This window comes from Streptomyces typhae (genome assembly GCF_009755605.1).
GTDB lineage: Bacteria > Actinomycetota > Actinomycetes > Streptomycetales > Streptomycetaceae > Streptomyces > Streptomyces typhae.
The window spans coordinates 57,051-114,721 of sequence record NZ_WPNZ01000026.1 but is presented as its reverse complement, the minus strand read 5'-3'; the positions used below and the strand labels follow the sequence as shown (position 1 = coordinate 114,721).

Genomic DNA, 57,671 nt, shown 5'->3' with positions numbered 1-57,671 from the left:
GACAGGCTGTGTGCCAGCACGTCGTGGATCTCCCGGGCGATCCGCGCCCTCTCGTCCAACGCGGCCGACTCCGCCTCGGCCGATCGCGCTGCCCGCTCCTGGTCGAGGAGTCTCTGGGCGTTCCCGCGTGCCTCCGCGTCGAGCCGCAGCGCATATCCGGCGAGAGCGAGCCCGGCGGTGACGGCGGCTGTCGTCGGCCAGGGATCCTCGTTCACCGCCGCGAACGCCCCCAGGGCCAGCGCCGTGACGACGACGGCCGCTCGGAGGGGCAGGCGCTCCAGCGCGAGAATCGCCCCGGCGCACCACATCACCTCCGCAGGGATGTCGAACCCCGTCCCTCGTGCCAGCAGACCGGCGCCGAGAACGATCCCCAGGGCCCCCAGGGAAAGCCACAAGCGCTGCTCGAGCGTGACGCGGAAGTACACCACGACGGCTGCCGCGCAGACGGCGATCACGACCAGCCCCAAGGCAACGCTCCACCCCGGCGCTCCCCCACGGAAGAGCGTGGTCCACACCAGCAGGCCGAGCAACGCCCCTCGCACGAACCAGGTGATGAGTCGCCGTATGCGGGTCGCCCTGTCGCCGGCCAGGGCCTCCCGGGAGGGCCAGTCCACCCAGGTCTCACGCGTCATGGGGGCTCCTCTCCGGTCGGCGCGGCCAGCTTGTCGGCCGGTCGCCCGCTCGTCCTTCGGCCGCGCGTGGTCTGGCCTGCCTTTCGGCCATGTGTGGTCGGCCCCGTCCTTCGGCCACGACTGGTCGAACCGGCCCGGCGGCCACACGTGGGTCGGGAAGGTGGTCGCGTCGGCTGGAGTGCCCCGTCACCGTACGCCGCCCGCGAGTGCCGGAGCCGGGCGCAGACCCTGGGCCCGCAGTTCCAGTAGGCCCGCGCGCACCAGCAGCGAGGCGGCGAGGGCGAGGAGCAGTGCCCCGCTGGCCTGGTGGATGCCTATCAGGAGGCCCATGCCCATGAGTCCGAGGCGCGCGGCCATGCCGACGACCCAGACTCCGGCAGTGGCTTTGGTGCCCCGTGTCCATACGGAGCCGTCCTGCTCGGTCCAGACACGGCTGGTCCGGGCCCAGGCGACGCCCATGAGGAGGCCAACGAGCACCTCACAGGCGAGCAGCGTGATGGAGGCTGTCTCGTGCCGGGTGTCGACGAGACCGGAGTCCGTGACCGCGGCATAGGCAAGCACGGCGGGCACCAGCCACCAGCGCTTGGATCGCGTCATGCGCTGCGGCTTCGTCTGGCGTATGACGACGAGCACTACAGCGGCGAGGATCAGCAGCGCGTTGGTGAACCCAGGCATCACGGCCTCCGATGGCGTGGCGTGGAAGGCGAAGTACGACGCCTTCGACGCTACGGAACCGGCCCGGTCAGGAGATCGGAGCGTGGGTGGATCACGGGTGGAAGATGTGTCTCCACCCGAGGGTGGAGACACATCGCGCACGGCCTACGTCGGACCACGGCCGACGTCAGATCGCGGCAGGCGGCAGGCGGCAGGCCAAGGCTTGCGTCACGCCGCAGCACGCGTCAGACCACGACCTACGTCAGACGCACCGACGCGCCCACGCGCCTACCGGAACTTGTCGCACCGACGCACCGACGCACCGACGCACCGACGCACCGACGCACCGACGCACCGACGCACCGACGCACCGACGCACCGACGCACCGACGCACCGACGCACCGACAGGAACTTGTCACACCAGCGCACCGACAGGAACTTCCCGCACCGACAGGAACTCCCCGCACCGGCGAGCACATCACGCGTCGATGCGGGAGCGGTCCAGCGTGGCGGCGGAGCTGGTGATGAATTCCTTGCGGGGGGCGACTTCGTTGCCCATCAACAGGTCGAAGACCCCTTCCGCGGACTCCAGGTCGGAGATGTTGATCCGGCGCAGCGTGCGGAAGCGGGGGTCCATCGTGGTCTCGGCCAGCTGGTCGGCGTCCATCTCGCCGAGGCCCTTGTACCGCTGGATCGCGTCCTTGTACCGCACGCCCTTGCGCTCGAATTCGAGGAGGGTGTCGCGCAGCTCGCGGTCGGAGTAGGTGTAGACGTACTTGTCCTGGCCCTTCTTGGGCTGGACCAGCTCGATGCGGTGCAGCGGCGGGACCGCCGCGAAGACCCGGCCCGCCTCGACCATGGGCCGCATGTACCGCTGGAACAGCGTCAGCAGCAGGATGCGGATGTGCGCCCCGTCGACATCGGCGTCGACCAGCAGGATGATCTTGCCGTAGCGGGCCGCGTCGATGTCGAAGGTACGCCCCGACCCTGCTCCTATGACCTGGATGATCGCCCCGCACTCGGCGTTCTTGAGCATGTCCGACACCGAGGCCTTCTGCACGTTCAAGATCTTGCCGCGGATCGGCAGCAGCGCCTGGAACTCGGAGTTGCGGGCCAGCTTCGCGGTGCCCAGCGCCGAGTCACCCTCGACGATGAACAGCTCGCTGCGGTCGACGTCGTCACTGCGGCAGTCGGCCAGCTTCGCCGGCAGCGACGAGGACTCCAGGGCGGTCTTGCGGCGCTGCGCCTCCTTGTGCTGACGGGCGGCGATGCGCGTCCGGGCGGCGGCGACGATCTTCTCCATGACCGCGCGGGCCTGCGCCTTGGCGTCACGCTTGGTGGAGGACAGATACGCCTTGAGTTCCTTGGCGACGACCGTGGCCACGATCCGGTTGGCCGCAGACGTGCCGAGGACCTCCTTCGTCTGCCCCTCGAACTGGGGCTCCGCCAACCGCACGGTCACCACCGCGGTCAGGCCCTCCAGGGCGTCGTCCTTCACGACGTCGTCCTCGGCGACCCGCAGCAGCTTCTGGGTCCGCAGGACCTCGTTCACCGTTTTCGTCAGCGACCGCTCGAAACCGGTCACGTGCGTGCCGCCCTTGGGCGTGGCGATGATGTTCACGAACGACTTGATCGTCGTGTCGTAGCCGGTGCCCCAGCGCAGGGCGATGTCCACGCCGAGCTCACGGGTGACCTCGGTGGGTGTCATCTGCCCGTGCTCGTCCAGGACGGGGACCGTCTCCTTGAACGTGCCCTGCCCCGAGAAGCGCAGCACGTCGCAGACGGCCTTGTCCTGCGCGAGGTATTCGCAGAATTCGCTGATGCCACCGTCGAAGCGGAAGGATTCCTCGCCCTTGGTGCCGCCTTCGCCGAGACCGTACTCGTCGCGTACGACGATGGTCAGGCCCGGCACCAGGAAGGCCGTCTGACGCGCGCGCTGGTGCAGGTTCTCCAGGCTGAGCTTGGCGTCCTTCAGGAAGATCTGGCGATCCGCCCAGTACCGCACACGGGTGCCCGTGCGGGTCTTGGCGATCCGCTTGACCTTGCTCAGCCGTGCCTTCGGATCGAAGGGTGCCTCCGGACCGGCCTTCGAGAACGCCCCGGGGACACCGCGGCGGAAACTGATGGCGTGCGTGTGTCCGGCCCGGTCCACCTCGACGTCCAGCCGAGCCGACAGGGCGTTCACCACCGAGGCTCCCACGCCGTGCAGACCGCCGGAGGCCGCGTACGAGCCGCCGCCGAACTTTCCACCGGCGTGCAGCTTGGTCATGACGACCTCGACTCCGGAGAGCCCGGTCTTCGGTTCCACGTCGACCGGGATGCCTCGACCGTTGTCCCGGACCTCCACGGAGGCGTCGTCGTGGAGGATGACCTCGATGTGGTCGCAGTAGCCGCCCAGGGCCTCGTCGACGGAGTTGTCGATGATCTCCCACAGGCAGTGCATCAGGCCACGGCTGTCCGTGGACCCGATGTACATGCCCGGACGCTTGCGGACCGCTTCGAGCCCCTCCAGGACGAGCAGGTGCCGCGCGGTGTAGTTGGAACCGTCCCGGTCTGCTCCGGTCAGCAACGCTGTGGACGGCACGGACGTCTCGGCGGTCACGCGGTTCGCTCCTCGCTGAATTTCAAGGGAGGCCCTTTGGGGTAAGGGCTCGGCTTCTGGTGCCCGTCAGAGGGTACCGAGGCCTGGTAGAGCCGTTGGCACGCCACCCTCGGCTCAGCCCAGACTAAACGAGAAGCGTACGAATGTTCGATCCCTCGATGGAGTGAAGCACACATCACGTTCCCTTCCAGGCATGAACCATTTAGGCTCCGGGCACGTCCTCATGAACAACCGGCAAGCCAGCCGGCGAGGACCTGACCTGACAGACAGCGCGAAACCGTACGACACGTAAGACACGCAATACGGCACATTCGCCGCCAACCGGCAGCAGACAGCCTCCTCGGAAGAAAAATTCGAGGAAAAGCCACGAGCGGGAACGTTTTCGGCCTGGTTGGGTGTTGACCCTGGTACGACAGCTCGTCGAGCTAGAGAAGAGGCGACGTGACTACTGTTCTGACCCCCGCGAGCCCCCTGACGGCCGCTGACCGCTGCGACCGCTGCGGCGCCCAGGCGTACCTGCGCGTCGTCCTGGTCAGCGGCGGTGAACTGCTCTTCTGCGCCCACCACGGTCGCAAGTTCGAGCCGGAACTCAAGAAGATCGCCGCCGAGATACAGGATGAGACGGAGCGCCTGACCGCAGCACCGGCCAGTGCCTCCGAAGAGGAACGCTGACGCCTCGCACCCACGACGAGCGAGCGGCGGGCCACCAAGCCTGCGAGCGGGCGGCTGCCCCTGTTAATCCAGGGACAGCCGCCCGCTCTCTCGTTCCCCGGCACCGGGGAGCACCGGGGGACCGGCATCTTTCAGCCGTCGAGCGCCAAGCCGCGAGGCGACAGGCCGCAGGGCGCAAGCCCGCATGACGCAAGCCCGCAAGGCTCCAAACTGTGGGACGCCGAACCGTGAGGCGTCAGACACTTTGCGTCACGCACCGAGCGCCAGACACGGTGCATCAGACACGGTGCGTCAGGCACAGTGCGCTTGGCGCCGCCCCTCAGGCGTACCGTTTCATCACTCGTACGACCTCCGAGATTCGCGTGTACACCCCTGGGCTGCCCGCACGGCCACAGCCGTCTCCCCACGACACCAGGCCGATGAGCTTGCTGCGGGCCACCAGCGGCCCGCCACTGTCGCCCTGACAGGCGTCCCGGCCGCCCTGGATCTCGCCCGCACAGACCATGGACGCGGGCGTGTAGGTGCCATCCGCACTCCCCGGGTAGGCCTCCTGGCACTCCTTGTCCGCGAGTACCGTGACATCGGCCGCATGCAGCGACTGGGCGTAGTTGCCGCGTCCCGTAGTGTCACCCCAGCCGTAGACGGCCGCGCTCGTGCCGGGCTTGTAGGCCGCGTCACCCGCTCCCGCAGCCCGGATGACATAGCTCTCCGGGAGCGGCTCCGCCAGGGTCAGCGTTGCGAAGTCACCGGAGTTGGTGGAGGCCTCGTACTCCGGATTGATCTTCACGTTGCTCACCGAGATCTCACTCCCCGCGTTCGTGGCCAGGTCCTCACGGCCCGCGATGACCTTCAGGTCCGACACCCGGCGGAGCGGTACGCCCAGAACTTCCTTGCTCATGCAGTGCGCAGCCGTGAGGACCGTCGAGCGCCCGACGACGACACCGCCGCAGAACTGACCCGACCGGGTACCCCCGAACCGGTCACGGCTGGAGAGGGCCACCACCCATGGACTGTCGGCCACGCGCACCGGCTTGCCTCCGACGACGACGCTGTCGGCCGCCACAGGGGCCGGGGAGGCCAGGGGCAGCGCGGCTGCCGCAGCCCCCAGGGCCGCCGCTCGCGCGAGCGTTCGGACGATGGGACGACGCATGCGATCTCCTCACTCTGGGTTGCAATCGCACACCTAGAGTCAGTCACCACTCCGCACCCCGCACGTGCGCCACGCAGGTGGGGGCGCGCACGGGCGACGGGACGTCGCTCCCTGGGCTCATCGATGCTCACCGAGGCTCACGGGCACACACGAAAGGCCCGCAGGCTCCTGTAGGGGAGCCCGCGGGCCTTCTCACGGCACTGTGGCTACGGGGCCTCCCCCACAGCCGGTTCGGATCAGTCCAGGTAGTCGCGCAGGACCTGCGAGCGCGACGGGTGCCGCAGCTTCGACATCGTCTTCGACTCGATCTGCCGGATGCGCTCACGCGTCACTCCGTAGACCTTGCCGATCTCGTCGAGGGTCTTCGGCTGACCGTCGGTGAGACCGAACCGCATGGAGACGACGCCCGCCTCGCGCTCGGACAGGGTGTCGAGGACGGAGTGCAGCTGTTCCTGGAGGAGCGTGAAGCTGACGGCGTCGGCCGGGACGACGGCTTCGGAGTCCTCGATGAGGTCACCGAACTCACTGTCGCCGTCCTCGCCCAGCGGGGTGTGCAGGGAGATGGGCTCACGGCCGTACTTCTGGACCTCGATGACCTTCTCCGGGGTCATGTCGAGTTCCTTGGCCAGTTCCTCCGGGGTGGGCTCGCGGCCCAAGTCCTGGAGCATCTGACGCTGCACACGCGCGAGCTTGTTGATGACCTCGACCATGTGCACCGGGATACGGATGGTGCGGGCCTGGTCGGCCATGGCGCGGGTGATCGCCTGACGGATCCACCAGGTGGCGTACGTGGAGAACTTGTAGCCCTTGGTGTAGTCGAACTTCTCGACCGCGCGGATCAGACCGAGGTTGCCCTCCTGGATGAGGTCCAGGAAGAGCATGCCGCGGCCGGTGTAGCGCTTGGCCAGGGAGACCACGAGGCGGAGGTTGGCCTCCAGGAGGTGGTTCTTGGCGCGGCGCCCGTCCTCGGCGATGATCTCCAGCTCGCGCTTGAGCTTCGGCGCGAGCTTGTCGGCGTTGGCCAGCTTGTCCTCGGCGAACAGGCCCGCCTCGATGCGCTTGGCCAGCTCGACTTCCTGCTCGGCGTTGAGCAGGGGGACCTTGCCGATCTGCTTCAGGTAGTCCTTGACGGGGTCGGCGGTGGCGCCGGCCGCGGCGACCTGCTGCGCGGGAGCGTCGTCCTCGTCGTCGTCGGAGAGCACGAAGCCCTGTGCGCCCTCCTCCGCGGGCTCGCCCTCGCCGGGCTTGCCGACTGCGGGCGTCTCCTCGGTGACCTCCTCGTCCAGGAGCTCACCGGCGTCCTTCTTGGAGGCGGTCTTCTTGGCCGTCGTCTTCTTGGCGACGGTCTTCTTCGCGGCGGTGGCCTTCTTGGCCGTCACCTTCTTGGCGGCGGCCTTCTTCACGGCCGTGCCGTCTTCGGTGGCGGCTTCGGCGGCTACCGACCTCTCGGGCGCGGTGGCGGCAGCGGCCGGCCTCGCCGTGGTGGTCTTGGCGGCGACCGTCTTGGTCGCGGTGCGCTTGGCAGGACTCTTCGCTGCGACGCTTTTGCGGGGGCGCTTCGGCTCCGCGGCACTGACCATCAGCGTCACACCCTCTTCCTCGAGGATCTGGTTGAGGCTGCGCAGAACGTTCTTCCACTGAGTGGCCGGGATCTGGTCAGCTTCGAAGGCACGACGAACGTCGTCGCCGGCGATCTGCCCATCAGCCTTTCCCCGCTCGATGAGCGCCATGACAGAGACGGATTCGGCGATCTCCGGCGGGAGCGTACGGGATGTGCTGGCCGACACGAACAACCTCTCGGAACGTTGGAAAACGGCTTCCGGCCCCGTCCACTGTGGACCGGAGCCGACGACCGACGGCTGGGGATTGGGCCGACGGCGCGGGCGGGACCGTGGAGCTCGCACAGCGCCGTGAACGACGGCTGTATTCCCTCCTCGGCTATCACCTCTTAGGTCATCGCGCTGTCAGTAAGAGCGTTACGCCCAATCTACGTGGCCCGAGTCACACCTCGTAAGCGGTCAAAAGCAGATAGATACGGTCAGAAGCGACGAGAGTCCCCTCATCATCAGCCGGTCGGGCGAGTACGTCGACATGGCGTGTCGTGCTGCCGCCGCGTAGGCGTACGTACGCGGGGTCGTCACCGGAGTGTCGGAGTCCGGGCGCGGAGCCACCGGGTGCCACCAGTACCACCGGTGCCACCGGATTCCATACGTCCGCATGCCGTGCGTGCGTCAGCAAGCCGTGCGTGCGTCCGCGTGCCGTCCGTCCGCGTCATCAGCGCGGCCACGTCAGCGCGTCCGCGTCATCAGCGTTCCGGGTGCCCGTGTCACCAGCGTTCTGAGTGCCCGTGTCTTCACCGTTCCATGCCTCCGTTCCATACCTCCGTGTCGTCGCTCCCACGTCCGCCGCCCGCCGGGACCCCCTGGCCCCTTGCGAGGCGGGGGTCCGGCGACACGGACGACGTCATCGGGTGACGGAGCAGCGAAACGATGCTGCGCGGCGTGCGCGACGTGCTGCGCTGACGCGGAAGGCGGTCAGTGCTCGCGGGGCGCCGGCACCACGCGCTCCACTTCCGGGTGGACCGTGAGCAGCTGGCGCATGGCGGCTTCGGCGCCGGGCCCGTCGCCCGTGGCGAGGGCGTCCACGATCCGGGAGTGGTGGACGAGGGACGCCTCGTTCGGGCGGTCACAGCCGGTGACGGGCCCTCCGGAGACTTGGAGCGCGGCCGAGACGATGCCGGACAGGTGCTCCAGCATGCGGTTGCCTGCGACCTGGATGAGCAGGGAGTGGAACTCGGCGTCCGCGCGGGAGAAGGTGATCGAGTCGCCCTGGGCGAGCGCGTGGCCCATGATCTCGACCATGTCCGCGAGCCGCTGCTGCACCTCCTCGCGGCCGTGTCCGGCGGCGAGGCGCGCGGCCAGCGGCTCGATGGTCCACCGCAGCTCGCTGAGCTCTCGCCGCTGGTCGTCGCGCTGCGGGCCGAACGCCCGCCATTCGATGATGTCCGGGTCGAGCAGGTTCCAGTCGCTGACCGGGCGTACGCGCGTGCCGACGTTGGGCCGGGCGCTGACGAGGCCTTTGGCCTCCAGTACGCGCAGTGATTCGCGGACGACGGTGCGGGAGACCTCGAACCGCTGGCCGATCTCCTCCGGCACCAGTGGACGGTCTGCCCCCAAGTCGCCGGAGACGATCATCTGTCCGAGCTGCTGGACCAGTTGTCCGTGCAGCCCACGGCCGCGGTTGCCGGCTGCTCGCCGACCCACACGGCCCAGGTCCTGTTCCATGCCTTCCCAGGCGGGCGCCACCACGCGGTCGGCGCCGGGCGCCTCCGCGTAGGGGTAGCGGTCGAGGTCGCCCGTCGGACCGGCGAGGCCGGACTCTGCGGAACGGGCGGTGGTCATCATGGTGTGCGCAAGGGTACTCACGGATTCAGTTGTCGGCGCGGCTCTCAAGTCCCTTGAGGTCTTTGGTGAAAAGCACACGAAAGGGTGATCGCTTACCTCGCTGCAATTGACGCCTTATCGGAAAGAAGCCGCCCCTCACCGGAGAGTTGCGCGCAATGCGGGAACGGATGGCAGCAGATTCCCGTCAGTGGGCCCTGCTTCGCGTGGCAGTGAGCAGGAAAGCGCAGAGCAGCACGGTGACCGACAACGTCAGGGCGCTGCCGACAGGTTGAGCGAGCATGCGGACCACCCCCGCGACATAGCGTTCGATCCCGAAGGGCCACTGCACCAGTGCGAGGTCCCGCAATCGCTCCGGCAGACCGGCCGCGGATCGCACGGTCGGACCCTCCAGCGCCTTCTGCGCGAGAGGTACGACGACGATCGGCACCGCCAGAACCGCGGCAAGGCCGGCGGTCGTGGACCGGAACACGCCCGCCGCCAGCACACCCGCCCATGCGCAGCCCACCACCAGGGCCATCCAACTCACGCTCGAAGAAAGCCAGTCGGCGGGAACTTCGGTGAGCTCCGGTCCGTATACGAGATGCAGCAGCGCGGCATCACAGGCGATGGTGAGGACGGCCAGGAGGAGGGCGGTGGCCGCGGCCACCGCGAGCTTCGCCGTGAGCAGCCCGAGGCGGCGCGGGACGGTGCCCCGGTCCGTGGCGAGGGCGGGGTGGCGGAACTCCTCACCGAAGGCAAGCGCCCCGAGCAGCCCGGCGCCAAGGGCCGCCGGAGGCAAGGGAAGTTCGAGTGGCCATGCGGCCAGCAGACGGTGCTGCGGCGTGTGACCGCTGCGGGCGAGGAAGACACCCATGACCGCGGACAGGGCGAGGGCCGCCGCCACCGTCAGATATGCGGTACCGACGCCGCAGACACGGCGCAGTTCGTACCGGATGGGGCGTAGCGGACTACGCGCGGCACGGACCGCGATGGGGGGCGGCAAGAGGGAGGACGGCTGTGGTTGACCTGGCCGGGGCGTGAGTCCGGGCACGGACGTGGGCCTTGACGTCGGCTCGGGCGTGGACGCGGGCCCGGACGCCGATACGGGCCCGGACGCCGAGGCAGGCACAGACACCGGTTCGGGCCCGGACGCCGGCGCGGGGTTCCGGCCCTCGGACGGGGCGTCGTCTTCTGCAGGGAACGCTTCCGGAGGGAACAGGGGGATGAGTCGGTACGGCGCTCCATCCGTGCGGACGGAGGCGGCCGTACCCGCCGAATCGGCCGGGCGTCCAAGATCAGGGTCGGCCGGACGCGCAGGATCGGCCGGACGTTCGGACTCGTCGAGGCATGGGGGCCCGTCTGGGCCCTCGGGCTCGCCGAGGTCGGCGGAGCTGCCCTGCCCGGCACCTCCAGTCGCATGGTCCGGCACGGCTTCTCGACCGGGCCCCGATGCGCCCGGCGTGCACTCCGGCACGGACTTCTCGCCCGAAGCACCGAGGGCGCGCGACGCAGCGGTTTCCGGCGAGGGCGCCGATGGGAGTGCGGAGGCAAATTCCGATACGGATACGGATACGGGTGTGCGTGCCAGTGCGAGGGCCGAGTCGGGCCCGGTCCGCTCCCTCGGCGTCGGCCCAGGAGTCGGCGGAGGCCCCGCGGTTCCGATCTCGTCGGCGAGTCGATGGACGAGGATTCCGTGCCGGAACGCGGCTTCACCGACCTCCGCGCAGGTGCTGCCGTACACCGAGAGTCTGTTGCCGTCCTCCTTCACCACCTCGACGGATCGGCGGCGGGCGCGGGCCTCCTTGGCCAGTAGCGCACCGAGGCGCGCCGCGTGCGGGGTGCGCACGACGACGCGGGGGCGCAGCCGGGTGCGGGCGAACTCCGATGCGTCCTGGTCCGCGACGACGCGTCCGGCATCGAGTGTGACGACCCGGTCGGCGGTCCGGGCGGCTTCCTTCGGGTCATCAGTGGAGTACAGGACGGTACCGCCCTGTGTGGCATGCGCCCGCAGCAACCCGTGCAGCCAGCCGCTCTCCTTTGCCGAGAGTCCGTTGGTAGGGCCGTCCAGAACGAGCGTGTGCGGGTCGGCCAACAAGGCACAGGCAAGGCCGAGCCTGCGGTCCATGCCGCGCGAGAGGCTGCCGAGGCGTTCCTGCCGGAGGCTGACGAGTCCGACGGCTTCCAGGACGTCGTCGGCGCGCAGAACGGGCACACCGACCGCGGCGCAGAGCATGCGCAGATGCCCTCGCACCGTGCGCGCCGGATGACCGGGCACCTCACCGAGCAGCACACCCACCTCCCTGGTGGGATGGGCGATGCGGTGCAGGGGGCGGCCCCTGAAGTAGGTGACCCCACGGCCTTGTTGGAGTTCGAGCGCCAGTCTGATCACGGTCGTCTTGCCCGCGCCCGCGGTGCCGAGCAGCGTGGTGACACGGCCCGTGCGCGCCTCGAAGGACACGTCGTCGACGGCAGGCGGGAGCTCCTGGCGTGGATTGCTGGTCAGTCCGGTGGCCTGGATCATCGCTTCTCTCGCCGGATGTGTGACCGCTCGGCGGCCGGGGCGGGTCCGCCGGATCGGGGACGGACGAACCCCGTGGGTACCAAAGCAAGATAACGCGACATTTCCGGCTTTTCGCTGAGGGTGTGAGCCGTGGGTGTCAGCCGGCCCTACACGACCGCACGCACCCTCAGACGTCCGGGCGCAGCATGGGCGGGTTGAGGAGCGTGGCGCCGCCCGCCCGGAACAGCTGCGCCGGACGGCCGCCCTGGCGCGTCGTCGTCCCTCCCGTCGGGACGAGGAAGCCGGGTGTACCCGTCACCTTGCGGTGGAAGTTCCGCGGGTCGAGCGCGACGCCCCACACCGCCTCATACACCCGGCGCAGCTCGCCCACAGTGAACTCCGGCGGGCAGAACGCCGTCGCCAAGGACGAGTACTCGATCTTCGAACGGGCGCGCTCCACTCCGTCCGCCAGGATCTGCGCGTGGTCGAACGCGAGGGGCGCCACCTGTTCTCCCTCGCGGCCGTAGCCGCCCTGAGTGAGCAGGGCGTCGACCGGTGCCCAACGCGCACTGTTGGCGTCCCCGCCCGCACGTGGCGCCGGCAGATCGGGCGCGAGGGCGAGGTGGGCGACACTGACCACGCGCATCCGCGGATCACGCTTCGGGTCGCCGTAAGTCGCCAGCTGCTCCAGATGCGCCCCGTTGACCTGAACGGGACTCTCCGGATCGTGTGCGCACAGTCCGGTTTCCTCCACCAGTTCACGCGCCGCCGCCGCGGACAGGTCCTCGTCGACCCGCACGAATCCGCCTGGCAGTGCCCAACGCCCCTGGAAGGGCGACTCCCCGCGCCGTACGGCCAGGGCGCACAGTGCGTGGCGGCGCACGGTCAGCACGACCAGATCGACGGTGACAGCGAAGGGCGGGAAGGCCGACGGGTCGTAGGGCGACATGCCGCGATCATAGTCGTCTTCCTGACGATAAACACCTCCTGCGCCATCTGCTTCCAGCCCTGTTTCCCGGGATCCGCCCGTCCGGTCCGCGCCGTCCTCCACGCCGCCGCCCAGCACGTCACACCCCCAACTGCAGTCCGTCGGCGGCCTCCTCGACCATGGCTAGGCCCAGCCTGCTCACGCGCACCGAGAACGGCTCTCCCGCCACCCGTAGCGCCGTCAGGCCTAGCTCGCCCAGGGGTGCGCTGCGCAGGGGGCGCAGCGTCACCGTGCCCGCCGGCACGTCCGGGCGGATGCCTGCGACGAGGGTCAGGAGCTGCACCCCGGCTGCCGCGCCCACGGCGGCCGGGCGGCATGCCGCCGGGTGTGGGAGGGGCGCGCCGCCCTCCGTCCGCTGTTCGCCCGCATACATCTCGGGGAGCCGGTGACCGAAGGCATCCGCTGCGGCGAGCACACCCCGCAGCAACGCGCCCGCCTCCTTCTCGTACCCCGCGGCGGCCAGACCGGCGACAGCAACCGCCGTCTCGTGCACGCGCACCGCCCCGCTGCGGTGCCCGAACGGGTTGTACGCCGCCTCTTTGGCCCCCAGGCCGCGCAGCCCCCAGCCCGAGTCCATGACAGGGCTGCCTAGGAGCCTGGCGACCTGTTCCGTCTGCACCTTGTCGAGCAGCCCCGGGGCGAGCGCACCGCCTCCGAGCAGTCCCGTGTCCAGGAGGTGGGCCGCGCTTCCGGTGCGGAACGACAGGGTGCGGCCGTCGGCCAGGCGTGCCGCCGCCGGTCTGCCGCCTGCGCGGTCCGCGACCCAGAATTCTTCCCGGAACCGGCCGCGCAGCCGTTCCGCCCACCGCCGCAGCTCTGTGCCTCCCTGGCGTCCATGCGCGTCGAGCAGGTCGGCACCGAGCAGTGCCGCGCGGTGCGCGTGGGCCTGGGTCTCGCAGCGAGCCGGCCCGCCCGGGTGCGGGTCCTGTAGGTAAGGGCTGTCGCCCACCGCGTCGAGGAGCCAGCGCAGGCACCGCTCCGCGGAGGGCAGCAGCTCCGCCATCTCCGCTTCCGGCATCCCCCAACGCCAGGCCTCGGCCAGCAGCACCGGGAAGAGCAGGGTGGCTTCGACTCCCGTGCACCCCGGAGGCAGCAGCGGTCCGGCGTTTCGCAACGGCCCCGGGATCATGCCCGTGCGCGGTCCCGCCTTTTCGAGCCGGGCGCGGGCCAGGGCCCGCAGTGTGCCGACAGCGAGCCTCGTGCCGAGCGGCAAGGTCATCCGCGCGGCCGTGAGTGCCTCTGCCGGGGCGAGACCGCAGCGCCACGGTGCCCCGGCCGCCACATACACATCCGCGGGGTGCGCGGGGTCCCGCAGGAGCAGTGCCCGCAGGTCCGCCACGGAGGTGTCCAGAAGATGCCGCACCGTAGGCTCGTCGCCCACGGCCCGTGCGGAGGCCAGCGGGCTGCTCGCGCCGTGTCCCGCCGGCCGCACCGGTCCGCCGCCCCGGGGCCGGATGCGCAGCTCCACGCTCTGGCTGCCTCCCGGGGGCAACTGCATCTCCCAGCGCAGCAGCCCTGCGGAGGCCAGCGCGTCCGTGGGCGCCGGGACGGCGGTCACCACGCAGTGCCCGGCTTCCGAGGACCAGCGCATGCCCGCGTCGTGGACGCTGGCGGGGAGTTCCGGTCCGGCTCGGCCCGCCGCCACCGCTCCCAGTTCCGCGAGGTCCGTCCCGAGCGACACCTCGACGGGCAGCCTCAGGGGGCGGCTGGCCGCGCTGCGCAGCGTGATCCTCTCCGTTCCGTCGGCGTGCCTGGTCCGCTCCACGACGACGTCCGGGTCGGGGCCGCCATCCGTCGACGGAAGGACGGTCGCCACGAAGCGGGCGCTGTCGGCCGACAACATCCGGGCCTGGATCGCCACCGGCTCCCGCCCCGCCACGCGCACCTGGCAGCGCGACAGCATGCGCCTGCCCGCGCGGTAGAAGCCTTCGAGACCGTGGCCGTTCAGCTGACCCTGGTCGGTGGAGACAGCCAGTGCCGGCAAAGCCACGCAGACCAGCGAGGCATGCACGGGCGGCAGTGCTCCGGGGCGGCGTGCGGCAGATGCCGGAGCCTGGCTTGCAGACGGGCGCCGGGTACCCGGCGTGGGCGACGGGCGGATGCTGTCGAGCTGCCCGCTGTCGGGCTTCCTCGGCTTGACGGAGGTGCCGGACCGGCCGAAGACGGAGGGCAGGGCGGGAACGTGCATGGGGCAGCCTCTTCTGCGTTGTCTGCGCTACGGAGACTCGGTCGCAATGCAACGGCGCGACCCGGACGTGGGTACCGCCACTCAGGTGAACGGTTCCGGACCGTCCCAAGTCACGCTCGTGCCTCCGGAAGCCGCCCATACGGCCGTGTGACCTCTTGATGGCCGCGGCTGCCCACCCCAGAGCGGACTTCCACGCACGGCGCCATAGGTCCCTGCTTCCTGGTCGCTTCTCGCGACTGATTCGCGTGTCGCGACTGACTCGCGTGCCATGGCTGTCTCGCGTGCCACGGCTGACTCGCGTGTCGTGACTGACTCGTGTGCCACGGCTGTCTCGCGTGTCGCGACCGGCCGGTCGTTTTTCGCAGTTCAGCCGTGCTTCGCGGCTCAGGGGGCGCGCGTCACCCTTCATCGGTCGCGCGTCACCCTTCACCGATCGCGCGTCGCCCCTCATCGATCGCGCCGAGTGTCTCGCCGGGCCGCAGGCCGTCGGTTCCGCGGGGCCGCTCCGGCCCCACCGGCCGGGCGCGACGCGCGTGCGGCAGGGCGTGGCCCACGCCGACGCCCCGGGGAGGCGGAGCCCGGGCTCCCGTCCGCCGCGGGTTCGGCCTCGGCCACGGCGCTGGAGCCCGCGGGGAGGCTGAGGGCGGACCCGGTGATGGAGGTGGTGGGTGAGGCGGGTGAGGTGGGTGAGGCGGGTGCGGTGACTGAGGGGGCGGGGGCAACCGGGGGCGGAGCGGCTGAGGCAGCGCCGACCGGTAGTCCGGCCCCGTCCGCCGCGGAGGACCCGGTCATGAGGTCGTCGGCCAGGGGGGTCGACTCCCGCTGTGTGCGCTCGCCCCGCAGGATGCGGCGGATCGGTTCCGGGTCGCCGTCCGCGCCGCACGTGGGGTGCAGCAGCAGAGCGAAGGTGTAGTGCGGGTCGGCACGCAACGCCATGGTCAGCGCCTCCTGGCCCTCGATCACGTCCCCGAGCGACCAGGCCACCCAGCCGGCCAGGGTCAGGGGTGCTGCCGCGTGCTCATGGAAGGGGCCGACGCAACGGCGGGCGAGCGCCCGCCAGAGCCGCAGGGCCGAAGTCGCCACCGGGCCCTCCATCCACTCGGCCGCCCGGTCGCGCGTGGTGCGGTCCTGGAGGCCGAGGATCAGCGCGGCGGCTTCGTCGTGCGCCAGCAGTTGGTCGTCCTGGAGGTCCGCCTCCAGGAGGTCGGGCTTGGGACAGGCCTCCGCGAGGCGGTCCATCAGACGGCGGGCGAGGCCGAGGGTCTCGTCGGCGATCTCGTCATGGCCGCCCTCGTCCAGGATCCGTGGCACCAGGGCGATCGCCGCGGCGTGCAGAGCGCTTTCCTGGGCCGCCGCGGCCGCGGAGCGCCACGGGGAGAGCCGCGCCCGCAGCGCGCCCTGGTCCGGGCCCATTCGATGACCTGCGTACGCCGTGGCGGCCGCGAGGACCGACGTGCCCCTGGGGAGCAGTGGCGCACCCTCCGCGGGGCAGCATCGCTGGTCGGGGCAGCAGTAGGTCCAGAAACGTCCGTCCGAGACGCACACCACCTCCAGGACCGGGACATCGAGCTCCCCGCAGGCGGTGCGGAGACTCTGCGCCAGCGGCCGGAGGTGCTCCATGACCTGTCGCCCAGCCCCGTGCGAAGCGTCCCCGGCGAGCCCCGAGTTGTACCCGGCGAGCCCGGAGTTGCCCCCGGTGAGTCCGGAGGTGTCCCTGGCGAGCCCGGAAGTGCCCCCCGCGGGCCCTCCAGGCTCCCGGCAGAGGAAGGCCACGATGCCGTCCGGCCGTGACTCACGCCGCTCGCAACCGCTCACCAGGCACTGCGCCAGTTGCTCCGCGACGGACGGCCAGTCCTCCGCGCGGTCCGGAATACCGAGTCGCACCCGGCCGCCGAACCGGCCGCGTGGGCCGTGCAGGGCGATCAGGACGACACTGTCCTCGGGCTGGAATCCGAGCAAGTACGGCAAGGCGTCGGCCAGCTCGGCGGGGGTGCGCAGGGTCACGACGGTGTCGGCGGACTGCTCGGCTGATTCGCTGTGATTCGTCATGCGCCGACTCTGCACCGGAAGCACACCCTCCGGTTGAGCCTGTGGATAACCCGGAGCAGGTGCACGCCAAGAGTTATCCACAGTCTGGCGGACTCGTTCGCCTGATGTCGGACCCATCGGGTTGCATGGGGGCATGAGCAACGAAGACCTGCGCACGGCGGCGGACGCCGTCCTCGCCCGCCTCGTCGGCGGCCCCACCTCCGAACCGGCCGGGACACAGCCGGACGGGACACAGCCGGACGGGACACGGCTGGACGGGCCACGGCCGGACGGGCCACGCCTGCGCGAGGACCAATGGCGTGCCATCGAAGCGCTGGTCGCCGACAAGCGCCGGGCCCTCGTCGTACAGCGGACGGGCTGGGGCAAGTCCGCCGTGTACTTCGTCGCGACAGCCCTGCTGCGGGAGCGGGGCAGCGGGCCGACCGTGATCGTCTCCCCCCTGCTCGCCCTCATGCGGAACCAGGTGGAGTCGGCGGCGCGGGCCGGCATCCGCGCTCGCACGATCAACTCGTCCAACACGGAGGAGTGGGAGACGATCCAGGCCGAAGTGGCAGCGGGTGAGGTGGACGTCCTCCTGGTGAGCCCGGAGCGGCTCAACAACCCCGACTTCCGTGATCAGGTGCTGCCCGAGCTCGCCGCCGCGACGGGGCTGCTCGTCGTGGACGAGGCCCACTGCATCTCGGACTGGGGACACGACTTCCGGCCCGACTACCGCAGGCTGCGCACGATACTGGCCGACCTGCCGCCCGGCGTCCCGGTGCTCGCCACGACAGCGACGGCCAACGCACGCGTGACGGCGGACGTGGCCGAGCAACTCGGCACCGGCGGAGGGTCGGACGCCCTGGTCCTGCGCGGCCCGCTCGACCGTGAGAGCCTCAGCCTCGCGGTCCTCGAGCTGCCGAACGCGGCACACCGGCTGGCCTGGCTCGCGGACCACCTCGACGACCTGCCGGGCTCCGGGATCATCTACACCCTCACGGTGGCCGCCGCCGAGGAAGTCACGGCATATCTGAGTCATCGCGGACACACCGTCGCCTCGTACACGGGAAAGACGGAGAACGCGGACCGGCAGCAGGCCGAGGAGGACCTGCTCGCCAACCGCGTCAAGGCCCTCGTCGCCACCTCCGCCCTCGGGATGGGCTTCGACAAGCCCGACCTGGGTTTCGTCGTCCACCTCGGTTCGCCGTCCTCCCCCATCGCCTACTACCAGCAGGTGGGCCGTGCGGGACGCGGTGTCGAGCACGCCGAGGTCCTGCTGCTGCCCGGCAAGGAGGACACAGCGATCTGGAACTACTTCGCCTCGCTGGCCTTCCCTCCGGAGGAGCAGGTGCGCCGCACGCTGGACGTGCTGGCACAGGCCGGCCGGCCCGTGTCGCTGCCCGCCCTCGAACCCCTCGTCGAGCTGCGCCGGTCGCGGCTGGAGACGATGCTCAAGGTCCTCGACGTCGACGGCGCGGTGCGCCGCGTCAAGGGCGGCTGGGTCTCGACGGGCGCGCCATGGATGTACGACACCGAGCGGTACGCGTGGGTTGCCAAGCAACGGCAGGCGGAGCAGCAGGCCATGCGGGAGTACGCCGCCACGACCGGCTGCCGCATGGAATTCCTGCGGCGCCAGCTGGACGACGAGGAGGCCGTGCCGTGCGGCCGCTGTGACAACTGCGCGGGGGGACGGTTCAACGACAGGGTCTCCGACACGGCACTGGAGACGGCACGCGGTGAGCTCGCCCGTCCCGGCGTCGACGTCGAGCCCAGGAAGATGTGGCCGACCGGCCTGGCAGCCGCGGGCATGACTCTGAAGGGGCGCATTCCCCCCGGTGAGCAGGCATCGCCCGGCAGAGCCCTCGGCCGGCTCTCGGACATCGGCTGGGGCAACCGCCTGCGGCCCATGCTCGCTCCACAAGCCCCGGACGGTCCTGTTCCGGACGATGTGACGAAGGCCGTCGTGGAAGTGCTGGCGGACTGGGCGAAGGGTCCGGGCGGCTGGGCGGCGGGCGGCGCGGACGCAGGGCCGCGACCGGTCGGCGTGGTCACCATGGCCTCGCGCTCGAAGCCGCAGCTGATCCAGTCCCTCGGCGCACGCATCGCGGAGATCGGCCGCCTCCCCCTGCTCGGCTCCCTCGAGTACACCGCGGACGCCGAGGTCGCCCATGTCCCGAGAAGCAACAGCGCGCAGCGGCTGCGGGCACTGGACGGCGCGCTGACGGTGCCACCCGCCCTGGCCGCCGCCCTGCGCGAGGCGGACGGACCCGTGCTCCTGGTGGACGACGCGACAGAGACCGGCTGGACGCTCGCGGTGGGCGCGCGCATGCTGCGACAAGCAGGGGCCAAGGGGGTGTTGCCGCTGGTCCTGGCCGTACAAGGGTGAAACGGGCTTGGGCGCGGCGTGTCCTGGGCAGGGATATGTAAGACGTATCACCGGATACGGGGCGTCGGCTTCAATTGCTCGTTGCCGCAAGCCAGTACGACGGGAAGAATTGGAATGCTCCCGCGCGGCTCCCCCGGTCCGGTAGGGCTGTGCCGAGGTGCGCCCCAGTCCGACGCCGCCCTCTGCGGGGGCGTGTAGCCGAAGGGAGGACCGTGACCTTCGGATTCACTCCGTCCGCTGCTGCATCGAAGTCGGGCCCATCGGCCGTCTCCGCGATACCCGACTCCGGTCAGCCGCCGACCCGCATGCTGGAGCCCGCCGAGTGGTCGGCCGCCGAGATCCCTCTGCTGCGGAACCCGCGCGACGTCGTGAGCGGGCTGCACGCGCGGCATCAGCCCACACCGGCCATGGCTGTCGTGGCCGTCCTCGACCAGGAGGAGAGGGTCAGGGCGTCCGCGTCCTTCGCCAGGCGGTCGCGTGTGGCGGACGGCTGGGTGTTCCGCAACGCCCTGCTCGCCCAGTTGCGCCGGGTCATCCCGCACGATCTGCGCCGTCGGACCCCGGTACGGACGGCCGTGCTGCTCTACTGCCGTGACGGGGACGGGCGTTGGACGCAGGAGGACGGCGCGTGGATGTGGGGGCTGCGGGACGCGTGCACGCTGCACGGCCTGCGGTGCGGTGCGTACATCACGCTGACCCGGGAGGGTTGGCAGGTGCTCGGTGAGGGGCGCGGGGGCCGTCGGCCCAGCGCCGGTTCACGCCCGGAGGACCTCGCCGGTGCCGAGCCGCCGGCGCCATCGCGTACGGGTGCCTCGGCATCGGAGTTGCTGCGTCGCGTCTCCGCTCGCTGAGGGGCGGGTTCCGGGCGGCGCGCACCGGCGTCGGCGTCATCGGCGGCGCTCCCAACCTGACGCGGCCACGTCGGGCCAAGGCCCTACCGCCGACGAACCCCACAGCGACCCCACCCAGGCGCAACCGGAATCACACACACCCAGCACCCAGCACGCGCACCGGCCACCGGCCACCGGCCACCGACCACCGACCACCGACCACCGACCACCGACCAGAGTGACGTCACAGGCGTCGCTGATGCCTCGTGTGTCCCGCCTGACGGCAGCGCGAAGGCGGGCCTGGTCGCGGCCGGGCGCGACGAGGCGCGGGGCGCCGCGGCGGTCAGGCCGCGGCGTGCCCGCTGGGCGGGGGCGTCAGACGCCCGCGCCCAGCATCGCGTTGATCCGCTGCGGGTCACCGCAGACGACCAGCAGGGTCCCGGCCCGGGTGAGCGCGGTCGGCAAGGCCGCGACGGCCGTTTCCTCGCTGCCACCGTTCAGGGCCACGACGACCACGGGACGGGCGGCGGCACGGGGCAGGGCGGCGGCGTCGGCGTAGAAGACGTCGTCTCCGGCATCGTGCAGTGCCCAGTAGGCGTCCTCGCCGAAGGACAGCTCGTGCGTGGCCCACGGGTGACGTTCGCCGGTGGTGATCACCAGGATGTCGCCGGGGGCACGACCCGAGTCGAGCAGCAGGTCGACGGCTTCCTCGGCCGCGTCCAGCGCGCCGTCCACAGCAGCCGGGATCAGCTGGATCTGCGGTACCGCGGTGGAAGGCCCGGTGGCGGAGGCGCCGGTGGCGGAAGGTACGGGGGCTGCGGGAGCCGAGGGCTCCGGCTTCACGGCCAGGGCGGTGGGCCCAGGCTTGGCGGCCGGTTCACGCGTCGCTCGCTGAGCGGGCGGCGTCGGCCGGGCAGAACCCGGACGGCCGGGCCGCGGCGGCGCCGCGGGACGCGGACCGGGTACGGGGCGGGGGGTCGGCGCGGTACGGCTGCTGGCCGGCGTGGCGCGGGGACCCTGGGCACTCTCGTGAATCTGAGGCTCCTCGGGAATGAGAGGCATGCGTTGTTGTCTATCAAACGCCGATGCGACACGCGTCGGCGGGTGGCACCTGAGTGCGACCGGAACTGCGGAAAACATCAAAAATCAAAGCCGAGCTGGCCCTCAATTTCCGGAACGTTTCCCTCCGCCCAGTTGCGGGCCTTCTTGAGATGCCGCCACTGGGGCAGCGCATCAAGATACGCCCACGTGAGCCGGTGGTAGGGCGTGGGGCCCCGTTCCGCCAGTGCGGCCTTGTGCACCGGCGACGGATAACCGGCGTTGGCCGCAAAACCGAAGTCTGCATGTTCGATACCCAGTTCGGCCATCATTTTGTCGCGCCGAACCTTGGCGATCACCGATGCCGCAGCGACGGCCACGCAGGACTGATCGCCCTTGATGACCGTACGGACCTGCCACGGCGTCCCGAGGTAGTTGTGCTTCCCGTCGAGAATGACGGCTTCCGGGCGGACCGGCAGCCCCTCGAGTGCACGGACCGCGGCCAGCCGCAGCGCGGCTGTCATCCCCAGGTCGTCGATCTCCTCGTGCGAGGCGTGACCGAGGGCGTGTGCCGTGACCCAGCCCTCCAGCACCTCGGCGAGTTCGAGACGTCGCTTGGGGGTGATCAGTTTGGAGTCCGTGAGCCCCTCGGGCGGCCGGCGCAGTCCCGTCACCGCCGCGCAGACAGTGACCGGCCCGGCCCAGGCACCGCGCCCGACCTCGTCGACACCGGCGACGATCTTCGCTCCGGTGGTGGCGCGCAAGGAGCGCTCGACGGTGTGGGTGGGTGCTTCGTACGGCATGGCGCCAGACAGCGTACGCCGCCGGTGGCCACTCACGACACCCCGGGTCGCAGAACCCGCGCGCCGCACCTCAGGGGCGCACCTCAGGGGCGCAGCATCGGCATCACGACCTGGTCGATGAGCCGAATGAATTCCTCATCCGGCCATTCGCTCGCGCACACCTTGGAGCGATACATCATCATCGCCGGAATGACATCGCAGACAAACTCGTCCGTTGCGGCGGAACGGACCTCTCCACGCTCCACTCCGCGCTGCATGACCTGCCTGATGAGTTCCACGCTGGGTTCGATGACACCCGCGACGATCACCTCTTGGAAGCGTTTGGCGGTTGCCATATCGCATTCGTGAATTACGGACATCAAGGCGTAGCCGGTGCGTGACGTCATCGCCGAGCGCATCTGGCGGCACATCTGGAGCAGATCCTCCCGGACGCTTCCACAGTCGGGAACGTCCTCGGGTTTCGGCAGCCCGGCCTGCAAGGCGTCGACAACCAGATCCTGCTTGGACGGCCAGCGGCGGTAGACCGCGGCCTTGCCCGTCTGCGCGCCCGCGGCGACCCCCTCCATCGTCAGCCCGCTCCAGCCGACGGTGCTGAGCTGCTCCAGCGCGGAATCGAGAATCGCGCGCTCCAGCACAGGACCTCGACGGCGCGAGGAGGCTGCCCGGGAAGGAGCGGCCGTCCAGCGCGAAGTAACCATCTGCACATCTCCGTTGAGATCAGTGACGTCCCTAGTGAACGCTTGCGTTCACTGCCATGGTGTCACTACCGTGTAGCGCCAAAGTGAACGCTTGCGTTCACTAAGGCACTTGTGGGGGATCCATAGTGACAACCTCTCAGTTGACTCATGATCAGAAGCCTGGCGCGGCTCGCCGCGAAGGCCATCCCAATCTCGCGCTCACCATCATCGCCGCCTGCCAGCTCATGGTCGTACTGGACGCGACGATTGTGAACATCGCGCTCCCGCACATTCAGGACGCACTCAAGTTCTCCACGACGGACCTCACTTGGGTCGTGAGCGCGTACACCCTCACCTTCGGCGGTCTGCTGCTTCTCGGCGGTCGTGCCGGTGACATCCTGGGCCGCCGCCGTGTGTTCATGACGGGCATCCTGCTCTTCACCGCCGCGTCGCTCCTCGGTGGATTCGCCCAGGAACCCTGGCAGTTGCTCGCGGCGCGCGCCCTCCAAGGCGTCGGTGGCGCGATCGCTTCGCCCACCTCACTCGCCCTGATCACCACGACGTTCCCCGAAGGGCCCGAGCGGAACCGCGCGTTCGGTGTGTTCGCCGCCGTCTCCGCGGGTGGCGGCGCGATCGGCCTGCTCGCGGGCGGCATGCTCACCGAGTGGCTGGACTGGCGCTGGGTGCTGTTCGTGAACGTGCCCATCGGCCTGCTGATCGCCTTCCTCACGCCGCTCTACATCAGCGAGTCCGAACGGCATCCGGGCCGTTTCGACTTCTTGGGCGCACTGACCTCGACCGCCGGCATGGCCGCGCTGGTCTACGGCTTCATCAGGGCGGCCGAGGAAGGCTGGCGCGACAGTCTCACCCTGGGTTCGTTCGGCGCGGCGATCGTGCTGCTGCTCGCCTTCGTCCTCATCGAGAGCCGGGCCAAGGAACCGATCACGCCACTGAAGATGTTCGCGGACCGCAACCGCTCGGGAACGTACGTGATCATGCTCAGCCTGGCCGCGGCCATGTTCGGCATGTTCTTCTTCATCGTGCTCTTCGTCCAGAACGTCCTGGACTACACACCCATCGAGGCCGGTCTCGCCTTCCTGCCCGTCACGGTCGCCATCGTGATCGGCGCCGGTCTGTCGCAGCGTTTCCTTCCGGTCCTCGGGCCCAAGCCGTTCATGGTGGTCGGCTCGGCCATCGTCGCCCTGGGCCTCGGGTGGCAGACGTTCATCACCCCGGACAGTTCGTACGCGGGCGGGGTGCTCGGGCCGATGCTGCTGTTCGGCTTCGGCATGGGCCTGAACTTCGTGACGCTGACGCTGACCGCGGTGTCCGGGGTCGCCGCGCACGAGGCGGGCGCCGCGTCGGGGCTGCTCAACGCGACACAGCAGGTGGGCGGCTCCCTCGGCCTGTCCATTCTGACCACCGTCTTCGGTACGGCGAGCAGGGACGAGGCCAAGGAACAGGTCCCTGACTTCATGGCGAACGCGTCCCCGCAGGAGAAGGCGTCATTCGCCGAGACCGGCGAGCTGCCCGCCCCCTGGGGTCACGAGGTGCTGTCCGCCGGCATTTCCACGGCCTTCATCCCTGCCGTCGCCATGGCCGTGCTCGCGCTGATCACGGCCGTGCTGGTGATCCGGGTGCGCAAGAGCGACCTGGACGCACTCGCCGGTACGGCGGGCGCGGCAGGCCCGGCCGGAGGCTGACGGAAGCCGTGGGTACCGGGCCAGCGCGGCGGCAGACCAGGTCCGGTGCTCACCGGGCACCCCAGGCCGCGGCCGCCCTGCGCGGGCATCCCAGGCCGCGGCCGCCGGTGCCCACTCGGGCCTCTCGGGCCGCGGCCGCCGGTGCCCACGCGGGCAGGGGCTCGGCCCGCTCCAGCCATGACGCGGGCGGTGCCCCCTCCGCACCGGTGGAGACGACTCCGCCCACGATCGCGCAGGTGGTGTCCATGTCACCGCCTACCTGGACGGTGGCCCAGAAGGCCCGCTCGTAGTCGCCGAGGGCCCGTGCCGCGGACCACAGCGCGAACGGCACCGTGTCATGGGCCGTCGTGCGTCGACCGCAGCCCAGGACGGCAGCCACCGTCCCGGCGTCGTCGTAGTCGAGCATGTCCCGCGCCCGGCGCAGCCCGGCACCGACAGCACTGCGGGGCACCAGGTCGATGACGCCGTCGAGCAGGGCCTTGGGAGCCGGTGGTCCCGCGGGATCCGCCGCCAGAGCGGCCGCCGCTGCCACGGCCATGGCGCCCACGACGGCCTCGCGGTGCTGATGGGTCGGATAGGCCGAGATCTCCGCCTGGTGGGTCGCCTGCTCAGGGTCCTCGGCGTACCAGGCGCCGAGCGGAGCGATCCGCATCGACGCCCCGTTGCCCCAGGAGCCCTGGCCCTTGAACAGGGCGGAAGCCAGTTCCCGCCAGTCCCCGCCGGCGCGGATCCCGCCGAGCAGCCGACTCACCGCGGGGCCGTACCCCCGGTCGGCGTGGTGGTGCTCGGCGAAGGACGCGGCCAGGGCGTCCTGGTCGATCCTGCCGTGGGCGGCGAGTACGGCCAGGACAGAGCAGGCCATCTCGGTGTCGTCGGTCCAGGGCCAGGGGCCGTCGGGCAGCTCGCGCCGCTTGAGCAGCGGGTGGTGCGCGGGCTTGAAGAACTGGGAACCCAGCGCGTCGCCCACCGCGAGACCACGCAAGCTGGCGAGCGCGCGGCTCAGGCGCCGGTCATGAGAGAGGTCAGCGGTCATCGCCCTGTCACTCTATCCGGTGATGCCGTACGGTTCCGGCTCCCGCCAGCGCTCGAACGGCCGGTCCAGTGTGTACTTGCCGTCCTCGCCGAGCACCAGTACTCGCGTCTCGCCGTTGCCCGGGTTGGAGAGCGATTCGAACTCGGCCACCGACCAGTGGAACCAGCGCATGCAGAACAGCCGCATGGTGAGCCCGTGCGTGACCAGCAGGACGTTCGGCGGGTGGTCGGGGGCCTCGAAGCTGCGGTACAGGCTCTCCAGGAAGGCCCCGACGCGGTCGTAGACATCGGCACCGGACTCGCCCTGGGCGAAGCGGTAGAAGAAGTGCCCGTAGGCGTCGCGGTAGGCCTTCTGCAGCCTGACGTCGTCCCTGTCCTGCCAGTTCCCCCAGTCCTGCTCGCGCAGCCGTGGCTCCTCCCGCACCCGGACCAGATCGGGGTCGAGGCGCAGCATCCGGAAGGTCTCGTGGGTGCGCCGGTAGGGCGAGACGTACACGCTCACCCGTTCCCGACCGAACAGGTCGCGCAGCCGTTTCCCGGTGTCCTCCGCCTGCTGGAGGCCGGTCTCGGTGAGCGCGAGAGCGTGGTCGGGCTCGCGTTCGTACACGGTGTCGTCGGCGTTTCCTGCCGATTCTCCGTGCCGGACGAGAACGATGCGCCGCGGTCGTGCCATGGGTCGACCCTAGATCGGGCCCTCCCCGGGCCGCTCAGGTGGGTAGCCGGCCGGACTCCATCCGGCGTATTCGGCCGGTGAAGCGGCGGCGCAGGAGCCGGTCGTGCGACACGACGACGAGGGCTCCCGTCCATCGCTCCAGGGCCTCTTCCAGCTCCTCCACCAGGGAAAGGGCCAGGTGATTCGCCGGTTCGTCGAGCAGCAGCAGGTCCGCAGGCCGGGCGAGGAGCCGGGCGAGCGCGAGCCTGCGGCGCTGGCCCGCGGAGAGGGAACCGACGGGCACGTGCAGGTCACGGGGGTGAAACAGGCCGTAGGACAGGAGCAGCTCGGCCTGCTCGCCCTCGGTGAGGGGCAGGCCCTTGCCGAAGGTGGCGAGCACCCGCTCGGTGGGGCGTCGCACCGGGATCTCCTGGGCGAGATAGCCGATGCGGCCGCGGCGGACGACCGTGCCCTCGTCCGGTTCGAGTACGCCCGCCATGATGCGCAGGAGGGTGGATTTTCCCGCTCCGTTGCCGCCGTGGATCAGGAGTCGGTGGCCGGACGCGACGGTGAGGTCCGGGACGTGCAAGCGGTCCCCCACCCGTACATCCCGCAGGGTGACCAGGTCGCCCTCGACAGCTCCCCCGCCTCTCCCGCCTCCCTCGTCTTCGGAGGTTCCGGCGGTTCCGGCGGTTCCGGCGGTTCCGGCGGTTCCGGCAGTGTCAGCGGCTCCGGCGGCTCGGGCAGTTCCGGCGGCTTCAGCGGCTCCAGCGGCTCCAGCGCCTCCAGCGGCTCCAGCGTCTCCAGCGAGAGGTCGCGCGGTGAACCGCAGTGGTTCGGGCGGCTTGGGCACGGGGTCGTCGTGCAGCCGGCGCAGCCGTTCCTGCGCGTTGCGGACGCGGCCCGCGACGGATGCCTGCACTCGGCCTCCCGCGCGGTCGTACGCCATTTTGTTGTTGTCCTTCATCCCCCGGCCACCGGCGACCGCGTGGGCCGTGGTCAGCGTGAACTCCTCCAGACGTCGCGTCTCCTCGCACCACTGCGCGTAGGCCTGCTCCCAGCGCTTCCTGGCCGCCGCGCGCTCGGCGAGCAGGCCTTGGTACCCGTCGCCGTACCGCACGACCGCGCGGCGGGCTTCGTCCACTTCGAGGATCGCGGTGGCGACGCGCTCCAGGAAGATCCGGTCGTGGGAGACCGCGACGACGGTGCCACGGTGGGCCAGCAAGGCGGCCTCCAGCCAGTCGAGGGCGCCCTCGTCGAGGTGGTTGGTCGGCTCGTCGAGGAACATCACCTCGGGTGCGGCGGCGATCAGGCAGGCGAGACCGAGGCGCGCCTGCTCGCCGCCGGAGAGGCTGCCGAGCCGCCGTGCGCGGTCCACGTGGGCCAGGCCGAGACCGTGCATGGCCTTGTCCACGCGCGCGTCGGCTTCGTATCCCCCGCGCAGTTCGTAGGCGGTCAGGAGGTCGCCGTACTCGCTGAGCGTGGTGTCGGAGGCTCCGTCCAGGGCGGATGCGAGATCGCGCAGGCGCCTCTCCATGGCACGCAGTTCGGACAGGGCGTGATCGATGGCGTCCCCGACGCAGTGGTCCGAGGGCAAGTGCGGTGTCTGGGCGAGGAACCCTGCCCCACCCTCCGCGACCGTGGTCACCTCGCCCCGATCGGGCCGGGCGCGCCCGGCGAGGAGGTTCAGGAGCGTCGACTTCCCCGCGCCGTTCTCCCCCACGATCCCTATGCGCTCGCCCGGCCTGACCGTCAGGGAGACGCCGTCCAGCAGGAGCCGTTCGCCCCGCGCCTTGGTCACGCCGCGTACCGAGATCTGCGTTGGCATGGGCTCCCCCCGATCCGTCCATGCAGCGTTCGCCAAGGAACCAGCAAACGCTACCTTTGTGGCATTACGATGAGTGTGGCACACCCGTCGCGATAAATGCAACGGCAGTAGCCATTAGATGTGTCAGGGATGCGGATGTCCGACATGGGTGCGGGTGTCGGGGGCATCGACGGAACCGACCGCGGCAGAACCCGAGGGACCGAGATGACGAATGAGGGCGTTCACGCCGACCAGAGCACCACGTCAGGGGCCGGCGCCCCTCCCCCACCGGCCTCCGCTGGGCCCGGCACCCCTCCCCCGGGCACCCGGCGGCCCGGCGGCCGCACCGCCCGTACCCGCGCCGCCGTCCGCGACGCCGTCCTGCACGGGCTGAGCGATCACGGCTATCCGGGCCTGACCATCGAGTACGTCGCCGAGCACTCGGGCGTGCACAAGACCACGCTGTACCGGCGCTGGGGCGGCTTGGAAGGCCTGGTGGCCGACGCGCTCGACCTGGCGGGCGAGGACACCTGGACCCCGCCGGACACCGGCAGCCTGGAAGGCGACCTGCGGGCGCTCGCGCGTGAAGTCGTCGACTCGTTCGCGGACGAGTCGAAGGCCGCGGCGCCCACCGCCTTCGTCGCCGCCTCGTTCCAGTCCGAGCGCGCGGCGGACGCACTGCGCGCCTTCTACACGGAACGGTTCGCGCGCTGCGAGGCAGTCGTCGAGCGAGCCGTCGAGCGGGGCGAGGCAGAACGCGGCACAGATGCGGCGGCGCTCGTCCGCGCGGTCTCGGCGCCGCTTCTGCTGCGCCTGTTCATCACCCGCGAACCGGTCGGCACGGCCCTTGCCGACCAGACCGCGGCGATGGTGCTCGCCGCGGCGCGCGCGGGGGCGTTCGCCAGGCGCTGACCGCGCGTGCTCCTGTGGACGGTGACCGAGGAGCCACTCCCTTCACACCGTCCAGGAAGGCTCCAAGTGCACGACATCCCCCGTGATCGCCGCCACGTCGGCCTCCGTCTGCGCGCGCAGCGCGAGCCGTTCCACCCGCTCCACGCGGTACTTGCCGTGCTCGGCGGCGGACTGCCACATCGACAGGACGAGGAACTCGTGGCCGGGCGCCTCTCCGAAGAGTCCGCGCACCATGCCGGGCGAGCCCGCCATCGCGGGGTTCCACACCTTCTCCTGCATCAGCGCGAAGTTCTCCACGCGCGCCTCATGGATGCGGCAGTTCGCCACCCGCACCACGTCCGCGTCCGTGAAGCGCGGCTCGAAGCCCGTCTTCACGTCGAAGCGGTGGTCGAAGAGCTTGGCCTGGAGATTCTTGTACGTACCCACCTGGGCCGAGGCGAGCCGGTCGTGCGAGCGCGCCATGAAGGAGTCGTAGAAGGCACGACTCTCCCAGAACGCGAACACGTGCGCCACGTCCGGTCGACTGCGACTCCACCCTCCGCCCTGTCCCCGGAACCCCGGCTCCCCCAGAAGCCCCGCCCACTTTCGCTGCGCCCGCTCGAATCCCCGGCGGTCCACGACGGTGCAGCGAATCCACTTGACCAGCACCGCGCCATCGTACGGCCCGGCGCGTGGCACGGCTCACGCTCCGGCGTAGTGCATCCTGATCAGCTCCGCGAAGTCGTCATCACCCAGCTCGACGCCGAACTCCCGCACCATCGTGTCGCGCAACTCGTCCACAGGGACGTCATGTTCGTCCACCGAACCGTCGGGGCGCGTGAGCGTCAGCCGCGCGCCGGTCAACCGCCGACGCACGTCGAACCCGGCCCGTTGCAGCACGGGACGCCGGATGAACGGTGATCGGGGGTGCGTCGAGCTGTAGTGGTTCATCACCACGTAGTCGACGGGAAGGCACCGGGCCGTCGTGTGGGCGTACAGATCGAACCAGCCCTCGGAGCGCTCGGTGCGCAGCACCCGCACGCCCTCTTCCTCCGCCTCGACGCCGTACCGCCACTCTCCTTGGCGTACGTCCTGCCGCATGGCGGCGCCCGTGCGCAGCGGGACGGGTTCCAGCAGACCGTCGGCGCCGAACCCCACGTCGCAGTGCCAGTGCTCGCCGTCCGCCTCGACGTCCAGGAGCATGTGCGTCACCGCGCGCGTGGAGGACGCTCCGGCCCGCACCCGGGCGGCGAGACCCTTGACGGTGAAACCGATGTGCTCCAGGGCCGCGGCGAACAGAAGGTTCTGTTCGTAGCAGTAACCGCCCCGCCGTTGGCGCACCATCTTGGCCTGCAGCGCGGCCAGGTCGAGGAGAACCGGGCGGCCGAGCATGATCTCCAGGTTCTCGAAGGGGATGGCGGCCACGTGGGCGCGGTGGAGGGCCCGCAGCGTCGCCAGGTCCGGTTTCGCCTCCCCGTCGTACCCGATCCTGGCCAGGTACGCCGCGACGTCCAGTTCTTCGCCGTTCCACGTCATGCGACCAATGATCGCCGCCGTCGGCCCGCACGCAAACCGGATGTTCGTCGCACCGATGTCAGTGGCAGGCCTTAGCGTGTTCGTAGCACTTACAACGCGGCAAGCACGAGGGGGAGTTCGGTGAGCAGCATCCGGAAGGGGCTGACGAAGGTCGAGGTCGGGCTGAGGTGGGACCCGAGCCCTCTGGGGGCCCCGCCCCACGATCTGGACATAGTGGCCGCGACGTACACCGCGGACGCCGCCGGTGATCCTCAGGGCAGGCCGGCCTACCTCGTGCACTTCGACAGCCGCTCGCCTGACGGCACCATCTCGCTCAGCAGGGACAGCAAGACCGGCCAGGGCTTCGGATACGACGAGGTCATGGTCCTGGAGCTGCAGCGGCTGGCCGAGCGCTACACGCGCGTGGTCGTCGGGGTGGCCGTCCAGCAGCATCCGGAGGGCGCGGTCTTCGGAGACGTGGCCAACGCCTCGGTCCGGGTCCGGGAGGGGCACACCGACCTGGCGGAGCACGGCTTCGACGAGGTCGCGGGGTGCACGGCTGCCGTGGTCGCCGAGTTCACACGGGAGCCGGGCGGCGCCTGGACGTTCCGCGAGCTGCTCCAGGGCTTCGAGTCGGACCTGGTGGCCTTCGGGGCGGAGATGGGCAGCGCACGCTGAACTCGCCCGGCCCGTACGGAAACAGCCCCAGCGCAGGGACCCCGTAGGCAAGCAGAGTTCACGCAGGCAAGCAGGGACCCCGTAGGCCGGCGGGAACCCCGTAGGCGGGCAGGGATCCCGTGGGAAAACGGTGAGGGGCGGCGGGACCGTCCTGGCCCCGCCGCCCCTCACCTCACCTCACCTCACGGCGTCACGCACGCGGCTCAGCTGCAGCCGCTGGTGGACCCGCAGCCCTCGCAGATGTAGCACGACCCGGCGCGCTGCATCTTCGTACCGCAGGAGAAGCACAGCGGCGCGTCGGCCTGGATGCCCAGCTGCATCTCGACCAGCTCGGCGCTGGTGTGCGCCTGCTGCGGAGCGGCCTCGACGACCTCCGGCTTCGGCGCACCGACCGCCTTCAGGGACTCCGTCTGGCGCGGGGCGGACTGAGCGAGCCCCTCCACGTCGACTTCCTCCTCGGACGGCTCGTACGAACCGGTCTCCAGGTGGCGCTGACGCTCCTCCGCGGAGTGGATGCCGAGCGCGGAGCGGGTCTCGAACGGCAGGAAGTCCAGCGCCAGGCGGCGGAAGATGTAGTCGACGATCGACTGCGCCATCCGCACGTCCGGGTCGTCCGTCATACCGGCCGGCTCGAAGCGCATGTTCGTGAACTTGGAGACGTACGTCTCCAGGGGCACGCCGTACTGCAGACCCACGGAGACGGCGATGGAGAAGGCGTCCATCATGCCCGCGAGGGTGGAGCCCTGCTTGGACATCTTCAGGAAGACCTCGCCCAGACCGTCGTCCGGGTAGGAGTTCGCGGTCATGTACCCCTCGGCACCGCCGACCGTGAAGGACGTGGTGATGCCGGGACGGCCCTTGGGGAGGCGCTTGCGCACCGGACGGTACTCGACGACCTTCTCGACCGCCGTGCGGATCGTGTCCTCGGCCTTCTCGGCGATCTCGGCCTTCTCCTCCTCCTTCTTCTTGGCGGAGAGGGGCTGGCCGACCTTGCAGTTGTCGCGGTAGATGGCGAGCGCCTTGACGCCCATCTTCCACGCCTCGAAGTAGACCTCTTCAACGTCCTCGACGGACGCGGTCTCGGGGAGGTTGACCGTCTTGGAGAGCGCGCCGGAGATCCACGGCTGGATGGCCGCCATCATCCGGACGTGGCCCATCGCGGAGATGGAGCGCTCGCCCATGGCGCAGTCGAAGACCTCGTAGTGCTCGGGCTTCAGGCCGGGGGCGTCGATCACATTGCCGTGCTCGGCGATGTGGGCGACGATCGCCTCGATCTGCTCCTCCTGGTAGCCCAGACGGCGCAGGGCCTGCGGCACGGTGCCGTTGACGATCTGCATGGAGCCGCCGCCGACGAGCTTCTTGAACTTCACCAGGGCGAGGTCGGGCTCCAGGCCGGTCGTGTCGCAGGACATCGCGAGACCGATGGTGCCGGTGGGCGCGATCACCGAGGCCTGGGAGTTGCGGAAGCCGTTCTTCTCGCCGAGCCGGACGACGTCCTGCCAGGCCTCCGTGGCGGCGGCCCAGATCGGGCTGTCCAGGTCGTCCACGTGAACCGCCGCGGCGTTGGCGTCGGCGTGCTGCCGCATGACGCGCTTGTGCGGCGTGGCGTTGCGGGCGTAGCCGTCGTACGGGCCGACGACCGCCGCGAGCTCCGCGGAGCGCTTGTACGAGGTGCCGGTCATCAGCGAGGTGATCGCGCCGGCGAGGGCGCGGCCGCCGTCCGAGTCGTAGGCGTGGCCGGTGGCCATCAGCAGGGCGCCCAGGTTGGCGTAGCCGATGCCGAGCTGGCGGAAGGCGCGGGTGTTCTCGCCGATCTTCTGAGTCGGGAAGTCCGCGAAGCAGATGGAGATGTCCATCGCGGTGATCACGAGCTCGACGACCTTCGCGAAGCGCTCGGACTCGAAGGACTGGTTGCCCTTGCCGTCGTCCTTGAGGAACTTCATCAGGTTCAGCGAGGCGAGGTTGCAGGACGTGTTGTCCAGGTGCATGTACTCGCTGCAGGGGTTCGAGCCGTTGATACGGCCGGACTCCGGGCAGGTGTGCCAGGCGTTGATCGTGTCGTCGTACTGGATGCCCGGGTCGGCGCAGGCCCATGCCGCCTCAGCCATCTTGCGGAAGAGGGACTTGGCGTCGACCTCCTCGATGACGTCACCGGTCATGCGGGCGCGCAGGCCGAACTTCCCGCCGGCCTCGACGGCCTTCATGAACTCGTCGTTCACGCGGACCGAGTTGTTGGCGTTCTGGTACTGGACGGACGTGATGTCGTCGCCGCCCAGGTCCATGTCGAAGCCCGCGTCACGCAGCGCGCGGATCTTCTCCTCCTCCTTGACCTTGGTCTCGATGAAGCCCTCGATGTCGGGGTGGTCGACGTCGAGGATGACCATCTTGGCCGCGCGGCGCGTGGCACCGCCGGACTTGATCGTTCCGGCGGAGGCGTCGGCACCGCGCATGAAGGAGACCGGGCCGGAGGCGTTGCCCCCGGAGGAGAGGAGTTCCTTGGAGGAACGGATACGGGAGAGGTTCAGGCCGGCGCCGGAGCCGCCCTTGAAGATCATGCCCTCTTCCTTGTACCAGTCGAGGATCGACTCCATGGAGTCGTCGACGGACAGGATGAAGCAGGCGGAGACCTGCTGCGGCTGGGGCGTGCCCACGTTGAACCACACCGGGCTGTTGAAGCTGAAGATCTGGTGCAGGAGGGCGTACGCCAGCTCGTGCTCGAAGATCTCGGCGTCCGCGGGCGAGGCGAAGTACTTGTAGTCCTCACCGGCCTTCCGGTACGTCTTCACGATGCGGTCGATGAGCTGCTTGAGGCCCACCTCCCGCTGCGGCGTGCCGACCGCCCCGCGGAAGTACTTGCTCGTGACGATGTTGACCGCGTTCACCGACCAGAACTCGGGGAACTCGACGCCACGCTGTTCGAAATTGATCGAACCGTCGCGCCAATTGGTCATGACGACGTCGCGGCGCTCCCAGGCCACCTCGTCGTACGGATGCACGCCGGGGGTGGTGTGAATGCGCTCGATGCGCAGGCCTTTGCCGCCCTTGGCTCCCTTGGCGCGGGAACCTCGTGCGGGGCCGCTCGTCGTCTCGGTCATGCCGCCTCCCTGTTTCAGGCTAAAACGCCCTGAAGTGCCACGTTCTTCCCGTGACACGGTGTGTGTCTTGGACACGGTGTGTGTCTTGCGTCGCGGACAGCCCTGAGGCGACCCGCAACGAGTCTGGTTCGTCGCCGGACCCGAAGGGTCAGTCGGCGGCGGTGGCAGGCTGGGGGACTTCGACAGTCCCACCGGGCCCGCGGCCGGTGGTCTCCCGTTCCGCGCGCGAGCCGTCCGGGGCGTCGTCGGCCCCTCCTCGCAGCTCCTCGATCGCGGCCTCGAAGTCGTCGAGCGAGTCGAACGCCCGGTACACGGACGCGAAGCGCAGATAGGCGACGAGGTCGAGTTCCTGCAGCGGGCCGAGTATGGCCAGTCCCACGTCATGGGTGGTCAGTTCGGCACTTCCGGTGGCCCGGACCGCTTCCTCGACCCGCTGGCCGAGCTGGGCCAGCGCGTCCTCGGTCACGGGCCGGCCCTGGCATGCCTTGCGCACGCCGTTGATGACCTTGGTGCGGCTGAACGGTTCGGTGACGCCGCTGCGCTTGACCACCATCAGTGAGCACGTCTCCACCGTCGTGAAACGGCGGGAGCAGTCCGGGCACTGGCGGCGTCTGCGGATCGACGTGCCGTCATCAGTGGTGCGGCTGTCGACTACGCGGCTGTCGGGGTGCCTGCAGAAGGGGCAGTGCATGGAACTCCCAACCCTCCTTCACGGCACGTCACAAAGACCTCAACGGACCCTTGGGGCCCTCGAGGCAGCCCCCAGCATAGGCGATGCTCACGGGCCCGAAAGACCAGGGACCACAACTTCTGGGCTGCGGCTGCAATCCAACCACTAGATCTGGGGTTTGCCGTAAATTTCGGCACCATCGCGTGTCGCCCGCGGGCGCCCTCGTGCTACAGGCCCGCGCCCCCGGCGCTCGCGCTCACAGCCCTGAGCCGACGCCACCGGGAAGGACCCGGTACCCGGCCGACGGTGCACCAAGTGGCACTATGGAGCCTCGCGCGGGTGCCACCCGGCGGAGCCAGGACCCCGGCGGTGAAGCGTACCGTAATGAACCGAATTCTCTTTCGGTTCGCGCGATAGCCATACACCTCGACACGTGATCACGTCAGGTAATCTGCGATTTTTCACTCGAACGTGTGTTTGGCGCAACCTTTCGAAAGCAACTACCGTTGGCTAACTAGGGAGAACATCTCGAGAGGGGCCGACCGACGTGACCACCACCGCAGACAGCGCCACCATCAGTGCCCAGGACCGCTCCCAGAGCCGATTCGAGCCGGTGCATGCCATGAATGACGCAGCCACGAACCAGGAGGGGCCCAAGCCCGCTCGCTCCCTGCCGGGCCGACCTCCAGGGATCCGCGCGGACAGCTCCGGGCTCACCGACCGCCAGCGCCGGGTGATCGAAGTCATCAGGGACTCGGTGCAGCGGCGTGGTTACCCGCCGTCGATGCGGGAGATCGGGCAGGCGGTCGGCCTCTCCAGCACCTCGTCGGTGGCCCACCAGCTCATGGCCCTCGAACGCAAGGGCTTCCTGCGCCGCGACCCGCACCGCCCCCGGGCGTACGAGGTGCGCGGCTCCGACCAGCCGAGCACCCAGGCCGCCGACACCACGGGCAAGCCCGCCGCCTCGTATGTGCCGCTGGTCGGCCGCATCGCGGCCGGTGGCCCGATCCTCGCCGAGGAGTCCGTCGAGGATGTGTTCCCCCTCCCCCGCCAGCTCGTCGGTGACGGCGAGCTCTTCGTCCTGAAGGTCGTCGGCGACTCCATGATCGAGGCGGCCATCTGCGACGGCGACTGGGTCACGGTCCGCCGTCAGCCCGTCGCCGAGAACGGCGACATCGTCGCCGCCATGCTCGACGGCGAGGCCACCGTCAAGCGCTTCAAGCGCGAGGACGGGCACGTGTGGCTGCTCCCGCACAACTCCGCGTACCAGCCGATCCCCGGCGACGAGGCAACCATCCTCGGCAAGGTCGTCGCGGTCCTGCGCCGCGTGTGAGCCTCCGCCCCTGACCGGGCCCCGGGACCTACTGCGCCGGTTCCGGGGCTCGACTCTTCTCCGAGCCCCTGCGAATCTCCTCCGAGCCGCTCCGACTCTTCTCTGAGCCGCTCTGAATCCTCTCCGGGCCGCTCTGAATCCTTTCCGAGCCGCTCTGATTCTTCTCCGAGCCGCTCCGAACGGCACCGGCCGCGCGCCGTGAGCCCGGACTAGGCCTCAGCGTCCTCCACAGCGGCATCCTCCACAGCCGCGCCCTTCGCGCCCGCGCCTCGCGCGTCCACGCCCTCGGCATTCGCGCCCTTCGCATGCGCCGCCTTCGCGTCCGTCACCTTCGCCGTCGCGTCGATCGCCGCCAGGGAACGACGCACCTGATTACGGTCCGTCGTGTACCAGAAGTCCGGCAGGGAAGCCCGCAGATAGCTTCCGTAGCGGGCCGTGGCCAGGCGCGGGTCCAGGATCGCCACCACACCGCGGTCCCCCGACGCCCGGACGAGCCGGCCGGCTCCCTGGGCCATCAGCAGTGCCGCGTGCGTCGCCGCGACCGCCATGAAACCGTTCCCGCCCGCGTCGTCCACGGCCTTCTGCCGGGCGCTCATCAGCGGATCGTCGGGGCGCGGGAAGGGGATCTTGTCCATGACGACCAGCTGACAGCTCGTTCCCGGTACGTCGACGCCCTGCCACAGCGACAGCGTGCCGAAGAGACAGGTCTGGGTGTCCGCCGCGAACGCCTTGATCAGCTCGCCCAGCGTCTCCTCGCCCTGCAGCAGGATCGGCATGTCGAGCCTCCCCCGCAGCTCCTCGGCCGCGGACTGCGCGGCCCGCATCGAGGAGAACAGGCCGAGCGTCCGCCCGCCGGCCGCCTGGATCAGCTCCGTGAGCTCATCCAGCATGTCGTCGCGCGTGCCGTCACGCCCCGGCCGGGCCAGGTGCTGCGCCACGTACAGAATGCCCTGTTTGCGATAGTCGAAGGGCGAGCCGACGTCGACGCCCTTCCAGACGGGGGCGTCCTCGGAGCGGGTGCCCTCAGGGGCGAGTCCCAGCGAGGCGCCGACGCCGTTGAAGTCCCCGCCGAGCTTGAGCGTGGCCGACGTGAGGATCACCGAGCGGTCCGTGAAGAGCTTCTCGCGGAGCAGGCCCGACACGGACATGGGCGCCACTCTCAGGGAGGCGCCGAAGCGGTCGTGGCGCTCGTACCACACGACGTCGTACTCGGAGCCGTTCGTGATGCGCTCCGACACGTCGTGGATCGACTCCACGGCGGCCAGGGCCTGCTTGCGGACCGCGTCCTCGTCCTGGACGGACTTGTCACGGGTGGAGCCGAGGGCCGAGATGACCGTGCGGGAGGCGTCCCGCAGGGCCATCAGGGCATAGCCGAGGTCCTCCGGCACCTCTTCGAGGCGTCCTGGCAGTGCCAGCTCCATGAGCCGCTCGAAGCCCTCTGCGGCGGTTTGGAGCTGATCCGCGGCCTTTTCGTTGACGAGCTTCGCCGCTCGGCGCACCGCGCGGTTGACCTGTCCTGGCGTGAGCTCGCCGGTGGCCACTCCGGTGACGCGGGAGACCAGCTCATGGGCCTCGTCCACGATGAGCACCTCGTGCTGGGGCAGGACCGGGGCTCCTTCGATGGCGTCGATCGCGAGCAGTGCGTGGTTGGTGACCACCACCTCGGAGAGCTTCGCCCGCTCGCGGGCCATCTCGGCGAAGCACTCCTGGCCGTACGCGCACTTCGAGGCGCCGAGGCACTCCCGGGAGGATACCGAGACCTGCGCCCAGGCGCGGTCGGAGACGCCAGGGGTGAGGTTGTCGCGGTCTCCGGTCTCCGTCTCGTCGGCCCAGTCCCGCATGCGCAGCAGGTCCCGGCCCAGCTTGCTGGTGGGCGCCGCCGCCTCGAACTGGTCGAAGAGGCCCTCCTCCTCGTCCTGCGGCATGCCTTCGTGGAGGCGGTGCAGGCACAGGTAGTTCGACCGGCCCTTGAGCATGGCGAACTCGGGGCGGCGGCGCAGCAGCGGATGCAGCGCGTCCACCGTGCGCGGCAGGTCGCGTTCCACCAGCTGACGCTGCAGGGCGAGGGTGGCCGTCGCGACGACGACCCGCTCCCCGTGCGCCAGGGCGGGCACCAGATAGCCGAGGGACTTGCCGGTGCCGGTGCCGGCCTGGACAAGGACGTGGGAGCCGTCGTCGATCGCCTCGGCGACGGTCTCGGCCATCGTGACCTGGCCGGGCCGCTCCGTGCCGCCCACGGCGGCGACAGCGGCGTGCAGGAGCTCGGGGAGGGAGGGCTTCGTCATAGCTCGACCACCCTACGACGCCCCACTGACAACGCTGACAACGCGGCGATCAAGGCTGGTGCAGCGGGTTGGGCACGGACCCGTGGACGGCGGCGTGCGGGCGCTCGGCGCGGTCGCGGTAGCCGTCGAGGTGGAGCCGGTTGCGGTTCAGGCACAGGCGCTCGATACGGGGTGTGAGCAGGTCGAACAGCTCGTAGCGTTCCTTCAGCTCCGGGGCGCGCGCCTGATGGCGCAGGATCTCGGCCCGGACCAGGGCCCAGAAGTCCCCTTCGGGGACTCCCAGTTGTTCCTCGCAGAGCGGCGCGAGATAGCGGAAGACACCGACGAAGAGCCCGGCGTGGATGAACTGGGTCAGGAAGGCCGGGGGCTCGGTCAGCAGGATGTCCCGCACGTCGTCGGGCATGGAGGCGTGCTCCGCCACGGGTTCCGCGCTGACGTTGACGTCGTCCACGAAGTCCTTGACCGCGAGGCGTACGGGGACGTCCTTCTCGTCGAAGACGACGATGGCGTTCTCGCCGTGCGGGGAGAAGACCGTTCCGTAGCGGTACAGGAACTGCAGGAGGGGCGGGAGCAGCGCGGCGAACAGGTGCGTCAGCCAGGTGGTGGGCGTCATGCCGGAGCGGTCGACTAGCTCGGCCACGAAGGCGCGGCCCTGTGGATCGGTGTGCAGCAGCGCGGCGAGGGTGCGGGCGCGCTCCCCCGGCGCGAGGTGGCGCGTCAGGGGCTCGCGCCAGATCGCGCCCAACAGTTCCTTGTACTGGTAGGGAACTTCCGGCAGCGAGTCGTACACCGGGTGCTCGACGGCCACGGACGCGACCTCTCCGAGGAGGATCACCCGGCACTCGTCCCGCAGGAAGGGGTCGCTGTCGCGCAGGGCCCGCACCCAGGAGGTGACGGCGGCCGCGGCGAGCGTGCGCTCGGTGGGCAGACCCCGCCAGACCAAGGTGTTGAGGACCGAGAGCGGCAGCTTGACCGTGTGACGCTCGGGGCGGGTGGTGTTCAAGAAGGTCCGGATGGACTGCTGGGGCAGACGCAGATCACCGTCCGAGGGCAGCGGAACGATCATTCCGGCGGCCACGGACGGTGCGAAGAGGGGCAGCACGACGTCGTCCCACTGCCAGGGGTGCACCGGCAGGTACAGGTACTCCCGCGGTTCGAGACCGCGTGCGCGAAGTATGGCCTCGTACGTCTCCCTGGTGGCGGGGTCGAGCTCCCCGGCGTACAGGTCGTCCGGGGCGGCCAGGCCCGGAACGCCCCGGTAGGTGGCGATGGCCGTGTGCACGGCGATCCAGGGGATGGCGGTGGGGGTACGGGCCTCGGGGGCCCACTGCCGCGCATCCGTCGCGGAGAAGCCGATGCGGCCCTTGTTGAGGACGAGCCAGGGGTGGCCGGTCTGGTGGCCTTCGAGTTCCGCGTAGCCGAGGTCGGCGAGCTGTCCCGCGGTCAGGGCGCCGTGGTCGAGCCGGGTGTCGGCGCTCAGGGTCACCGTCAGTTCGCGGATGAGGTGGCCGAGGGTGGCGCCGTCGAGTTCGAGGGTGCGGCGGGCCGCGGTGAGGAAGCGCAGCGGGTCGGTACAGGGGCGTGGGTGGCCGTCGGTGTCGGTGAGGGTCAGGCTCTCCGGTTCCACGCGCCAGCTTCCGTACGAGGCGCGACGGGCACGGAAGGTGAGGCGGGGGCGGGGGCCTCCCGGCGCTGCGGGCTCGTCGAGGAGGACGGTGTAGGTGGCGGCGACGAGGCCTTCGTGCGCGGCGGCGTCGGCGACTCCCTCCCCTTCCTCCGTCTCCTCCTCTACCGCTTCTTCTTCCTCCTCCTCTACCGCTTCTTCCTCCTCCTCTACCGCGCCTGCGCCCTCGTCCCCGGCCGTGTACGCGCCCTCCCCCTTCTGCGCGTCGGCGCTCCGTGCCTCGATCACGGCAGCGGCTCTCTCCTGCCCCGGGGCGGCGCCCCGTACGACGCGTACCGGCCGCAGGATTTCTTCGTACGCGAACTCACCGACGATCTTGGCGAGAAGTCGGCGGCCTGCCGCCTCCCAGCGTTCGCCGGTCAGCTCGGGCGGGTCGTAGAGGTCGAAGGGGCCGCGCGATGTCGCGGGATCGGAAGGATTCGGCACGGGGACTCCTCGGGGAGGGAACCGGATCGGGTGGAGCGGTGTGCTGGAGGTGTGTCGGGCGAGGGTCAGAGCACGGCGCGCAGGGCTCTGTCGCGGATCATGAGCGCCGCGCGCTTGTCGGGCAGATCCACCTCGGCGGCGAAGCGGAAACCGCCGCTGAGGAAGGCGGAGACGGAGGGAGTGTTGCGCAGGTCGGGCTCCGCCACGACCCGTGCGCAGGACGGCCGGTGGTCGAGTACGAGATCGGCTGTCGCCCGCAGCAGGGTGCTGCCGAGGCCGCGGCCGCGGTCGGACACCTGCCCGACGAGGAGGTGGATCCCGGTGTCGTGGGGGCGTGCGGGGTAGTGGCGGGCCAGTGGGTCCAGGTCGGCGCGGTAGATCTCCCAGTAGCTCATGGGGGTGCCGTCCAGGACGCCGAGGCAGGGGACGCTGCGGCCGTCGCCTTCGAGCTGGGGCAGCAGATGTGCCTCGGTGACGGAAGCGGGGCCCGCCAGTTCCCAGAAAGCCGCCACGGCGGGGTCGTTCATCCACCGGCTGATGAGGCGGAGGTCGCGTTCGAGGCGGACGGGTACGAGCTGGAAGACACCCGGGCCGGTGGTGACCGGGCCCCAGGTGGCGATGTGGTCGAGCAGGGCGCCGCGCACCGGGTCGGCCGTGGCTGCGGGTGCGGGTGCGGGTGCGGGTGCCGCCGCGCGGCCGAGGGGTGGGGGGTCCTCGGGGTTTTCGAGGGCTTCCGTGGTTCCGGGAGATCCGGGAACGGCGGGAGCTCCGTGGGTGAGGAGCGAGGTGTGTTCACCGCTGTCGGTGATGAGCGCGACGAGTTCGTCGGGCAACCGCAGATCCAGGGTGTCTTCGCCGTCCGTGGCGGCCGCGGTGGCGGGCTCGGTTCCGGCGTCGGTGCTCGCGGTGCTCGCGTCGGTTCTCGCGTCGGGGGGAGGCACGACGTCGCTCCTCTCGGAGGTGGGGATGCGGCAGGGGTGGGCCTGGTCCTCAGGAAGGGGTCATGGTCATCGGCGGGGGAAGGGGGCGCTGCTGCCAGTGGCGCAAAGAAGGGGGTGTGCGCCGCCGCGGGGAGCGGGGGCGCAGGTGCTGGACGCGGTGTGATGGGGGGTCATGCGTGCAGGGGGTTGGGGATGGTGACGTAGACGGATTGGGTGTCGACGGGGCCGACGAGTTCGTCGAGGCCGTGGAGCCGGGTCAGCAGGTTGGCCTTGCATCGCAGCACGGGTGAGTCGAGCAGCCGCGCGGGGAGGGGGGTGCGGAGCCGGTCGGGTCCCGAGGCGGTGTCTCTGAGGAAGCGGCGGAACGCGGCGAGCAGGATGCGTTCGTCGGCGAGGCGTTCCGCGCCGAGCGCTCCGACGAGGCCGAGCACGTTGTTGATGCCGAGGTAGTAGGCGAAGCGTTCGTCGGTGACCGCGTCGGAGACGAAGGTGTCGCTGACCTGTCCGATGCCGGGGAGCCGTTTGTCGAGCTCGCCGCGGCGGGACTCACGGAAGTAGTAGCCCTGGTTGTCGCGGTAACGGCCGCCGGTGGGCCAGCCGTCGGGGTCGAGCAGCAGGAGGGTGTTCTGCTGGTGGGCCTCCAGGGCGACGCCTGCTTCGCTGTCCAGCCAGAGTACGGGGCGTACGACGCTCTGGAGGTAGCGCAGGAACCACTCCGTGGCGACGGCTCCGCGGGGGCGGCCGGTCCGGCCGGCGAGCCTGGTGATGATCGCGGCGAGCCGGGAGCGCGTGGGCGTCCGGTCGTGCCCGGTGGCGTGGGGGTCGGGCCTGGGCGAGACGAGGCCCGCGACGCAGGTGGCGTCGTCGTCGGGGCGGAACGGGTTGTGCCGGATCATCACGTCGCAGCCGGTGACTGCTTCGCCGTCGGGTCCGGTGACGGCGAGCCAGGCCGGGTCGCGCACCACGTCGAAGCCGGGGTGGGCGGCTTGCCATTGTTCGGCGAGGCCGCTGCGGAGCAGCCGGTGGACCTCGACGCCGCGGTGGAGTTCCTTGCGGAGGTTCTCACGGCGGGAGTTGGTGATGCGCAGGGCGAGCGACAGCTTCAGCATCGCGGGGGTGCCGGAGCGGTAGACGGTGCGTACGGAGGAGGTGGGGTGCCAGGGGTCCCCGTGGGGTCCGAGGTCCTTGAGGAGACCGGCGTCCAGGAGGGCGGCGGTTTCGGGGCGGTGGCGGAGTTCCCGGATCTGCCAGGGGTGCGCGGGCAGGGCCGCGTGTCCGTCCGGCAGGGTCAGGTCGGGGCCGGCCAGGCGGGCCGTGAGCCGGTCGGCCGGGATGGTGCGGCCGCGTTCGGTCCAGGCCGAGTCCATGACGAGCACCGAGGGGTGGACGGCGAGCCAGTGCAGGGGGAAGGCGCCGCGCAGCTCGGGTGAGTAGAGCCGCGATTCGCTGTCGGAGAGGCCTTCGCGGCTCTTCGGGGTCGGGTGCAGGGGGTGGCCGAGGAGCAGGGACTGTTCGGCGGCGAGGAAGCGGTCGGGGGTGTCCGCGGGGTGGTTGCGGCGGTCGCTGATGAAGTCGGCGGTGCGGCGGACGGAGTCGGCGACGCGGGCGACGAGGTCGGCGCCGTCGGTGGCTTCGTGGGTGGTGGGGGTGGTGGGGGCGGCCCTGGTCCGGGACGCGCCCCGCACGGCGACGTTGGCTTCAGTCCTGTCGGCCTCGGTCCCGTTGGCCTCGACCTCGTCGGGATCGGTTCCGTCGGGCTCGTACCCCTCGGGATCGGTTCCGTCGGGCTCTGGCCCGTCGGGCTCGATCGCGTGGGACTCGGCCGGGTGGGACTCGGCCAGGCGGGACTCGGCCGGGTGGGGCACCGTCGTGTGGGCTGTTTCCCGGCTGAGGAGGGCGGCGACGGTTACGGCGTCGGCGGGAGGTGCGGTGTTGGGGCCGTCCTCCAGGTAGGGCAGGCCGAAGCGGTGCCAGCCGGTCGGGGACCAGTAGTCCACGGGGACGAGGAGGGCGGTGCCGCTGCTTTCGAGGGGGACGCGCAGGGCGCCCTGCTCCGGTGCGGCGATGCCCTTCTCCCGTACCCAGCAGCGCAGCAGGTTCTCGACGGCCGCGGCCTGTGCGGCCGTGTGCGGGTCGGGGTGGTCGAGGAGGTCGCGGTGGTCGGCCGTGCTGGGGCGCGGGACCCCGGCCTCCAGGCTGCGGCTCTTCTGCCGTGGGACCGTGCGGGGCTCCGCGGTTCCCGGGGCCTGGGAGGGCTGCGGAGCTTGTGAGGGCTTCGGGGATTGCGTGCCGCGCGCTCCCGATGGGTTGGGCGGGGGACAGCCGTCGGATGCGGGGGTGGCGTTCAAGAGGGTTCCTTGGGTGGTGATCGGGCTCCGTGGCGACGGGCGGCGACTGAGGACAGAGGAACGAGGACCGGCGGACCGCCGGGACAAGGACCGGCGGGACAAGGACCGGCGGGACAAGGACCGGCGGGAGGACCGGCGGGACGGGAACAGCTGGGGCCGGAACGTGTGGGGAGGGCACGCGGCGGGAGGACGCGTACAGAGGACGGATGCGGATGCGGATACAGGTACGGATGCAGGTGCGGATGCGGATGCAGGTGCCGGTACGGATGCAGGTGCGGGTGCGGGTACAGATCCGCTCGGCTGCTGTCCGCCTTGGTCGGGGATCTTGGTCAGGGACCGTGCACGGGAGTGGTCATGAGGTGTTCCGGGTGTCGCGGCCAGAGGGGTTCCGGGTGGGGTGACCTGCGGGGTCGCGGTGGTGGGAACGCTCTGCCGCGGCGAGTGCGTCGGCGAGACGGTCGAGTACCGCGTCCGCTTGTTCATCGGTGATGGTGAGGGGAGGCAGCAGGCGCACGACGCTGGAGTGCCGTCCGCCGAGCTCGACGATGAGCCCGCGGCGCAGGCACTCGTGCTGTACGGCGGCAGCCAGTTCAGGGGCCGGTGGATGCGGGCGGGTGTCGGGTAGGCCGTGCGCGGCCGGGTCGTCCTGGCCCGGCCCCGGGCCCGACCGCGTCGCGGAGGTCGACGCGGCAGCGGACTGCCGGTCCGGCCCGGCGGACGGGCGACCGTATGCGGAAGCGTCGTGCTCACCCCCCAACTGTCCCGCCAACTCTGCCCTGGAAGAGCCCGTTTGACCGCGATTCGGGTCGACGAGTTCGACTCCGAGCATCAGGCCCCGTCCCCGGACATCACCGACACAGGGGTGGTGGGCGGCCAGGGACCGCAGGCCGGTGAGCATGCGGGCGCCGAGTTCCGCGGCGCGCTCGGCGAGGCGGTTCTCCCGTACGTGTGCGAGTGTCGCGGCGCCTGCGGCCATGGCGAGCTGGTTGCCGCGGAAGGTGCCCGCGTGGGCGCCGGGGGGCCAGACGTCGAGGTCGTCGCGGTAGACGACGACGGCGAGGGGCAGGCTGCCGCCGATCGCCTTGGACAGGACGAGCACGTCGGGGACGATGCCGCTGTGGTCGACGGCCCAGAAGGCGCCGGTCCGGCCGACACCGGTCTGCACCTCGTCGGCGATGAGGGGGATCTCCCGGGCCGCGGTGATCTCGCGCATCCGGCGGAGCCAGGCGTCCGGGGCGGGCAGGACGCCGCCCTCGCCCTGTACGGGTTCGAGGATCATGGCGGCGGGCGCGGGGACGCCGGACTTGGTGTCGTCGAGGAGGTTCTCGGTCCAGCGGGCGGCGAGTTCGGCGCCGCGCGGGCCGCCGACGCCGAAGGGGCACCGGTAGTCCTGCGGGTAGGGCAGCCGCGTGACGCGTCCGTCCCGTGCGCCGCCGGAGGCTTCGAGGGCGCCCGCGGTCATGCCGTGGTAGGCGCCGGTGAAGGAGAGCAGCCCGTCCCGTCCGGTGGCGGTGCGGACCAGCTTCAGGGCGGCCTCGACCGCGTCGGTGCCCGCGGGGCCGCAGAACTGGACGCGTGCCCGGTCGGCGAGGGCGGGCGGGAGCGTGCGGAACAGCTCGGTGGTGAAGGCGTCCTTGACGGGGGTGGCGAGGTCGAGGACGTGCAGGGGCGCCCCGGAGTCGAGGACGCCCCGGATGGCTTCGAGCACGACGGGGTGGTTGTGGCCGAGGGCCAGGGTGCCCGCGCCGGAGAGGCAGTCCAGGTAGCGGCGGCCGTCGGCGCCCTCGATGGTCATTCCGCGGGCACGGACGGGCACGATGGGCAGGGCGCGCGCATAGGTGCGCGCGGCGGACTCGCGCGCCGACTGCCGGCGCAGGATGCCCTCGTGCGCCGGCGGCGCGACGGAGGGAGCGGCGGGGCTCGCGGGAGCAGCGGCGTCCCCAGACGCGATGGCGTCCGCAGGCGCGGTGGCATCCCCAGACGCGATGGCGCCCGCAGGCGCGGTGGCGCCCCCAGACGCAATGGCCTCCGCAGGCGCAGTGGCGCCCCCAGACGCAATGGCCACCGCAGGGACAGTGGCGCTCACCACACCCCCGGAGTCCGCGGGCACCGCCTCGGGAGCAGGCTCGATCACGGCCACGGCTGTTGGTCCTCCCGCTGGGACTTGGCGGACTTGGCACGGCCCGGCCGCATGCGGGCGGGCGCGCGAGCGAGTTGACGCGGGGGCTGAACGCGTGCGGCGTGTCCCCCGTACGTACCAACGACGGCGTACGCGCGGGATCACGGGTGTACGGAAGATCCTTGCCGTGACGGAACCGTTGCTGTTCCGTGGGCCGTCCCCAACGGCACCGGCATAGTGTGGGGTGCCGTTCATCAGGACTGAGGTGTTCCGCACCGCGGGCCCCGGGCGTTCAGGAAGACGGACGACCGGGGCCCGAAAGCACGGGCATCGGGGCGCTCCGCACCAGGAGATCCGCGATGGCCGACGTCGTACGGCATGGCATATGGCGTACGACGCGACGATGTACGGCATTTGGAACGATATCGAGGCCCAGGGGGATTCTCACCATGCGACCCATACGTCCGCTCTTCACCTCTCGTCGCGGGAGGAGCGCACGCGGCAGGACGTCCCCCGTGGCCGCCGCCGTCGCGCTCGGCGCGGCACTCGTCCTGACCGCGACGGCCTGCGGTCCGGGCGACGACAACACGGACGACTCCTCCGCCTCGCAGCCGGGCGACGACGACGGCAAGTTCAAGATTCCGGGCGACATCCAGGACCGGCTCAAGGAGCACGGCATCGACCTGGACAAGTGGCGGAACGGCGCCTGGAAGAACTGGGACAAGGACGACTGGCTGCGCGAGGCGGAGGACTTCGTCAACCCGGTCATCGAGGGCCTGTGGGACCCGGACCGCATGCGTGACGCGGACAAGAACCCGGATCGCGGCGTCGACGAGTCCGACATCTCCGGCGACCAGGGCGTCACGGACCCGACTCCGGAGCCCGTCGAGGCCGCGGCCCTGAAGACGCCGTACCACGACCAGGTTCCCGAGGCCGGAAAGCTCTTCTTCGACGGCCCCGAGGGCTCGATGGTCTGCTCGGCGACGGTCGTGAAGGACCCGAAGAACCCGGGTAAGTCCAACATGGTGTGGACCGCGGGCCACTGCGTGCACGCGGGCGCCAAGGGCGGCTGGTACCGCAACATCGCCTTCGTCCCCTCGTACAACGACAGCGGCAGGCCCACCGCCGAGCTGCAGGGCGCGCCCAAGGAAGAGGTCGCTCCGTACGGCGTCTGGTGGGGCGACTGGGCGCAGACGTCCGACCAGTGGATCGAGCAGGGCGGCCCGACGGGCGGCAAGGGTGCCCCGTACGACTTCGCGGTGATCCATGTGACGCCGGAGAAGGGCAGCGAGGGCAAGTCCCTGGAGGAGACCGTGGGCGCGGCCATGCCGGTGGAGTTCAACGCTCCCGCGGTGCCGCAGATCAAGGACATGACGGCGACCGGCTACCCCGCCGCCCCGCCGTTCGACGGCCAGAAGCAGTTCCAGTGCGCGGACAAGCCGGGCCGGCTCTCCATCAGCGAGCCCGACCCGACGATGTACCGCATCGGCTGCACCATGACCGGCGGATCGTCCGGCGGCGGCTGGGTCGCCGCGGGCCAGGACGGGGAGCCCGCGCTGGTGTCCAACACCTCCATCGGCCCGGTGACGGCGGGCTGGCTCGCCGGTCCGCGCCTCGGCGCCGAGGCCAAGGGCATCTACAACGCGGTCAGCAAGAAGTTCGCGGGGCGGTAGCACCCGGTATGCGCACGCGCCGCGTACGCATACCGCGCCGCGTACGCATGCCGCGGCGGGGCGGGGCGGCGAAACCTTCACCGTCCCGCCGCCGTTCGTCCCCGATTCCACAGGCATAGTGGGTGCTCACGTCGGACGAAGCGGCGGACGCCTCGCCCACGCCTGACGCGCACATGGCAAATACCAGTTCTCAACGGGGGTAACAACTCCATGCGTTCCATTCGTGCGCCCTTTGCGCGCAGCGGCCGTCGTGCCGTCCTCGCCGCGACCGGGCTCGCCGCCGCTCTGGCACTCACCGCCACGGCCTGCGGCCCGAGCGACGACAAGGCGAGCGACAAGGCGGACTCCGGCTCGGCGCAGGACGCGGACAAGGGTTCCGACTCCGGCTCCGACTCGGGTGGCGGCCTCACCGGTGACCTCGCCGACCGGCTGAAGAAGCACGGCATCGACCCGGACAAGTGGAAGGACGGTGCCTGGAAGGACTGGAGCAAGGACGACTGGCTGCGCGAGGCCAAGGACTTCGTCAACCCGGTCATAGACGGGCTCTGGAAGCCGGAGCGGATGCAGAAGGCGAAGGACCCGAACAAGACGATCGCGGCGAAGGACGCGACCGCCGATCAGGGCGCGACCGATCCCGAGCCGTCGCCGGTCCGGGCCAAGCCCGAGAAGACGCCGTACCACGAGAACGCCGCCCCGGTCGGCAAGATCTTCTTCGACTCCCCCAAGGGCTCGATGGTCTGCTCCGGCACGGTCGTGAAGGACCCGCGCAACCCGGGCAGGTCCAATCTCGTGTGGACGGCGGGCCACTGCGTGCACGCCGGCGCGCAGGGCGGCTGGTACCGCAACATCACCTTCGTGCCGTCCTACAACGACCTCGGCAAGTCCGAGGCGGCGCTGAGCAACGCGGCGCCGCAGGAGATCGCCCCGTACGGCCAGTGGTGGGCGGACTGGGTCTCCACCTCCGGCGAGTGGATCGACCAGGGTGCCGCTTCGGGCGGTGCGGGCGCTCCGTACGACTACGCCGTGATGCACGTGAAGCCGCAGGAGGGCAGCAAGTCCCTCGAGGAGACCGTGGGCAACGCGCTGGATGTCGACTTCTCGACTCCTTCGGCGCAGAGCGTGAGCTCCATGGGCGCGTGGGGCTACCCGGCAGCGCCGCCGTACGACGGCCTGATGATGCACAAGTGCATCGACAAGCCGGGCCGGCTTTCGCTGGACCCGGCGACGCCGACGATGTACCGCATCGGCTGCACCATGACCGGTGGTTCGTCCGGCGGCGGCTGGTTCCGGGTCGTGGGCGACAAGACCCGGCTCGTGTCCAACACGTCGATCGGCCCGGCCGGGAACACCTGGCTGGCCGGCCCGCAGCTGGGCACCGGGGCGAAGCAGGTCTTCGACATGATGAGCGAGAAGTACGGGTCGCAGTGACCCCGGGCCGCACCGGCCGGGCGCGCTGAACAGGCCGAGCACAGACGCACATGGTGAAGGCCCCGCCCCCTCGCGAGGGGGCGGGGCCTTCACCATGTGCGCGTGCCCGCGTCAGCAGGCCGTGCCGCCGCGGTGAGCGGGGCCTGCGGTCAGTGAGCGGGGCCCGCGGTCAGTGAACGCGGCCCGCGGTCAGTGAACGCGGCCCGCGGTCAGTGCGCCGCGGGAACGAACGGCGCGAGCTCCGCCGCCAGTTCTTCGTGCACCCTGGCCTTGAGCAGCGTGCCCTCGGCGGTGTGCTCCTCGGAGAGCACTTCGCCGTCGGCGTGCGCGCGGGACACGAGCTTGCCGTGGGTGTACGGCACGAGGGCCTCGATCTCGACCTCGGGGCGCGGCAGCTCCGCGTCGATGAGGGCGAGCAGTTCCTCGATGCCGGCGCCGGTGCGCGCGGACACGACGATCGCGTGCTTCTGCGTGCGCAGCAGCCGCTGGACGACGAGCGGGTCGGCCGCGTCCGCCTTGTTGATCACCACGATCTCGGGCACGTCCGTGGCGCCCACGTCGCGGATGACCTCGCGCACGGCTGCCAACTGCTCCTCCGGCGCGGGGTGCGAGCCGTCCACGACGTGCAGGATGAGGTCGGACTCGCCGACTTCCTCCATGGTGGAACGGAACGCCTCCACGAGGTGGTGCGGCAGGTGCCGGACGAAGCCGACCGTGTCGGCCAGGGTGTACAGCCGGCCGCTCGGGGTCTCCGCCCTGCGGACCGTCGGGTCGAGGGTGGCGAACAGGGCGTTCTCCACCAGCACACCCGCGCCGGTGAGGCGGTTGAGCAGGGAGGACTTGCCCGCGTTCGTATATCCGGCGATGGCGACCGAAGGCACCTTGTTGCGCTTGCGCTCCTGGCGCTTGATCTCGCGGCCGGTCTTCATCTCCGCGATCTCCCGGCGCATCTTCGCCATCTTCTCGCGAATCCGTCGCCGGTCGGTCTCGATCTTGGTCTCACCGGGACCACGCGTGGCCATGCCGCCACCGCCGCCGCCACCCATCTGCCGGGAGAGCGACTGGCCCCAGCCGCGGAGCCTCGGCAGCATGTACTGCATCTGCGCGAGGGCCACCTGCGCCTTGCCCTCTCGGGACTTGGCGTGCTGGGCGAAGATGTCGAGGATCAGGGCGGTCCTGTCGACCACCTTGACCTTGACGACGTCCTCGAGGTGGATGAGCTGGCCGGGGCTCAGCTCACCGTCGCACACGACGGTGTCGGCGCCCGTCTCGAGCACGATGTCGCGCAGCTCCAGGGCCTTGCCGGAGCCGATGTACGTGGCCGGGTCCGGCTTGTCGCGGCGCTGGATGACTCCGTCGAGGACGTGCGCGCCCGCGGTCTCCGCGAGTGCGGCCAGCTCGGCGAGGGAGTTCTCCGCGTCGTCGACCGTCCCGGAGGTCCAGACGCCGACGAGCACGACGCGCTCCAGGCGGAGCTGTCGGTACTCGACCTCGGTGACGTCCTCGAGTTCGGTGGAGAGGCCCGCCACGCGGCGCAGGGCCGCGCGCTCGGAGCGGTCGAGCTGATCGCCGTCCCGCGCTCCGTCGATCTCGTGGCTCCAGGCGACGTCCTCTTCCATCAGGGCATCGGCCCGAAGACCTTCGGGGTAGTTCTGCGCGAAGCTCTGTGCGTCCTGGGAAGGGGAAGAAGAGGAGGTCATTGGGTCCTTTACGTCGATGGGAAGTCGATGGGAATCCGTCACGGAGTGCGCGAGCGAGCGTCTGCCGCCCTGTCGCACCGAGCACACCGTCGCGATGTGCGTCGCCTGTGCCACAGCGCCACCCGTCATGTCCGACAACGCTCACGACCCCCCGGAGATTCCCGGGACCAGCCGGAACCGTCCCTGAGATGTCCCCGAGGGGATCTCCCGGACGGGCCGCGCCGTCGACCTGACGATGGTCGCACGGTACGGCCCGTCTCGTCACCTGAGTATTTTCCTCGTGTGTGCCTGGTTCCCCGTGGGCCTGTTCCGTCTCAGGTGTCCGTCTGAGGTGTGCGTCTCAGGTGTCCGTCTGGGATGTCCGACTCGGGTGTCCGACTCGGGTGCCCGACTCAGGTGCCTACTTCTTCGCGGGTGCCGACTTCGCGTCCGGTCCCGTCGTGGTCCAGTCCGGGTGCCCCGGCATCGGCGGTGTCTTCTTGCCGTACAGCCAGCCGTCGAAGAACCCGGTCAGGTCGCGTCCTGCGATGTCGGACGCGAGGCGGACGAAGTCGGCCGTCGTCGCGTTCCCGTCGCGGTAGGTGTGGACCCAGGCCCGCTCCACCGCCTGGAAGGCGGGCCGTCCGATCTCCTGGCGCAGGGCGTACAGCACGAGGGCGCTGCCGTCGTACACGACCGGCCGGAAGATGCTGATCTTCTGGCCGGGCCTGGGGCCCTTGGGCGCGGCAGGCGGCCCGCCGGACGCACGCCAGCGGTCGGAGAGCCGGTAGGCGTAGCGCATGCGCTTCTCCATGGGCTGGCGCGCCTTCTCCTCCGCGTACAGGGCCTCGTACCAGGTGGCGTGCCCCTCGTTCAGCCACAGGTCGGACCAGGTGCCCGGACTGACGCTGTCACCGAACCACTGGTGTGCCAGCTCGTGCACCATGATCGCTTCGACGTACCACTCGGGCAGCTCCGGCCGTGTGAACAGCTCCCGCTCGAAGAGCGACAGCGTCTGCGTCTCCAGCTCGAAGCCGGTCCTGGCGTCGGCGACGAGGACACCGTACGTCTCGAACGGGTAGCGGCCGACCTTGTCCTCCATCCAGGAGATCTGGCCGGGTGTCTTCTTGAGCCAGGGCTCCAGGACCTTGCGGTCCTTCGTCGGCACGACGTCGCGCAGGGGCAGCCTGCCGGGACCGGTGCGGTGCAGCACGGTGGAGCGGCCGATGGACACCTGGGCCAGCTCGGTGGCCATGGGGTGGTGGGTGCGGTACGCCCAGGTGGTCGTGTCGGCGCGGCGTGCCTTGGCCAGGGGCAGGCCGTTGGCGACGGCGGTGAGTCCCTTGGGCGTGGTGACGCGGAAGGTGAACTGCGCCTTGTCCGCGGGGTGGTCGTTGCACGGGAAAACGTGGTGCGCGACGTCGGCCTGGTTGGCCATGGCGAGGCCGTCGCTCGTGCGCACCCAGCCGCCCGCGCCCTTGGGGGACACCGGGTCGCTGGTGTGCCGCACGGTGATCCGCAGCCGCTCGCCCGGCTGCACGGGCGCGTGCGGCGTGACGACCAGGTCCTCGCCTGCGGTGGTGAAGTCGGCGCGGGCGCCGTTCACGTCGACGGACCGGACCTTGCCGTGCGTGAAGTCGAGGTTGACGCGCTCCAGCGGCGCCGTCACGGTGGCGTCGATCTTCGTGATCGCGTCCAGGGGCTTGCTGTTGTCGCCCCGGTAGGTGAAGGCGATGTCGTACGACGTCACGTCGTACCCGGGGTTGCCCAGGTGCGGGAAGAGGCGGTCGCCGATGCCGAGCGGCGCGGCCGGCTGGGGGGCGCTCGCGGCGAGCAGGGCGGCGGAGGTGGCGGTGGCGAGCACGCCGAGCGCGATGCGGACGGCCTTCGGCCGGGACCGGGAGGTCTTCGGGCGGGGCGCCTTGGTGCGGGTGGTGAGGAGCATGAAACACCGCTATCAGCGCGTGCCTTCCCCATCGGGACGGCACGCGCCGGGCCCACCCGAACGAGTCGGCAAGGGGTGGTGCGGGCCTGCGGGAGGGTGCGGCCGGCGCGCCGTCGGCGCTCTTCGTGGGGGGGGCCGACTGTCTCCGTGGCGGGGCGGCACCCCAGGGAGCGGGCCTCTCCGTAGCGGGGCGGCACCCTTCGTAGGGAGCGGGCCTCTCCGTAGAGGGCGGCCTCCTCCGTAGCGGAGCGGCACCCCCATATCGGGCGGCCCTCTGAAGCGGGGCGGGACTCTTCGCGGGGAGCGGCGGCCCTCTCCGTAGAGGGCGGTCAGCGCGCGGCCGCCGCCCGGTGCTGGGGCCGTGTCACGTCGTACACGCCCGGTACGTTGCGCATCGCGCGCATCAGGCCCGGCAGGACCCCCGCGTCGGGGAGTTGCAGGGTGTACGTGTGGCGCACGCGCTGCTGGCAGGGCGGTTCGACGGTCGCCGAGATGATGGCGACGCCCTCCAGGGCGATCGCTTCCGTGAGGTCGGCGAGGAGGTGCGGGCGGCCGAACGATTCGGCGATCAGCGTGACCCGGCACTCCGTGGTGTCCCCCCAGCGCACGCCGACCTCCGGGCGCCCCACCTCCGTCATGCGCGCCACCGCGGGACAGCCGACGCGGTGGACGGTGACGACGCCGCCGCGCACCGTGAAGCCGGTGATCTCGTCGGGCGGCACGGGCGTACAACAGCCGGCGAGCCGCACGGTGGCACCCTCCCGGTCGGCGACGACGTCCGCGGTCGCCGGGCGCAGCGCGGCGGACACCTGGGGCCGCTGGGCGGCGGCGGGCACCGTCACTGGAGCGGGGTCGGGGGCCGCCGGGGCGGGCAGGCCGGACGCGGGCGCGGAGTGGGTGCTCAGCCAGCGGCGGATGGCGATTCGGGCGGCGGGCGTGCGGGCGTGGTCGAGCCAGTCCCGCGAGGGCCCGGACGCCGGGTCCTGAGCCATGAGGAGCTGGACGGTGTCGCCGTCCCGCAGGACCGTGCCGAGCGTGGCCAGGCGGCCGTTGACGCGGGCTCCGATGCAGGCGTGGGCGTCCTCGCCGTACTGCGCGTAGGCGGCGTCGACGCAGCTGGCACCGGCGGGCAGGCCGAGTGTGCCGCCGTCGGGGCGGTAGACGGCGATCTCGCGGTCCTGGGCGAGGTCCTCGCGGAGCGTGGACCAGAAGGTGTCGGAGTCGGGGGCGGCCTGTTGCCAGTCCAGGAGGCGGGAGAGCCAGCCGGGACGGGTGGGGTCGGCGCGCTCGCCGTCGGCCGGCTGCTCCTCGGGGGGCGGGGCGTAGGGGTTGCGCAGGGCGACGACGCCCGCTTCCGCGACCTGGTGCATCTGGTGGGTGCGGATGAGGACTTCGGCGACTTCGCCGTCGCCGCGGGCCACGGCCGTGTGCAGCGATTGGTAGAGGTTGAACTTCGGCAGGGCGATGAAGTCCTTGAACTCCGAGACGACCGGCGTGAAGCAGGTGTGGAGCTCGCCGAGGACTCCGTAGCAGTCGGCGTCCTCGTGCACGAGGACCAGGAGGCGGCCGAAGTCGGCCGGGCGGAGCTCGCCGCGTTTGCGGTGTGCGCGGTGGACGGAGACGAAGTGGCGTGGCCGGATGAGGACTTCGGCGGTGATGCCCGCGTCGCGCAGTACGCCGCGTACCTCTTCGGAGATGTCCGCGAGCGGGTCGGACCCGGTCTTCGCCTTGGTCGCGATCAGCTCTTTGACCTCGGCGTACTCCTGCGGGTGGAGGATCGCGAAGACGAGGTCCTCCAGCTCGGTCTTCAGGGCCTGCACGCCGAGCCGTTCGGCGAGCGGGATGAGGACGTCGCGGGTGACCTTGGCGATGCGGGCCTGTTTCTCGGGGCGCATCACACCGAGCGTGCGCATGTTGTGCAGCCGGTCGGCGAGTTTGATCGCCATCACGCGTACGTCGTTGCCGGTGGCCACCAGCATCTTGCGAAACGTTTCGGGCTCGGCGGCGGCTCCGTAGTCCACCTTCTCCAGCTTGGTGACGCCGTCGACCAGATAGCACACGTCGTCGCCGAACTCCGTGCGCACCTGCTCCAGGGTGACGTCGGTGTCCTCGACGGTGTCGTGCAGCAGGGACGCGGTCAACGTCGTGGTCTCCGCGCCGAGTTGGGCGAGGATGAGCGTGACGGCGAGCGGATGTGTGATGTACGGCTCACCGCTCTTGCGCATCTGGCCGCGGTGCGAGGACTCCGCGAGGACGTAGGCGCGGCGCAGGGGCTCAAGGTCCGCGTCCGGGTGGTGGCCGCGGTGGGCTTCGGCCACATGGCCGATGGCGTCCGGGATTCGGTCGCGGGTGGCCGGTCCGAGGAGCGCCGCGCGACCGAGTCTGCGCAGGTCCAGGCGGGGACGGGCGCGCTTTCGCGGGCCCGGGGCCGTCGTGGGGCCGGGCGTCGCTGGGTTCGTCGCCTCCGCACTCATGGGCACCTCCGGCAGCTCCGACCGGCGGTGAACGGACGGCTGCGTGCTCCGTCCGGGCCGGTGCTTGATGCTATCGAGCCCATCACGCGGCACTGACCCGCTCTCGCCGAGCGTGAAACGGATCACCCATTCGAGCGATAGTTCTGTGGAGCGCCGTTTCGACAGGGGCGAGCGTGATTTCGACCAGGGCGCGCGGGTGGGAGCGGGCGCGCGGCCCGCGTTCCCGTGTGCGCCGTGCGGCCGAGCCCGGCACTCAGGCCGACTCTCCCGCCGCGGCCAGCCATCCCGCGTCGATCTCCCCCTCGGCGACGATCACCGCGGGTCCCGTCATCGCGATCTCGCCGTCCGGTGACTCCGTGATCGTCAGTCGGCCGCCGGGCAGGTCGACCGTGTACGTCACCGGGGTGCCGGTCCCCGCCGGGTCCAGGCCGTCCCTGCGGGCCGCCGCGACGGCCACCGCGCACGCGCCCGTGCCGCACGAGCGGGTCTCGCCCGCGCCGCGCTCGTGCACGCGCATGGCGACGTGCCGCGGGCCGCGGTCGACGACGAACTCCACGTTCACACCGTCCGGGTAGGCCGACGCCGGGCTGAAGGGCGGCGGGTCCAGGAGGTCGCCCGCGTGGGCCAGGTCGTCGACGAAGGCGACCGCGTGCGGATTGCCCATGTTCACGTTCCGCGCGGGCCACTGGCGGGTGCCCACGGAGACCGTCACGTCGCCCTCGGGGAGCGCGGCCCTGCCCATGGAGACCGTGACGTCGCCTTCGGGGGCGCCTTCGGCGGCGGGCTTGGCGATGTGCGCGTGCTTCACGCCGCCGCGGGTCGCGACGGGCAGGTCGCCCTCGCCCACGAGGCCCGCGTACTGGAGATAGCGGGCGAAGACGCGCACGCCGTTGCCGCACATCTCGGCGATCGAACCGTCGCCGTTGCGGTAGTCCATGAACCACTCGGCCTCGTCGGCCAGGTGCCGGGCGTCGGGGTGGGCGGCGGAGCGCACTACGTGCAGGACGCCGTCGGCGCCGATTCCCGCGCGGCGGTCGCACAGGGCGGCGACGGTGGCCGGGGACAGCTCGACGGCGTTGTCGGGGTCGGGGACGATCACGAAGTCGTTCTCGGTCCCGTGCCCCTTGAGGAAGGCGATCCGCGTGCTCATTCCTCGATCGTACGGGGTGCGTACGACAAGTCGCCGGGGCGGTCCGCGGAGCTCAGCGGAGCCGGGCCACCCGCCAGACGGCGAGCACCGCTATGAGCGCCACGACCAGTGTGTACGCGGAGACGACCCGCCAGTCGGGACGCCGCCCGGAGCCGCGCTCCGGCAGTCCCGGCCAGGTGTGGCCGACGCGCCGGGCGGCCATCATGCCCCAGCCCGCGGCGCAGGAGCTGATGAGCAGCCCCAGCATGGCCACGACGGCACCGCCGTCGCCGAACTCGAAGGCCAGCGGGAAGGCGAACATCAGGGAGCCGACGGCGGCCAGGATCACGATCGGCGCGAGCTGCCAGATGCGCAGCCTGCGTTGCGGCCGCAGTTCGACCTCGACCTCCGGCTCCGTCGTCAGGCCGTCGTCGGCGGGGCCGTCGTCGGTCACGCCGCCGGACACGGTCCCGGGGCTGTCCGGGCCGTCCGGGCTGAGCGCCCCACCGTGGCGTGCGGTGTGCTGCTCGCCGTCATGTGCGGTGTCACGAGGGCCGGCCTCCATCGCCACGCGCCCTCCCACTCCGGACTCATCTGGTCGATCGATGGTCGATGATGGCACGCCGTCAGGTGCCCCGATGACCGGCTGAGCGTCCCGATGCCATCACGTGATCAGGCTGTGACCGGTCGTCTGATCAACGCCAGTGCGTGCCCATGGAGTTCCCCGCGGTCGGCCGCGGCACCGCTCAGCCAGTGCACGCGCGGATCACGCCGGAACCAGGAGTCCTGTCGGCGGGCGAAGCGCTTGGTGGCGCGCACGGTCTCGGCGCGCGCCTCGTCCTCGGTGCACTCACCGGCGAGCGCCGCGAGCACCTGCTGGTAGCCGAGTGCGCGTGCGGCCGTGCGCCCCTCACGCAGCCCCTGCGCCTCCAGCGTGCGCACCTCGTCCACGAGCCCGGCCTCCCACATGCGGTCCACGCGGGTGGCGATGCGCTCGTCCAGCTCGGGCCGCCCCACGTCGACGCCGATCTGCACGGTGTCGTACACGGACTCGTGTCCGGGCAGGTTGGCGGTGAACGGCTTGCCGGTGATCTCGATGACTTCGAGGGCACGCACGATCCTGCGTCCGTTGCCGGGCAGGATGGCGCGGGCCGCGTCCGGGTCGGCGGCGGCCAGGCGGGCGTGCAGCGCCCCCGGTCCGGCCTGGGCGAGCTCCTCCTCCAGGCGGGCGCGTACGGCGGGGTCGGTGCCGGGGAACTCCAGGTGGTCGACGGCTCCGCGCACGTACAGGCCCGAGCCGCCCACCAGGACGGGCCAGCGGCCCTCCGCGAGCAGCCGGTCGATCTCCGCGCGCGCCAGCTTCTGGTACTCGGCCACGCTCGCCGCCTCGGTGACGTCCCAGATGTCGAGGAGGTGGTGCGGGACGCCCTCGCGCTCGGCGAGCGTCAGCTTGGCGGTGCCGATGTCCATCCCCCGATACAGCTGCATCGAGTCGGCGTTGACGACCTCGCCGCCGAGGCGCTGGGCGAGGTACACACCCAGATCGGACTTTCCGGCCGCTGTCGGCCCGACGACGGCGATGACCCGCGGGGCGGGAGCTGCGCTTTTCACCGCACCAGTCTCGCAAACCAC

Annotated in this window: 40 protein-coding genes (1 of these 40 only partly in view); 9 read left to right on the top strand and 31 right to left on the bottom strand. The window is 70.9% G+C overall.

The window, feature by feature from the left end:
• The 3 genes from GPA10_RS34605 to GPA10_RS34595 form a co-directional block, all read right to left on the bottom strand.
• Positions 1-632: the 5' portion of a sensor histidine kinase gene (locus GPA10_RS34605; protein ID WP_157168902.1), read on the bottom strand. It extends 517 nt beyond the left edge of the window; 632 of the gene's 1,149 nt are visible here — the first part of the coding sequence; the start codon lies at positions 630-632; its stop codon lies off the left edge, out of view.
• Between the two features lie 186 nt (positions 633-818).
• The gene (locus GPA10_RS34600) at positions 819-1,307 is read right to left on the bottom strand and encodes a CcdC protein domain-containing protein (RefSeq protein ID WP_157168901.1); all 489 of its coding nucleotides are present in this window, start codon (positions 1,305-1,307) and stop codon (positions 819-821) included.
• A 458-nt stretch (positions 1,308-1,765) separates the two neighbouring features.
• Positions 1,766-3,889, bottom strand: a complete 2,124-nt coding sequence (locus GPA10_RS34595; protein WP_343041646.1) for a DNA gyrase/topoisomerase IV subunit B — start codon at positions 3,887-3,889, stop codon at positions 1,766-1,768.
• Between the two features lie 441 nt (positions 3,890-4,330).
• On the opposite strand from GPA10_RS34595, the gene GPA10_RS34590 reads away from it, so the two are divergent.
• Positions 4,331-4,561, top strand: a complete 231-nt coding sequence (locus GPA10_RS34590) for a DUF7455 domain-containing protein (protein ID WP_058852598.1) — start codon at positions 4,331-4,333, stop codon at positions 4,559-4,561.
• Between the two features lie 319 nt (positions 4,562-4,880).
• Here GPA10_RS34590 and GPA10_RS34585 read toward each other — a convergent pair whose 3' ends face one another.
• From GPA10_RS34585 to GPA10_RS34555, 7 genes are all read right to left on the bottom strand, one after another.
• Positions 4,881-5,711 (bottom strand): serine protease, encoded by an 831-nt coding sequence (locus GPA10_RS34585; RefSeq protein ID WP_157168900.1) that lies wholly within the window; start codon positions 5,709-5,711, stop codon positions 4,881-4,883.
• 236 nt (positions 5,712-5,947) lie between these two features.
• On the bottom strand, positions 5,948-7,504 hold the full coding sequence (locus GPA10_RS34580) for an RNA polymerase sigma factor (protein WP_157168899.1): 1,557 nt from the start codon (positions 7,502-7,504) through the stop codon (positions 5,948-5,950).
• Between the two features lie 741 nt (positions 7,505-8,245).
• Positions 8,246-9,136 carry a FadR/GntR family transcriptional regulator gene (locus tag GPA10_RS34575; RefSeq protein WP_343041645.1) on the bottom strand — a complete coding sequence of 297 codons (891 nt, stop codon included), beginning with the start codon at positions 9,134-9,136 and terminating at the stop codon, positions 8,246-8,248.
• Positions 9,137-9,299: 163 nt separating this feature from the next.
• On the bottom strand, positions 9,300-11,615 hold the full coding sequence (locus GPA10_RS34570; protein ID WP_157168898.1) for an ATP-binding cassette domain-containing protein: 2,316 nt from the start codon (positions 11,613-11,615) through the stop codon (positions 9,300-9,302).
• Positions 11,616-11,781: 166 nt separating this feature from the next.
• Complete coding sequence (locus tag GPA10_RS34565; RefSeq protein ID WP_030563144.1) at positions 11,782-12,543, bottom strand: NUDIX hydrolase; 762 nt, start codon at positions 12,541-12,543, stop codon at positions 11,782-11,784.
• Positions 12,544-12,661: 118 nt separating this feature from the next.
• Positions 12,662-14,770, bottom strand: coding sequence for a glycogen debranching N-terminal domain-containing protein (locus GPA10_RS34560; RefSeq protein ID WP_157168897.1), 2,109 nt, complete (start codon positions 14,768-14,770; stop codon positions 12,662-12,664).
• Positions 14,771-15,217: 447 nt separating this feature from the next.
• The gene (locus GPA10_RS34555) at positions 15,218-16,819 is read right to left on the bottom strand and encodes a DUF4192 domain-containing protein (RefSeq protein ID WP_157168896.1); all 1,602 of its coding nucleotides are present in this window, start codon (positions 16,817-16,819) and stop codon (positions 15,218-15,220) included.
• 133 nt (positions 16,820-16,952) lie between these two features.
• Here GPA10_RS34555 and GPA10_RS34550 point away from each other — a divergent pair, with 133 nt between their 5' ends.
• The gene (locus GPA10_RS34550; RefSeq protein ID WP_157168895.1) at positions 16,953-19,184 is read left to right on the top strand and encodes a RecQ family ATP-dependent DNA helicase; all 2,232 of its coding nucleotides are present in this window, start codon (positions 16,953-16,955) and stop codon (positions 19,182-19,184) included.
• Positions 19,185-19,396: 212 nt separating this feature from the next.
• Entirely contained in the window at positions 19,397-20,035 is a 639-nt protein-coding gene (locus GPA10_RS34545) for a hypothetical protein (protein WP_343041644.1), read from the top strand.
• A gap of 354 nt (positions 20,036-20,389) precedes the next feature.
• Here the strand turns inward: GPA10_RS34545 and GPA10_RS34540 are convergent, their stop codons facing one another.
• The 3 genes from GPA10_RS34540 to GPA10_RS34530 all read right to left on the bottom strand — a co-directional run bounded on the left by GPA10_RS34540 (position 20,390) and on the right by GPA10_RS34530 (position 22,553).
• Entirely contained in the window at positions 20,390-21,076 is a 687-nt protein-coding gene (locus tag GPA10_RS34540) for a hypothetical protein (RefSeq protein WP_157168894.1), read from the bottom strand.
• A gap of 77 nt (positions 21,077-21,153) precedes the next feature.
• Positions 21,154-21,855, bottom strand: a complete 702-nt coding sequence (locus tag GPA10_RS34535) for a ribonuclease HII (protein ID WP_157168893.1) — start codon at positions 21,853-21,855, stop codon at positions 21,154-21,156.
• 83 nt (positions 21,856-21,938) lie between these two features.
• On the bottom strand, positions 21,939-22,553 hold the full coding sequence (locus GPA10_RS34530; RefSeq protein WP_157168892.1) for a TetR/AcrR family transcriptional regulator: 615 nt from the start codon (positions 22,551-22,553) through the stop codon (positions 21,939-21,941).
• 125 nt (positions 22,554-22,678) lie between these two features.
• On the opposite strand from GPA10_RS34530, the gene GPA10_RS34525 reads away from it, so the two are divergent.
• Positions 22,679-24,235 (top strand): MFS transporter, encoded by a 1,557-nt coding sequence (locus GPA10_RS34525; protein ID WP_343041643.1) that lies wholly within the window; start codon positions 22,679-22,681, stop codon positions 24,233-24,235.
• A 49-nt stretch (positions 24,236-24,284) separates the two neighbouring features.
• Here the strand turns inward: GPA10_RS34525 and GPA10_RS34520 are convergent, their stop codons facing one another.
• The 3 genes from GPA10_RS34520 to GPA10_RS43040 are packed head-to-tail and all read right to left on the bottom strand — an operon-like array spanning position 24,285 to position 27,747.
• A complete protein-coding gene (locus GPA10_RS34520) occupies positions 24,285-25,268 on the bottom strand; it encodes an ADP-ribosylglycohydrolase family protein (RefSeq protein WP_246260301.1) in 984 nt (327 codons plus the stop codon).
• A 12-nt stretch (positions 25,269-25,280) separates the two neighbouring features.
• Positions 25,281-25,940: a histidine phosphatase family protein gene (locus GPA10_RS34515; RefSeq protein ID WP_157168890.1), complete on the bottom strand. Its 660-nt coding sequence runs from the start codon at positions 25,938-25,940 to the stop codon at positions 25,281-25,283.
• A gap of 34 nt (positions 25,941-25,974) precedes the next feature.
• Positions 25,975-27,747 carry an ABC-F family ATP-binding cassette domain-containing protein gene (locus tag GPA10_RS43040; protein WP_157168889.1) on the bottom strand — a complete coding sequence of 591 codons (1,773 nt, stop codon included), beginning with the start codon at positions 27,745-27,747 and terminating at the stop codon, positions 25,975-25,977.
• 204 nt (positions 27,748-27,951) lie between these two features.
• Between GPA10_RS43040 and GPA10_RS34505 the strand changes: the two genes are divergently transcribed.
• Entirely contained in the window at positions 27,952-28,638 is a 687-nt protein-coding gene (locus GPA10_RS34505; RefSeq protein WP_157168888.1) for a TetR/AcrR family transcriptional regulator, read from the top strand.
• Between the two features lie 42 nt (positions 28,639-28,680).
• Here the strand turns inward: GPA10_RS34505 and GPA10_RS34500 are convergent, their stop codons facing one another.
• Entirely contained in the window at positions 28,681-29,286 is a 606-nt protein-coding gene (locus tag GPA10_RS34500; RefSeq protein ID WP_058852610.1) for a YdbC family protein, read from the bottom strand.
• A 33-nt stretch (positions 29,287-29,319) separates the two neighbouring features.
• Positions 29,320-30,153, bottom strand: coding sequence for an arylamine N-acetyltransferase family protein (locus GPA10_RS34495; protein ID WP_157168887.1), 834 nt, complete (start codon positions 30,151-30,153; stop codon positions 29,320-29,322).
• A gap of 120 nt (positions 30,154-30,273) precedes the next feature.
• Here GPA10_RS34495 and GPA10_RS34490 point away from each other — a divergent pair, with 120 nt between their 5' ends.
• On the top strand, positions 30,274-30,810 hold the full coding sequence (locus GPA10_RS34490) for a TerD family protein (protein ID WP_058852612.1): 537 nt from the start codon (positions 30,274-30,276) through the stop codon (positions 30,808-30,810).
• A gap of 203 nt (positions 30,811-31,013) precedes the next feature.
• Here the strand turns inward: GPA10_RS34490 and GPA10_RS34485 are convergent, their stop codons facing one another.
• Entirely contained in the window at positions 31,014-33,905 is a 2,892-nt protein-coding gene (locus GPA10_RS34485; protein WP_157168886.1) for a vitamin B12-dependent ribonucleotide reductase, read from the bottom strand.
• A 148-nt stretch (positions 33,906-34,053) separates the two neighbouring features.
• Positions 34,054-34,596: a transcriptional regulator NrdR gene (gene nrdR, locus GPA10_RS34480; RefSeq protein WP_058852614.1), complete on the bottom strand. Its 543-nt coding sequence runs from the start codon at positions 34,594-34,596 to the stop codon at positions 34,054-34,056.
• A gap of 526 nt (positions 34,597-35,122) precedes the next feature.
• Here nrdR and lexA point away from each other — a divergent pair.
• Complete coding sequence (gene lexA, locus GPA10_RS34475) at positions 35,123-35,908, top strand: transcriptional repressor LexA (RefSeq protein WP_030563109.1); 786 nt, start codon at positions 35,123-35,125, stop codon at positions 35,906-35,908.
• A 209-nt stretch (positions 35,909-36,117) separates the two neighbouring features.
• Here lexA and GPA10_RS34470 read toward each other — a convergent pair whose 3' ends face one another.
• The 5 genes from GPA10_RS34470 to GPA10_RS34450 all read right to left on the bottom strand — a co-directional run bounded on the left by GPA10_RS34470 (position 36,118) and on the right by GPA10_RS34450 (position 45,543).
• On the bottom strand, positions 36,118-38,193 hold the full coding sequence (locus GPA10_RS34470; protein WP_246260299.1) for an ATP-dependent DNA helicase: 2,076 nt from the start codon (positions 38,191-38,193) through the stop codon (positions 36,118-36,120).
• Positions 38,194-38,242: 49 nt separating this feature from the next.
• A complete protein-coding gene (locus GPA10_RS34465; RefSeq protein WP_343041642.1) occupies positions 38,243-40,303 on the bottom strand; it encodes an IucA/IucC family protein in 2,061 nt (686 codons plus the stop codon).
• Between the two features lie 65 nt (positions 40,304-40,368).
• Positions 40,369-41,244 (bottom strand): GNAT family N-acetyltransferase, encoded by an 876-nt coding sequence (locus GPA10_RS34460; RefSeq protein ID WP_425505866.1) that lies wholly within the window; start codon positions 41,242-41,244, stop codon positions 40,369-40,371.
• A gap of 170 nt (positions 41,245-41,414) precedes the next feature.
• Entirely contained in the window at positions 41,415-43,592 is a 2,178-nt protein-coding gene (locus GPA10_RS34455; RefSeq protein ID WP_157168885.1) for an IucA/IucC family protein, read from the bottom strand.
• 352 nt (positions 43,593-43,944) lie between these two features.
• Positions 43,945-45,543, bottom strand: coding sequence for a diaminobutyrate--2-oxoglutarate transaminase family protein (locus GPA10_RS34450; RefSeq protein WP_425505869.1), 1,599 nt, complete (start codon positions 45,541-45,543; stop codon positions 43,945-43,947).
• Positions 45,544-46,160: 617 nt separating this feature from the next.
• Between GPA10_RS34450 and GPA10_RS34445 the strand changes: the two genes are divergently transcribed.
• Entirely contained in the window at positions 46,161-47,384 is a 1,224-nt protein-coding gene (locus GPA10_RS34445) for a trypsin-like serine peptidase (protein ID WP_157168884.1), read from the top strand.
• Positions 47,385-47,594: 210 nt separating this feature from the next.
• On the top strand, positions 47,595-48,812 hold the full coding sequence (locus GPA10_RS34440; RefSeq protein WP_157168883.1) for a trypsin-like serine peptidase: 1,218 nt from the start codon (positions 47,595-47,597) through the stop codon (positions 48,810-48,812).
• 209 nt (positions 48,813-49,021) lie between these two features.
• Here the strand turns inward: GPA10_RS34440 and hflX are convergent, their stop codons facing one another.
• From hflX to miaA, 6 genes are all read right to left on the bottom strand, one after another.
• Positions 49,022-50,512, bottom strand: a complete 1,491-nt coding sequence (gene hflX, locus GPA10_RS34435) for a GTPase HflX (protein ID WP_058852620.1) — start codon at positions 50,510-50,512, stop codon at positions 49,022-49,024.
• 400 nt (positions 50,513-50,912) lie between these two features.
• Entirely contained in the window at positions 50,913-52,436 is a 1,524-nt protein-coding gene (locus GPA10_RS34430) for a M1 family metallopeptidase (protein ID WP_058852621.1), read from the bottom strand.
• A 329-nt stretch (positions 52,437-52,765) separates the two neighbouring features.
• On the bottom strand, positions 52,766-54,910 hold the full coding sequence (locus tag GPA10_RS34425) for a RelA/SpoT family protein (protein WP_157168882.1): 2,145 nt from the start codon (positions 54,908-54,910) through the stop codon (positions 52,766-52,768).
• Between the two features lie 253 nt (positions 54,911-55,163).
• Positions 55,164-56,060: a diaminopimelate epimerase gene (dapF, locus tag GPA10_RS34420; protein WP_157168881.1), complete on the bottom strand. Its 897-nt coding sequence runs from the start codon at positions 56,058-56,060 to the stop codon at positions 55,164-55,166.
• Positions 56,061-56,112: 52 nt separating this feature from the next.
• Positions 56,113-56,604: a hypothetical protein gene (locus GPA10_RS34415; RefSeq protein ID WP_157168923.1), complete on the bottom strand. Its 492-nt coding sequence runs from the start codon at positions 56,602-56,604 to the stop codon at positions 56,113-56,115.
• A 107-nt stretch (positions 56,605-56,711) separates the two neighbouring features.
• Positions 56,712-57,650, bottom strand: coding sequence for a tRNA (adenosine(37)-N6)-dimethylallyltransferase MiaA (miaA, locus tag GPA10_RS34410; protein WP_058852625.1), 939 nt, complete (start codon positions 57,648-57,650; stop codon positions 56,712-56,714).
• Positions 57,651-57,671 lie beyond the last annotated feature (21 nt).

What these genes read in the sequence shown, in the direction of transcription:
- GPA10_RS34555 (WP_157168896.1), bottom strand. Translation starts at nt 16,819, where the DNA reads ATGACGAATCACAGCGAATCAGCCGAGCAGTCCGCCGACACCGTCGTG.
- GPA10_RS34535 (WP_157168893.1), bottom strand. Translation starts at nt 21,855, where the DNA reads ATGCCGTACGAAGCACCCACCCACACCGTCGAGCGCTCCTTGCGCGCC.
- GPA10_RS34565 (WP_030563144.1), bottom strand. Translation starts at nt 12,543, where the DNA reads ATGTCGCCCTACGACCCGTCGGCCTTCCCGCCCTTCGCTGTCACCGTC.
- GPA10_RS34495 (WP_157168887.1), bottom strand. Translation starts at nt 30,153, where the DNA reads ATGACGTGGAACGGCGAAGAACTGGACGTCGCGGCGTACCTGGCCAGG.
- GPA10_RS34425 (WP_157168882.1), bottom strand. Translation starts at nt 54,910, where the DNA reads ATGAGTGCGGAGGCGACGAACCCAGCGACGCCCGGCCCCACGACGGCC.
- dapF (WP_157168881.1), bottom strand. Translation starts at nt 56,060, where the DNA reads ATGAGCACGCGGATCGCCTTCCTCAAGGGGCACGGGACCGAGAACGAC.
- GPA10_RS34560 (WP_157168897.1), bottom strand. Translation starts at nt 14,770, where the DNA reads ATGCACGTTCCCGCCCTGCCCTCCGTCTTCGGCCGGTCCGGCACCTCC.
- nrdR (WP_058852614.1), bottom strand. Translation starts at nt 34,596, where the DNA reads ATGCACTGCCCCTTCTGCAGGCACCCCGACAGCCGCGTAGTCGACAGC.
- GPA10_RS34445 (WP_157168884.1), top strand. Translation starts at nt 46,161, where the DNA reads ATGCGACCCATACGTCCGCTCTTCACCTCTCGTCGCGGGAGGAGCGCA.
- GPA10_RS34520 (WP_246260301.1), bottom strand. Translation starts at nt 25,268, where the DNA reads ATGACCGCTGACCTCTCTCATGACCGGCGCCTGAGCCGCGCGCTCGCC.
- GPA10_RS34470 (WP_246260299.1), bottom strand. Translation starts at nt 38,193, where the DNA reads ATGACGAAGCCCTCCCTCCCCGAGCTCCTGCACGCCGCTGTCGCCGCC.
- GPA10_RS34530 (WP_157168892.1), bottom strand. Translation starts at nt 22,553, where the DNA reads ATGGTTACTTCGCGCTGGACGGCCGCTCCTTCCCGGGCAGCCTCCTCG.
- GPA10_RS34570 (WP_157168898.1), bottom strand. Translation starts at nt 11,615, where the DNA reads ATGATCCAGGCCACCGGACTGACCAGCAATCCACGCCAGGAGCTCCCG.
- GPA10_RS34550 (WP_157168895.1), top strand. Translation starts at nt 16,953, where the DNA reads ATGAGCAACGAAGACCTGCGCACGGCGGCGGACGCCGTCCTCGCCCGC.
- GPA10_RS34515 (WP_157168890.1), bottom strand. Translation starts at nt 25,940, where the DNA reads ATGGCACGACCGCGGCGCATCGTTCTCGTCCGGCACGGAGAATCGGCA.
- hflX (WP_058852620.1), bottom strand. Translation starts at nt 50,512, where the DNA reads ATGACCTCCTCTTCTTCCCCTTCCCAGGACGCACAGAGCTTCGCGCAG.
- GPA10_RS34415 (WP_157168923.1), bottom strand. Translation starts at nt 56,604, where the DNA reads ATGGAGGCCGGCCCTCGTGACACCGCACATGACGGCGAGCAGCACACC.
- GPA10_RS34485 (WP_157168886.1), bottom strand. Translation starts at nt 33,905, where the DNA reads ATGACCGAGACGACGAGCGGCCCCGCACGAGGTTCCCGCGCCAAGGGA.
- GPA10_RS43040 (WP_157168889.1), bottom strand. Translation starts at nt 27,747, where the DNA reads ATGCCAACGCAGATCTCGGTACGCGGCGTGACCAAGGCGCGGGGCGAA.
- GPA10_RS34585 (WP_157168900.1), bottom strand. Translation starts at nt 5,711, where the DNA reads ATGCGTCGTCCCATCGTCCGAACGCTCGCGCGAGCGGCGGCCCTGGGG.
- GPA10_RS34430 (WP_058852621.1), bottom strand. Translation starts at nt 52,436, where the DNA reads ATGCTCCTCACCACCCGCACCAAGGCGCCCCGCCCGAAGACCTCCCGG.
- GPA10_RS34540 (WP_157168894.1), bottom strand. Translation starts at nt 21,076, where the DNA reads ATGCCTCTCATTCCCGAGGAGCCTCAGATTCACGAGAGTGCCCAGGGT.
- GPA10_RS34505 (WP_157168888.1), top strand. Translation starts at nt 27,952, where the DNA reads ATGACGAATGAGGGCGTTCACGCCGACCAGAGCACCACGTCAGGGGCC.
- GPA10_RS34440 (WP_157168883.1), top strand. Translation starts at nt 47,595, where the DNA reads ATGCGTTCCATTCGTGCGCCCTTTGCGCGCAGCGGCCGTCGTGCCGTC.
- GPA10_RS34600 (WP_157168901.1), bottom strand. Translation starts at nt 1,307, where the DNA reads ATGCCTGGGTTCACCAACGCGCTGCTGATCCTCGCCGCTGTAGTGCTC.